Source organism: Streptomyces sp. NPDC002537, from assembly GCF_053594975.1.
In genome coordinates, this window is record NZ_JBSFWT010000041.1 from 1 (window position 1) to 54196 (window position 54196).

The following is a 54196-nucleotide window of genomic DNA, read 5'->3' on the forward strand; positions in this document are numbered from 1 at the left end:
GGGCTGGATTTCGCGGCCGGGCCCGCAGCTTCAACGCCACAGCCGGCAAATCCAGCCCGTCCGGCGATTGAGGACGCGGCCGCAGGCCGCTCCCGCCGCAGGCGGCAACAGGATCGCCGCAGGTGTCAGGGAGTGGTCGCCAAGGGACCGGTGCGGTAGACCGTTCCCGCGCAGGCATCGTCGATCTTCGCGTCGGCGATGGCCGGTTCGCCGACGTCGGGCGTGTGGCTGAGGACGACACTCGCCGGTGGCGGCGGAAGCGGCGGCCCGGGTTCGGCGGCGGCGGGATGTTCGGCGGCCGGCGGCGCGGCGCTGGCGCCGGGGGACGGCGAGCCGCCACCGGACGGCTTGGCGGCGCAGTCCTTCGCCGGGATCCAGGCGAACTTCACCTCGTACGCCTGCCCCGGCTGGAGGATGACCTCACTGGGCTCGCCGGTCGGGTTGGGCAGCCCGGTCGCGGCGTCGCCCGGCGTGTGGTCGACGACGGAGACCCGTGAGGGGTCGGCGCTGCCGCGGGCGCTGGCGGCGACCGTGCCGGGCCCGGCGACCGTGCAGACGGAGCGGGAGACGTTGAAGACGCGGAAGGCGCCGTAGACGCGGCCCTCCCTGTCGGCCGCGCCGACCGTGCCGGTGCCCTTGCCGAGCTGGTCGCGCACGCAGGTGGGCGAGACCGCGGCGAAGGTGCCGGTGGGGTCGGGAACGGTGCCGGCCGGCGAGCCGGACGGCTTGATCTCGTTGTCGGGCGTGGTGGTGCCCTCGGTGGTCCTGCTCCCGCGGTCCTGCTGGTCCTTGCGGTCGGGTGCGTCCGAACCGGGCCGCCCGCGCCCGCCCTCGACGACGCCGTCGCCGTAGCCCTCGCCGGCCTCCCGCTGGGCGTCGTGGGCGCTGGCGGTGTTGGTGTGGCGTTCGTCGGAGGTGCCGCCGGTCGTCGCGACGTGGAGGAGCGCGGGCAGGGCCGTGCCGCCGAGGATCACCGCGGCGGCGGCGCCGACGAGCGCCTGCCGACGGCGCGTACGCCGGGCGGGCACGGCGCGCCGGAGGTGCTCCAGCGCGTCGGGGGCCGGTTCGAGTTCGTCGACGGCGCCGTGCAGCAGCCGCCGCAGCGCCTGCTCGTCGAGCGAACCGTGCGACTCATGCGATCCGTGCGACTCATGCGCACCCGAACCGTTGGCGCCGCCCGGACCGCCCGGACCGCCCGGACCGTTTGGGCCCTCGTCCCCCGAGGGTCCCCCCGGGAACGGGAATCGCTCGTTCATGCCGGAGCCTCCATGGCGACGCGGAGCGCCGCGATGCCCCGGGAGCCGTACGCCTTGACCGAGCCGAGCGAGAGGCCCAGGGTCTCGGCGACCTGGGCCTCGGTCATGTCGGCGAAGTAGCGGAGGACGAGCACCTCACGCTGGCGGCGCTGCAGTCCGCGCATCGCGGTGATCAATTGGTCTCGCTCCAGCTGTTCGTACGCCCCCTCCTCGGCGCTCGCCATGTCGGGCATCGGCTTCGAGAGCAGCTTCAGCCCGAGGATGCGGCGGCGGAGCGCGGAGCGGGACAGATTGACGACAGTTTGCCTCAAATAGGCGAGGGTCTTTTCCGGGTCCCGGACGCGGTTGCGCGCGGAGTGCACCCGGATGAACGCCTCCTGCACCACGTCCTCGCAGGACGCGGTGTCGTCGAGGAGCAGCGCGGCCAGCCCGAGCAGCGACCGGTAGTGGGCGCGGTAGGTCTCGGTGAGGTGGTCGACTGTGGTGCCCGCTGCCATCGCCTCGTCAGCGTCCCCGCGCTGCTGGGGCATCGGGGCGGTGGCGGATCGCGTGGTCGGCCAGGGAGCGATCACCGGCATCCCGCCCGGCGTGCGGGGTCGTGGACGCACGGCGCTGCTGCCACGCCGCGGAGCGCTCGCGATGCTGATGACCTCTGCCACGCCTGTTGGACACGCTTCCCCCCGTCAGGGTTGTACGCAGGAGGCGGCCCGTCTGACGTTGCACCGCAGGACGATGCGTCATATGCCCTCATGCGTACCAGCTCTTCCTCAATGCCCCGGTTTTTGGCGCCGCCCAAGAGACGGGACCAAAGACGCTCCCCGCCCGAACGACGGTTGCGGTGCGGGACCGCCGCCACGCCCGCCCCACAGCGTGTGAATAGTCGAACAAACCATCTGCCCAGCTCAAGAGGTCTGTACCAACGACTTGATCACAGGACCTTCACCGATTCTCCGGATCAGGAAGCGATCCTCCAGATTAGGCAGCGGTCAGCTCCGCCGCCACGACTTCGGCGATCTGCGCGAGGTTCAGCGCGGAGCCCTTGCGCAGATTGTCGCCGCAGGCGAACAGCTCCAGCGCGTTCGGGTCGTCCGGCGAGCGCCGCACCCGGCCCACCCAGGTGGGGTCCGTGCCGACCGCGTCCACCGGCGTGGGGAACTCGCCTTCGTCCGGATCGTCGACGAGCACCACACCCGGCGCGTTGGCCAGGATCTCCTGGGCCCGCTCGACCGTGACCTCGTTCTCGAACCGCGCGTGCACGGCCGCCGAGTGGGTGGTGAGCACCGGAACGCGTACGCAGGTCGCGCTGACCCGCAGCTCCGGCAGCCCCAGGATCTTCCGGGCCGCCTCGCGGACGCCCAGTTCCTCGGACGACCAGCCCGCCCCGCCCGGCGACCCCGTCCACGGGACCACGTTCAGCGCCAGCGGTGCCGGGAACGGCCCGAGGCCGTCGCCGACCACCCGCCGTACGTCACCGGGCTTGCCGCCCAGTTCCGTGCCGGCGACCGCGGCGAGCTGCGCCCGCAGCGTGTCCGTGCCCGCCCGGCCCGCGCCCGAGGCGGCCTGGTAGGTGGAGACGACCAGCTCGGTCAGCCCGAACTCGGCGTGCAGCGCGCCCAGCGCGACGATCATCGTCAGCGTGGCGCAGTCGGGGTTGGCGATGATCCCGCGCGGCCGCAGCCGGGCCGCGTGGGCGTTGACCTCGGGGACTACCAGCGGTACGTCCGGGTCCGTCCGGAAGGTTCCGGAGTTGTCCACGACGATCGCGCCCTTGGAGACGGCGACCGGCGCCCATTGGGCGGCGACCTCGTCCGGTACGTCGAACACCGCGATGTCGACGCCTTCGAGCGCTTCCTCGCCCAGCGGGAGGACCTCGGTCTCCACGCCCCGGACGGTCAGCTTCCGGCCCGCCGAGCGGGCGGACGCGACGAGGCGGACCTCGCCCCACACGTCCGCGCGCTGCGACAGGATCTCCAGCAGCACCGTGCCCACGGCGCCCGTGGCACCGACGACGGCGAGGGTCGGCCCACGGCCCGTACGGCCGCCGTCACCGGCGGCGGTACGGACCGCGGGGCCGACGCCGGTCATCGACCGGTGCCTCCGTAGACGACGGCCTCGTCGCTCTCACTGTCCAGGCCGAAGGCGGTGTGCACGGCGCACACGGCCTCGTTCACGTCGTCGGCGCGCGTGACGACCGAGATGCGGATCTCGGAGGTCGAGATGAGCTCGATGTTCACGCCCGCGTTCGACAGCGACTCGAAGAAGGTCGCGGTGACGCCCGGGTTGGTCTTCATCCCGGCGCCGACCAGCGAGATCTTCGCGATCTGGTCGTCGTAGCGCAGCGAGTCGAAGCCGACCCGGTCCTTGGTGCGCTCCAGGGCCTCCATCGCCTTGCGGCCCTCCGTCTTCGGGAGGGTGAAGGAGATGTCGGTCAGGCCCGTGGCCGCGGCGGACACGTTCTGCACGACCATGTCGATGTTGATCTCGGCATCGGCGATCGCCCGGAAGATCGTGGCGGCCTCGCCCGGCTTGTCCGGTACGCCGACGATCGTGACCTTGGCCTCGGACGTGTCGTGGGCGACACCCGAAATGATCGCCTGCTCCATCGGCTGGTCCCCTCGCGGTTCGTTGCTGACCCAGGTGCCCTGGAGCCCCGAGAAGGACGAGCGCACGTGGATCGGGATGTTGTAACGGCGTGCGTACTCGACGCAGCGGTGCAGCAGCACCTTGGAACCGGAGCTCGCCAGCTCCAGCATGTCCTCGAACGAGATCCAGTCGATCTTCCGGGCCTTTTTCACGACCCGCGGATCGGCGGTGAAAACCCCGTCGACGTCGGTGTAGATCTCGCACACCTCGGCGTTCAGCGCGGCGGCCAGCGCGACGGCCGTGGTGTCACTGCCGCCCCGTCCGAGGGTGGTGATGTCCTTCTTGTCCTGGGACACACCCTGGAAGCCGGCGACGATCGCGATATTGCCCGCGTCGACGGACTGCTGGATCCGTCCCGGCGTGACATCGATGATCCGCGCTTTGTTGTGGACCGAGTCCGTGATGACTCCGGCCTGGCTGCCGGTGAACGACTGTGCCTCGTGTCCGAGGTTTTTGATCGCCATCGCCAGCAGCGCCATGGAGATCCGCTCTCCGGCGGTCAGCAGCATGTCGAACTCACGCCCGGCAGGAATCGGCGAAACCTGCTCGGCGAGGTCGATCAACTCGTCCGTCGTGTCGCCCATCGCGGAAACCACGACAACCACACGGTTGCCGTTCTTCTTGGCTTCCACGATTCGCTTGGCAACCCGCTTGATGCCTTCGGCATCGGCAACGGAGGAGCCTCCGTACTTCTGCACGACAAGGCCCACGTGCGCTCCTCGCAGCTATGTGTAATGCGGTCGACTCAGTCTAACGAGCGATGGGTTTCGGCCAGCCGTTTACCACATACTGAGACGTCCCGCCCGCCTCCAGAGTTCCCCCTGCCCCGCCCCGGGGCAGGCATGTCTGTGGCGTGGGCCACACGCTCCGGTTACGGGAAGGGGCGGGGCCGGGGAACGAACCGGCCGATGCCCGCGCGGACGGCCGCCACCTGGCGGTGAAATTCCTCGCTGAACGCTTCGCCCAGCCATCCTTCATGGGGAGAGTCGCCACGGCACGCGCGACAGCGCCCTCCCGGGAGCGCGCGCCCCGGCGCGCCGCACCCCTCGCACTCCATGAGACCGGACGCCTCCGGCGAGGGAGCGGGACGCTCGGGCGGCATCTTCGCCAACAGGCGCGTACGGGCCAGCGCGCCCGGACAGTGGACCTCCGGCGGGAGACCCGCCGTCAGGGCCCCGACGAGCTCCCGCTCGGTCGCGCCCCGCGCGAACCACTCTTCCGCGAGGGCCTCCAACTGGCCGCATTCCGCCGCCGAGAGCATCATCCGAGGGTCCGTACGGCCGACGTTCGCCAGCACCGCGTACGCACGCGGCGGCGCCTCCACGGGTTCGGGTTCCGGGGCCGGGTCTTCGCGGGGTACGTCGCCGCGCAGGAAGCGCTTCCACCAGGAGTCGTTGCGTGCGGTGCGCGAGAAGTACGTGCGGAACACCCACTGTGTGCCGCCGTTCCCTACGGGTTCGCGCCTGCGGAGCAAGTGCCCGGCTTTTGCGAGGGTGTTGAGGGCGGTGCGTACGGCTTGCTGGCCGTAGGCGGCGAGTTCCTTGGCGAGGGTTTTGACGTCGATGGCCGCGCCGTCGGGGAGGCGGTCGATGTATGTCGCGATGGCCGCTTCGCGGGCGGGGAGGTGGGCGAAGTCGTCCTTGCGGCGCGGCTTCTGGTCGGGTGCGGAGCGTTTTCCGTAACCCGGACGGGCCATGGAGGGAGCGGCGGTGCGCTCGTCGGCGCTAGGGTTGGCGACAGCCATGGGGATCGGGCCTTAACGATCTCGGTGGTCAAACCCCCGTCTTGGTGCTGCGAACACCGGCGGGGGTTGTTTCTTGCTGCGCACGCTACACACTCTGCGCACACCGTCGCCACTCGGCTACCTAAAGTCATATAAGTTGCGATGGGCGGGAGTTGAGGCCATGGGAGGGTGGGTGGGTTCAACCTCCCCACCCATTCATCGCATAAGGCGCTCGGGTCTCGACGCCCGTCCCCCGAAGCTCAAGCGACGGCCGTCGCGTAGGTTATGAAATCCGCCCAAGCGTGTACGGGTATGGCGAGTTGGGGACCCGACCCGAGCTTCGAGTCTCGGATACGGATGGCGTGCGGATGCCCCGCGACTTCGACGCATGTCTGGTCGGGCCGATCACTGCTGTAGCTCGACTTGAACCACAGCAACCTATCTCTCACAGCTCCTCCAACAGCCCTCTGATGAACTTCCTGGACTCTTCCTCGTCCAGCGCCTGCATGCGGAGCATGGCGAAGCGCTTCGCCATGCTGCTGATCCTCTTACTGTCACAGTCCAACTGGGAAGTGCCCTGAATTTCCGTGAAGACGAGGTGCTCGCCCTCCGGACTCTCCACCATCGTGAACGCACCGCCCATGCCCGGGAAGTAGCCCTGCCCGGCAGGCAGAACCTGGATGAAAACGTTGCGCCGCTCGCTGACATCGAGCAGGTGACGAAGCTGTCGCGCCATCACCTCGGGGCCACCCAGCATGGTTTGCAAAGCGGCCGCATGGATCACGAAGTTGAACAGTACGGTCGATTCCTCCAGCCGCTTCTGACGTTCCATGCGGTGCGCGACACCACCCTCGATTTCCTGCTCGCCGACAGGAGGAACGTGAGACTTCATTAGCGTCCTCGCGTACTCCTCTGTCTGCAGCAGCCCCGGGACGAGGACAAGCTCGAAAGAGTGCAGAGCGATCGCTTCGGCTTCCGCGGCCAGGTATCCCGGCGCCTGCGGGGTCACCGGCTCCGGCTGGAGATACGGGCACGCGGCGAGCAACAGCCCCTGCGCCCCGCACAGTTGATCCGCGACTTCGAGCAGGCGCCGCGTCGGCTTCCGACGCCCCTGCTCCATCGATTTGACGGTCTCCACGCCGTAGTTGGCCTCTTGGGCCAGGTCCTCGCGGCTGACGCCCGCGATCCCCCGCCACAGCTTGACCTGATCGCCGCAGTACCGCCACGAAACCGGCGGGTTGTCGATGCCACGGATCAGCATTGGGGCTCACCTCACGCTCCGTACCCTTATGGTCACGCCGCAGGCTAGGCCCGGCCAGTCCCTGGCAAACCCCGTACGCAAAAAGTTCCCCCGTACGAGGGCGCCGGAGGGCCCTGGGGGAAAATGTCCGCATGATGATCAAGCAGTTCTGCTCCGCCCTCCGGAGCACTCGTTCCGCCCTGCGGAGCATGCGCATACAGCAGAGCCGGCCATGAGTGCCGAGCGTCCGCTGACCCGTACCGAGCGGCGGGCGACGCTGATCGCGTCCCTGGTCGGTGTGGTCTGCGCAATCGCGGCAGCGTATCTGCTGCTCATCACCGTGCCCGGCATGCGAGCCGAGGAGCGGGCCTTCAGGCACGCGGTCCCGTGCCGGTCCGACGCGGTGGCGAAGCGCTGCCTGCGTCCCGAGGCGGCCACCGTGGACATGACGGAGAAGGTCGTCTCCGGCAGGTCGCACCACTACTGGCTCTCGGTCACCCAGGACGACGGTTCACAGCACCGCATCGAGATGTCGGGCAGCGGCGGGGTGTGGGTCAACGTGAAGCCGGGCGACCGCGTCACCGTCTTCTACTGGCACCACAAGAGCCGCTTCGTCGACTTCCACAACAAACGGGAGCCCACCGAGCAGGACCCCCGGGGCAAGTACCGGCTGCCGTACTCGATCGCCCTGGGCCTCGTTCCGGCGGCAGCCGGGTCCCTGTGGGCCGCGTACTGGTTCGGGCGCCGCTCCGACAGGTCCCCTCTGCGCATGCCGTGGCAGGTGGGCGTACCGGCGACGGGAGCGATGCTCGTCGCGCTCATCGGCTCCGCCACGCCGTGGTTCCTGCACGGGGTGTGGAAACCGCTGGGGGTCACCGCGGCGGCGTCCGTCCCCGTCCTCGTCTACGTGCTGGTGGCGTCGCTCGCGGAGCGCCGGAAGACGACCGACACGTACCCGGTGGAGCCGATTCCGCTCGACGGGGAGGAAGTCTTCTTCGGGTCGATCATGGGCGATGTGCCATACGCCGTGGACGGGTACGGAACGCTGATCGCCGCGCCCGGAATGCTGGCCTCCAGCCCGGACCCGACCGGGAAGTTCGCCCGGCGCGAGGCCGCGTCCACGCTGACGCCGGTACGCGTACGGCCGCCGTACCGGACGGACACCCCGGACGGGACGCCGCTGCTCGACCCCGGGGTCTACGTGGTCGAGTGCATCGACGGCGACAAGACGGTGCTCGTGCTGACGTCCAAGGAGCACGCCGGGTTTGTGCTGGGCGCGCTGCTTCCGGTTCCGGTGGCCACATAGCTTGAACGCAGGAACGCCGGGCCGGCTGGGTTTCTCCAGCCGGCCCGGCGTTCCTGCGTTCTCGGGGCTACTAGCGGGTCGGGAGGCCCAGAGGCCCCGCGATCTCCGCGGCCATGACGCGGCCCGCTTCCTCCGCGAGCTGTTCCTCCGTGGCGGCCGCGTCGGTGTCGAGGCCGTCCAGCTCGTCCAGGGGCTGGTCGAGACGGACGTGCGCCACCAGGGACTGGAGGGCCCGGAGGGCCGCCGAGGCGGTGGGACCCCAGTTGGACAGGTACGAGAACTGCCACCACCAGAGGGCCTCGCTCACGCGGCCGTCCCGGTAGTGCGCCATGCCGTGCCGCAGGTCCGTGATGATGTCGGCGAGGTCGTCCGAGATCCGGCAGGCGACGGGCGCGCTGCGCGGCACGTACGGGTCGAAGACCTCGGAGTAGACGTCCACCGGATCCAGCAGGAGGGCGAAGCGCTCGCGGAGCTCGTCCACGTCCGGCTCGGGGCCGACGTCCGGCTCGTACCGCTCGTCCGGCATGAAGTCCTCGTGCGCACCGAGCCGGCCTCCCGTGAGGAGGAGCTGCGAGACCTCCAGCAGCAGGAACGGCACGGCGCTGTCGGGCTCGTCGCCGCGCGACACCTCGGCGACCGCGACGATGAAGCTCTCGATCGAGTCGGCGATCTGGACGGCGAAGTCGTCGGGATCGCGCTTGGCGTCATGCAGCGTTGCGTCAGACATCGAGAAGTCGTCTCCCTTCGAAGGCACGCCCGAGCGTGACCTCGTCGGCATATTCAAGGTCTCCACCCACGGGCAGACCACTGGCAAGCCGCGTCACCTTGAGCCCCATGGGTTTCACCATGCGGGCGAGGTAGGTGGCGGTGGCCTCCCCTTCCAGATTGGGGTCGGTGGCGAGAATCAGCTCGGTGACGGTGCCGTCCGCGAGCCGCGTGAGCAGCTCGCGGATGCGCAGATCGTCGGGGCCGACGCCCTCGATGGGGCTGATGGCCCCGCCGAGCACGTGATAGCGGCCGCGGAACTCGCGGGTCCGCTCGATCGCGACGACGTCCTTGGACTCCTCCACGACACAGATCACCGCGGGGTCGCGGCGCGGGTCCTGGCAGACCCGGCACCGCTCCTCCTGGGCGACATTGCCGCAGACGACGCAAAACCGGACCTTCGCCTTGACCTCGGTCAGGGCATGGGCGAGCCGACGGACGTCGGCCGGCTCGGCCTGAAGGATGTGGAAGGCGATCCGCTGCGCGCTCTTGGGCCCGACGCCGGGCAGCCTGCCCAGCTCGTCGATGAGGTCCTGGACCACGCCTTCATACACGGATCGAATGCTCCTTCTGCGTCTTTTTCTGTCTAATGCTGCGGGGTGGAGCCGGTCAGAACGGCAGGCCGGGGATGCCGCCGCCGAGGCCCGCGGTCAGCGGGCCGAGCTTGTCCTGCTGGAGCTGCTGAGCTGCGGCGTTGGCATCCCGGACGGCGGCGACGACGAGGTCGGCGAGGGTCTCGGTGTCCTCGGGGTCGACGGCCTTGGGGTCGATGACCAGGGCCTGAAGCTCACCGGCGCCCGTGACGGTCGCCTTCACCAGACCGCCGCCCGCAGTGCCCTCGACGGGCGTGCGGGCCAGCTCCTCCTGGGCCTCGGCGAGGTCCTGCTGCATCTTCTGTGCCTGCTGAAGCAGCTGCTGCATGTTCGGCTGACCACCGGGGATCACGGTTGGGCTCCTGGCTGTCGACGTCATTCCTTCGGTAGCCCGAGCCTACGTGGTCGGGGCGGGGGGCGCGTCGTGTTGTGGGTGGAGATTGGGCACCGTCCTTTTGGGCGAATATTGCACCCCTGGGTGGACCCTCTCCCGCCTACGGCGGGCTTCGTCCCCTGACCCGCCCCTTCCCGAACTGGGGGAGCCCCCCCAGACCCCCGACCGCGCTCCGCGCGGTGTCCTCAAACTCCCCCAGCTACCGCTGGGAGGTGCCCCCAGGACGGGCTGGATTTCGCGGACCGTGGGCAGCGAACCTGCGGGCCCGGCCCGCAGACTCAACGCCACGGCCGGCAAACTCAGCCCGTCCGGCGTTTGAGGACGCGGCCGCAGGCCGCTCCCGCCGCAGGCGGCGAACCGGCCCGCAGCCGGGGGTCCGGGGCACGCAGCCACGGTTCCGGGAAGGGGCGGGGTGGGGAACAAGCCCGCCGCAGGCGCCGACCGTGGGCAAGTGGCCCGCCCGGCCAGGGCTACTCGTTGGCGATCTCCTCGATCACCGTCGCCCCCAACTCCCGCACAATCAGATCGTGCCCGGTCAACGCCGAATCGACGAGATCCGGATCGTCCTCCTCCGGCACATCGTCCTCCGGCGCCACCGGCACCACCGGCGGCGGCACAGGCTCGGAATCCCGGTACGCCGGAGCAGCGGGCGCCTGCTGAACAGGGGCCGCGGGAGCCACAGGCGCCACCGGCTGCGCCTGAGGCCGCGGAGCCATCGGCGCCACGGGCGCAGGCGCGGGAGCCGCACCCATCCCGCCACCGGAACCATGCGTACCGGCGTAATTCACCGCCACGCCGCCACCGCCGCCGCCCACGGGTGCCACGACCAGCTCGATCTTCCACTGGACATTGAGCGCATCGGTGAGCGCCTGGCGGAGAACGTCCTCGCTGCCGCTGTTCGCGAAGCTGTCCCGCGCGCCCGCGTTGGCGAAGCCCACCTGGAGCGTGGTCCCGTCGAAGCCGACGACCTCGGCGTTCTGGCTGAGCACGATCCACGTGAAACGGCGACGGTTCTTGACCGCCTCCAGAATGTTCGGCCACATCTGCCGCACCTGGGAGGCGTCACCGGACGACTGCGGCGGCTGAGCCGCGGGGGCGGCCGGAACGGGTGCCGGAGACGGAGCCGGAGCCGGGGCCGCAGGCGCTTGGGGAGCCGGGGAGGCCGCCGCCGTCGGCCACGCACCGGCACCCGTACCCGCACCGGCACCGGTACCCGGCTTCGCCGCGGACGGCCAGGCACCGGCAGTACGCGGGGCCTGCGCAGGAGGCTGCGGAGGAGCCTGCGGAGCCGCAGGAGCGGGCTGTACGGGCGCCACAGGGGCAGCCGGAGGCGCCACAGGAGCCGCCTGAACCACAGGCGCCACGGGCGCCACCGGCGGAGCCACAACCGCCGCCCGCGCCGCCGCGGGCCCCGACAGCCCGGCACCGACGCCGACCCCGTGCGCGTCCGGCCCCGGCACGTACCCGACGGACGGACCCGCACCCGTACCACCGCCGAAGCCGCCCGCCAGGGCACCCCGCTCCAGCTTGTCCAGCCGCGCCCGTACCGACCGCTCGTCGTCGAACGCCGCGGGCAGCAGCACGCGTGCGCAGATCAGCTCCAGCTGGAGCCGCGGCGACGTGGCGCCGCGCATCTCGGTCAACCCCTCGTTGACCAGATCGGCAGCCCGGCTGAGCTCCGCGGCGCCGAAGACGGACGCCTGCGCCTGCATGCGCTCCACCACATCCGCCGGGGCGTCGATGAGCCCCTTCTCGGTGGCGTCCGGCACGGCGGCGAGGATGACCAGGTCGCGCAGCCGCTCCAGCAGGTCGGCGACGAAGCGGCGGGGGTCGTTGCCGCCCTCGATGACACGGTCCACGACCTCGAACGCGGCGGCACCGTCACTTGAGGCGAACGCCTCCACGACGGCGTCCAGCAGCGAGCCCTCCGTGTAGCCGAGGAGGGACGTCGCCATGGCGTATGTCACACCGTCCTCGGCGGCACCGGCGAGCAGCTGGTCCATCACGGACATCGAGTCACGCACGGAACCGGCACCGGCCCGCACGACCAGCGGCAGCACGCCGTCCTCGACGGGGATGTCCTCGCGGGCGCACACCTCGCCCAGGTACTCCCGCAGGGTGCCCGGGGGGACCAGCCGGAACGGATAGTGGTGCGTACGCGAACGGATCGTCCCGATGACCTTCTCGGGCTCCGTGGTCGCGAAGATGAACTTGAGGTGCTCCGGCGGCTCCTCGACCACCTTCAGCAGGGCGTTGAAGCCCGCCGAGGTGACCATGTGGGCCTCGTCGATGATGTAGATCTTGTAGCGGCTGGAGGCGGGGCCGAAGAAGGCCTTCTCGCGCAGCTCACGGGCGTCGTCCACACCACCGTGGGAGGCGGCGTCGATCTCGATCACATCGATCGACCCACGGCCGTTGCGCGCGAGGTCCTGGCAGGACTGGCACTCACCGCAGGGCGTGGGCGTGGGGCCCTGCTCACAGTTCAGACAGCGGGCGAGGATGCGCGCGCTGGTCGTCTTGCCACAGCCGCGCGGCCCGCTGAACAGATACGCGTGATTGACCCTGTTGTTGCGCAGCGCCTGCTGCAACGGGGTGGTGACATGCTCCTGCCCGATGACCTCGGCGAAGGACTCGGGGCGGTAGCGGCGGTAAAGCGCGAGGGACGACACGCCTACGACGATATCGGGCCGCACTGACAAGTGGTCTCGATCACAGAGAGCGCGCATCCGCACACCCCCGGGGAAACACAAGGGCCCCCCACGCACCCGCCAGAGCCCACTTACCCTTGCTGCCTTCCGGCCCTGGGGGAGTTCGGTGAGATAGCGCCACGTGAGGGGCTTGCCCCCAGCCTAGCCGATCCCCACCCCCTCCTCGTACCGCCTCCCCCTCCCCGGCCCCTCCCGAGATCACGTGTTCGCGAGCACCCCTCGACGTCTTGTATTGTTTGCGGCGGAGGATTCGCCTAGAGGCCTAGGGCGCACGCTTGGAAAGCGTGTTGGGGGCAACCCCTCACGAGTTCGAATCTCGTATCCTCCGCCAGTGCCTCACCGGGCACGAGAAGACCCCGACCGGGAAACCGGCCGGGGTCTTCTGCATTCCGTGGTCTCAGTTTTGGTCTCAGTTGGCCGGGAGCCTCCACTCACCGGTCGCGGGTGGACGGTCTGCGGCGCCGCGTCTCCCCCGTTGACCCTATGGCCCTCGCCACCGGCAGTCGCAGCCGGCAGCCGACTTCGCCTCGTGGGCCGTGACCGCCGGGTCGGCGGCTTCTTCGGAGTCCGTGCAGCAGGCGGCGACACTGCAGCAGGTCTCCGGCAGGCCGGATCAGTGACGGTGGGCTTGGCGGCGCGGGAGACCCTGCCCCTGGTACGTCCTCCGGGGGTGCTGACGAACGCAATATTTCGGCTCCCGATATATGCTCACAGGCGTGACGAGACAGAAGCCGCTTTTGACGGAACCGCAGTACTTCATCCTTGCCGCGCTCATGGACGGGCCCTTGCACGGCTACGGCATCATCAAGGCCGCCGAGCAGGCCACCGGCGGCCGGCTCAGGCTCGCTGTCGGCACGCTCTACGGTGCGCTGGAGCGGATGGAGCGGTCCGGGCTGGTGGCCACCGACCGCGAGGAGATCGTGGACGGCCGGGCCCGGCGCTACTACCGGCTCACCCAGGAGGGTGCCGACGCGCTCGGCCGGGAGGCGCTGCGCATGCAGCAGGCGGCGGCCGTCGTCATCGGGCGCTCGCGGGCAGCAGGGGTGGCCGGGGCATGAACCGTCTGCTGCTGGCCGCCTACCCCAGGGCATACCGTGCCCGGCAGGGGGAGGAGCTGCTGGCCACTCTGGCCGAGGCGTACCCCGGCCGCTCCTGGCCCCCGCTGCGGGAGGCTGTCGCGCTGATGCGCGGAGGGGTGCAGGCCCGTGCCCGTGCCACGGTCGAGGACCGGTCCCGGCCGTGGTGGCTGGACGGCCTCCATCTGGCCGCCCTCGTCCTCGCCGCTCTGGCACTGGTGCCGTACCTGCAGGACGTGTGGGACTGGGCACTGCGTATCGACCCCGGCGGCCGTGCCATCAACTTCCATCACGCCGGCTGGTTCCCGTGGGCCCAAGGCTCCGGCACCTTCACGCGGACCCTGCCCTACGGGCTGTTGCCGCTGGTCTGCCTGGTCGCGCTGCTGCGCGGCAAGCCGTGGATCGCGCTGCCGGCCGCGGCGGCGATGATCTACGCCGGTGCGACGGTCGGCAGCTCGACGCTGTTCGGTGACGAGGGCGTGGTGGGCCCGGGCTATTACGGGATGGCCGCCCCGATCCGGGCAACCGACCTGGCGCTGTCGGTGGCCCTGTTCATCGTGAGCGCGGCACTGACGGCCTGCCGTCCCGGCCGGCTGCGCCGCCGCTCGTACAGCTGGCTCGTACCGGTGGTGCTCGCCATCGCCGTCGCCGGAGGCCTGCACATCACCTCGGGCGATCCGTGGTTCCAGCGCGGCCAGCTCGTCCTCGAAGTCGCTGCGCTGATCGCCGCGTGGATGGCGACCACCGCCACGGGCGACTACCGGTGGCTGATCCCCGTCGCCGCGTTCACGATCGTCCGCACGCAGGCGATCGTCGTCCAGCCGGACTGGCTCATGGAGTCCCTGCCGAGTCTGGCCGTCCTCATCGCCCTGATCATGCCCCTCCCGGCCCTGGCGATCGCCGCGCAGCGCCGGCACAGCGGCACACCCCTCGGATAACAGCGGTTCCGCAACCGGACGGCCCCACGCAGTCCAGGGAGGCGCACGGCCGGACCACTGCCCCACGGAAAGAGAAAGCATTGGCTCGGCAAGATCACTCGAACCTGACCGCAATCCGGCCGGACACCCCCGGACAGGCCCCCGGAGCCATGGCCGGCCGGAGCCCTTCCCGGACGGTACGGCCGTCTTCGATCAGCCGGGCCCCAGCTCTACTGTTCCTCCTTGGGTTCGTCGCGGTCTACCTGATCGCTGTCTGCACCCCGTTCGGGCAAATAGCGGAGAACTCGCTGATCAAGGGATACGTCACTCAGGCGTGGGTCTCCCCGTGGACCGATCCAACGGCTGACTGGGGCCCGCCGCCGTTGATGCACAACTCGGCCATGCCCACCCTGATCGCGGGCACGTCCATCATCGCTGCCGTCGCCCTGGTGCGGAGGTGCTGGTGGGAGGGCTGCGCGGCAACCGGGGTCGTGGTGGCCACGGTCACGGGCACGGAGGCGCTCAGGGCGGTCCTCCCCCGTCCCGATCTGGCCGGTGCTATGGAAAGGCCCACCGAGGTGAGCTTCCCCAGCGGTCACGTGGCCATCGTCGCCGGCCTGGCCCTCGGCGCGATTCTCGTCGCTTCCCCGCGCGTGCGCCCCTACGTCGCCGCTGCCGGAACGCTGTGGCTCGCCTTCACCGCCGGCGCCGTCCAGGCTCTCTACTGGCACCGGCCCAGCGACGCACTGGGGGCCACTCTCCTGGCCTGCGCCAGCTACACCCTCGCGGCCCGGCTGCTGCCACCCACCGCCGCACCGGGCGTCATACGACGCCCTCGTGCACTGCCGGCCCTCATCCTCGCCCTGTCAGCGGCCGGCGCGCTCGCCGCCAGCGCACGGGAAGACTCCGCCACGCGCCCGCTGGCCTTCGCCACAGCGGCACTCCTGTGCTCGGCCCTGGTCTGGATCGCCGTAATGGACCGCGATCAACAGCGCGCAGCGTGACCGGCCAAACGACCCAAGCCCCCCATTAACGCCATCAGCGGCGTGTCACAGACCGTCAGCCCAGCTGGCATTCAAACTCATTGCCCGAACCGTGGCCCCCACTCCCCAACTCCCCCGCTGCCCCAGCCGCCACAGCAGAAGGTCCCGCCCATGTCTGACACCCAGCCCAAGCCGTCGGTGCTGTTCGTGTGCGTCCACAACGCCGGACGCTCCCAGATGGCCGCCGCCTTCCTCACCCACCTCGGCCAGGGCAAGGTCGAGGTCCGCTCAGCCGGCTCCGCCCCCGCCGACACCGTCAACCTGGCCGTGGTCGAAGCGATGGCCGAGGTGGACATCGACATCTCCGCCCAGACCCCGAAGGTGCTGACCACCGAGGCCGTCCAGGCATCCGACGTCGTCATCACCATGGGCTGCGGCGACGCCTGCCCCGTCTTCCCCGGCAAGAAGTACCTGGACTGGAAGCTCGATGACCCCGCCGGCCAGGGAGTTGGTACAGTCCGGCCGATCCGCGACGAGATCGAACGGCGAATCCGCGGCCTGCTCGCCGAGTTGCTGCCCACGGGCAGCTGAAGACCGGCACGACGGAAGCCCGGGCCTCTCCGAGGATCCGGGCTTCCTGCCTCTGCCTTCAGCTGCCCTGCGAGAGACCGCCGTTGACCGTGTCGGCGGATCCCCACAGCAAACTGTCGATCCTGTCGGCAGTGTCCTGGAGGACCCGGCTCGTCAGGTGCTGGTACCGGCGCCGCATCCGCGCCGACTTACCGGGCTCCCAGCCCATGATCGCGTCGACGACGACGTCCGGAACGCCGAGGATCAGCAAGACGGTTCCCGCCGTGTGACGGGCGTCGTGGAGGCGGCCCTCACGGATCCCGGCCGCCTTCAACAGGTCCTTCCACTTGTGGTGGTCCGTGTTGGGGTTCAGGGGCTCGCCAGTCGGCGAGGTGAAGACGTACCCCTTCTCCACCCACAGGTCCCGCGCGAGCCGTCGCTCGCGGTCCTGCTCCTCCTTGTGCCGCCGCAGCAGCTTCATCAACTCCTCCGGGACGCCGATGGGCCGCTTACCGGCCCGCGACTTGGTCTCCTTGGTCTCGCGCCGGGTGTTGATCTTCTGCGGGCAGTAACCGGGCTTACGCCCGCAGCGGTCGCCGCAGCCGTGCTTATACCTCGGCCGCAGTCGGCCACGGCTGACCCGGATCACTCCGGCCTCCCAGTCGACGTCCGTCCACTGCAGGCCGAGGGCCTCGCCCTGGCGGAGGCCGAGAGCGAGCGCGATGACCCAGCGGGCGGTGTTGCGATGCCGCTCGGCCTCCAGCAGGATCCGCTGCATCTCCTCGACCGAGTAGGGCTCGACCTCTTCCTCTTCGAGGCGGGGCGCCTTGGCGATGGTGGCGGGGTTGATGGTGATGTGACGGCGGCGAACGGCCTCGTTGAGCGCGGTTCGTACGGTCCGGTGTGCCTGGTGGGCGGTGCCTGCCGAACTGCCGTTGTCCTGCATCTTCTTGTAGAAGCGCTCCAGATGCTCAGGCTCCAGCTTGGCCAGGCGGTGAGCCCCGACACCGGGTATGAGGTGGTGGTAGACCGCGACGCGGTAGCCGTCGATGGTGTTCTCGGAGACGTGCAGGGCAGCGATGTTCTCGACCCAGTGGGTGAGCCAGGTCGTCACCGTCCAGGTCTGGCCGGCCTTGCGGACGCTTCCGGCGTCGCGCTGCCGCTCCAGCTCGCGTACGGCCTTGGTGACTTCGGCGCGGGTCTTGCGGCCGATGTGACGACGGTCGGGGGTGCCATCGTCCTTGGTGCCGACGGTGACGCGGCCGTGCCAACGGCCGTCCTTGCCAAGGTAGATGGAAGAGGCGCCGTTGGGCTGGCGGGACTTGGTCATGTCCGCCGCCCTCAAGCCGCAGCGGCGAGGTCGGCCGCGCCGAGGCGCCGGGCGAGGAACTCGTTCACCGCCTCGGCGGGTATTCGGCGCAAGCTGCCGATCTTCACGGAGGCGATCTCGCCGGAGGAGACGTACTCGTACATCTTGGTGCGGCCGATGCCGACGCGACGGGCGGCTTCGGCAACGGTGAGCCCGACGAGGGTGGAATCGCCGTGGGAGTTGGTCCGCTCGGCCATCAGCGTGCGGAGGTTCTCCTCCGGGACGCCGAGGAGATGGGCGATCTGGGCAACGGGCAGGTGGTTCTGAGGCAAGGGGCATCCTCGTCCCGGCAGGCCGTGAAGGGGCGGCAACCCCAGGCCATGCCGTGTTGATCGTTCAGGGATGGGCGTTGATGTGATGCCTGACGTCCGGTGTTCGTAGCACCAGGGCAGCAGGTGAAACGGTTACTCGGCGGCGGGCTTGGCAGAAGCGTCGTCGCCGATGAGGCGCCTGTGCGAGTGGGGCACGTCGCGGTGGCGCACGAAGTCGCCACCGGAAGCGCCGGTGACTTCGTAAGCGACCAAGGCCCTGACCATCTCTTCCTGGTCAGGGTGGGCCTTGATGTACTCCTCGATGTCGTCCCTGGCGCGGTCCATGGGCTTACGCGCGGCCCGCCAGTCCTTCCACTTCTCGACATATTCGCCGACGAGCCTGCGCACCTGGGCGTTGGAGACGTGGCCCGGAGGGCCGGTCAGGTCGTCGAGCGGAATGTCGAAGACCTTGGAGAACCCGAGGGCTTCGTCGAGGTTGACCCTCCGGCGGGGCTTACCGCTCTCGATGCGCCAGATCGCGGCCTGGTTCACCGGGTGGCCGACCTCGGCCATGCGCTCGGCCAGCTTCTGCGTGCTCCAGCCGCGGATCTCGCGCTCGAGCTTGATGCGCTCGGCCACATTGCTCTCCGGCAGGGGCCGATCGGGGCCGGCGCGGGCGGCACCTTCTTCGCTGCTCATTGCTCGCGCCTCCTTGCGACATGCCTCCACCGGACCAGCGCGGCCCGGGGTGAACAGCTAACTCCATTTCGGAAACGAATGCAACCCATTCGGGATCGCATCGGATGGGGTGATGTGGTTTCCCGTCCGGGGCTGAACGGCGTCGGACATGAAGAAACCCCCGGTGCTACGAACACCGGGGGCCGAAGAAGAAAACCTCACGACCGCCCATCCCTGAACGACCAAGACCGGCCTGGCCGGGGTTGCCGCCCCATATGGCCTGCCGGGTGAGGAGTTTCCTTGCCAAAGGGTACGGCCCAGCCGCCGGAGATGCCATCCCGGCAGGCAGCAGGGCCCGTGTCGCCGACCGACATGACCGTTCAACCACCGCATGACGCGGTCGCTGAGCAGGCCGTCCTCGGCGCCTGCATGCACGGCCCCGACGTGATCGACGAAATCCGCCCCATGCTGGACGCGGCCGACTTCTACCGGCCGCAGCACGAGACGATCTGGCGAGCGCTGCTGGCTCTCCGGGGCGAGGACAACCCGACCGACCCGATTACCGTGAGCGATTTCCTCACGTGCCAGGGCGACATCACCCGGGTCGGCGGAGTGGTCTACGTCCACCAGCTCTACGGCGCCCCTCCCTCGGCTAGCCACGCCGCCTATTACGCGGACATCGTGCGGCGGACAGCCGCCCTGCGCCGCCTGCGCGAACACGGCATCCGCACCGTGCAGCGCGCCCAGGAACCAGGAGCCGACCCCGACGAGATCCGCTCGGAGATCGAGACAGATCTCGGCGCCGAGCGGGAGCGGGCGCTCGCCTCCGGCAGCGGGCGCCTTTCCCGCTACCTCGTCGACGGCTGGCGGTTCGTGACCGAGACCGGTGCTGACAAGGAGCCGCTGTGGGGCACGCGGGAGAAGACCGCGTGGGCGTCCGGCGAGAGCCTGATGATCGTCGGAGCCCCGGGCGTCGGCAAGACCACCCTGGCCCACCAGGTCGTCCTCGCCCGCATCGGCCTCCAAGGCACCGTGCTCGACATGCCGGTCGCACCCAGCAAGCGGGTGCTCTACCTGGCCATGGACCGTCCGCAGCAGATCGCCAAGGCCATGGTCCGCCGCATCGGCCCGCACGACGAGGCGATCCTGCGTGACCGGCTCGTCGTATGGCAGGGTCCCCTGCCGACGAGCCTCGACAGGGAGCCCGACCTCCTCGCCGACCTCGCTGCCGCCCACCAGGCCGACACGATCGTGATCGACAGCCTGAAGGACGCGGTGAGCACCCTCGTCGACGACGCCCTCGCAGTCGCCTTCAACAACGCCCGCCAGCGCGCAGCCGACCACGAACCCGCCGCCCAGCGGGCGGAAGGCCGCAAGCCCAGCTCCTGGCTCCGGGCGACCGCGGCCGCCGACCGCATCCCAGGTGTCCTCGACCACGGCGACGATGACGCCGCAGCCCAGGCCCACATCGCCGCATTCGGCGAACTCATGGACGCCCTTCCCTTCCTCGCCCCCACGAACGCCAAAGCTCAACTCCAGCAAGCAGCACTCGCCTTCGAACGCGCCACGCGCTCCCGCATCCGTGCCGAGCACCACCACGCCCGTGCCCTGCGGAGCAGTATCAAGAGGCTGCTGCGGGACCCCGTCGGCAGAGCAGACGGAGCCGGCCTCGCGATGCTCCTCGACGCCGCCGTGCTCGTCGTCATGGCCGCTGCCCGCTGGCACGACATCCGCCGCCACGAACAGCAAGCCGCCGCAGCCCGCAAAACCCTGTGCCACCTCCAGGCCGCCTACGGGCAGGCAGTCCAGCCCGTCCTCACCGAACTCACCCGCCACACGCCCCGCGCCGAGATCGTCCGCCGGTACGAGGCCGACGTCCGCCGCGCCCTGCCCGACCACGCCGAGCGCATCCTGGCCGACCCGGCCTGGCCCGCCCTGACCACCACCCTCGCCCGCGCAGAAACAGCCGGCCACCAGCCCCACGAAGTCCTCGCCGAAGCCGCAGCACAGCGCGAACTCCACACCGCCCAGTTCCCCGCCGAAGTCCTCACCTGGCGCATCACCAACCAGCCCGGCAAACGGACCACAACAGCAACCACGCGACGTAGCCAAACCTCCCGACGAGAGGTCTCCGCCCGGCCTCTGCCCGCCCACCGACAGCCGGCCTCACTGGATCCGCGCGGGCCACACCGCTGACCTGAAACCGTGGCCGGAAAGGGCCCTGGAGCTCACGGCCCGCGGCCCTGCAGCAGGGCACCTGGCGTGGGCCCGGTTGTTCACAAGCTCTTCGACTCGTCGTACGCCGCGTGGGCTGTGAGGACCTGGTCCATCCGTCGCTTGGCCCAGCGCGCGAGGCCCGACACCTGCTCGGCGGCTTCCTTGCCGAGGTCGGTCAGGGAGTAGTCCACGCGGAGTGGTGGGGTCCCGGGTTGAGCGGCACGGTGTACGAAGCCGTCGCGTTCCAGAGTCTGCAGGGTCTGGGCGAGCACCTTCTCGGTGACACCGCCGGTCGCGCGGCGCAGTTCGCCGAAGCGGTGCGGGCGGTCGAGCAGCGCGGCCAGAACCATGACGCCCCAGCGGCTGGTGACGTGCTCGAGGATCAAGCGCGAGGGGCACTGTGCCAGTGCCTGGTTGGCATTGGGCTTGAACCGCTCGGGGTCCGGCGGGCCGACGCTCATCGCAGTGCCTTACTTCAAAGTGCGTACTTTCCGGTGATTAATACCTAATCTAGGGTGAATGGCGAGCCCAGAGAAAACGGAGATTCCAGACATGAGCCTCGTCGTCACCGGTGCCACCGGGAACCTCGGCCGTCTTGTCACAGAGGGCCTGCTCGCAGTGCAGGTCCCGGCAGAGCAGATCGTGGCCGTCGTGCGCAGCAAGGAGAAAGGTGCCGTGTTCGCCGAGTGCGGTATCGAGCTGCGGATCGCGGACTACGCACAGCCCGAGACGCTCGCCGGCGCCTTCGCCGCGAATGACCGGGTACTGCTGATCTCCGGCAACGACTGGGGAGCACGCGTGGCGCAGCACCAGGCCGTGACCGACGCGGCGAAGGCGGCTGGGGTGGCCCTGCTCGCATACACCGGCGTCCTCGGCGGCCCGGAGGCGGACTATCGCCTAGCCGACGACCACAAGGTGACCGAGCAGGCAATCCTCGCCTCCGGTCTGCCCTACACCTTCCTGCGCCACGGCTGGTACAACGAGAACCTCACCCTGAACCTCACCGCGATCATCGAGCGCGGCACGGTCGTGGGCAGCGCGGGCGACGGCCGCATCGCGTCCGCATCGCGCGCCGACTTCGCCGCCGCGGCCGTCGCCGTACTGACCGGCCAGGGGCACGAGAACAAGGCGTACGAGCTCAACGGCGACACCACGTGGAGCCACGCGGAGTACGCGGCCGAGCTGTCACGGCAGACCGGCAAGACCATCTCGTACCAGAACGTCCCCGCCGAGCAGCACCTGGCGATCCTCACCGGAGCGGGCGTGCCCGAGGCGAAGGCGGAAGTCCTCGTGGACGTTGACGCGGCGATGTCGCGCGGACTGTTCGCCCGGCGCAGCGACGACCTGGCCCGGCTTATCGGGCGCCCGACGACCCCGCTGTCGGCCACGATCGAGGCGGCACTCGCCGACTGATCCACCCCTGTGAAGCAGCGGCCGATCCCCGGCCGCGGCAGGCCCGACGCCCCCTGACCCGTACGGCCTGGAGATCATTTCGTTTGGAGTTCTTACAGCCAGTCTTTGGCGAGCTTGTAGGACCACTCGAAGTCGGCGTACGCGGTCCCGTCATCGCCGACGATCCGGCTGCGGACGTTGTAAGCGCCGGAGCGAGCCTGCAGGCCCGTGGCCGCCTCCTCGGCCGGAAGCTCCTTCTTGTACGGGCTTCCATCAGGCGAGGGACCGTACGAACCGAGCATGTCTTCCAGCTTGTCCACCGTGGTGCCCGCGCGCTTGACCGCGTGGATGTACCTCATGCCCGAGGTGTCGCCGTAGTTCACACGGAACTCCAGGCCGAGGCTGTACTCCATGCCCTTGATGACGACCGGGCCGGCCAGGAGGCGGCCATCGGCAAGGTCCAGCCGCCGCCGCTCGCGCCCTTCGGAACTCACGGTCAGCGCCAGCAGGACGAGCTTGGGCTCTTCACTCATCGGGCCCCCTCGGAATGGGTGTGATCAGAAGACGTTCGGGCACAACCTATCCACGTCGAAGATCACGGAGTGGCTCCCGTGGGTGATCAGACGAGAGAGCCCCGAGAACGGCCGGAAATCGATCACTCTCCCCAGGTCGCTTCCCTCAAGGAGCTTGAAACGTGTCGAGTAAGAACCGCCCACTCTCTGCGCGTTCCTACTCGACTCCCCCTCCCCAACACACCCTTCGGGCCGGCGAGCAGCGAACAGCCCTCTCCAGCAAGGTCCGACGCGTAATCTCAAATCCATGTCACCGGACCAGGCATCCGAACTGTCGTGTTCGCTCCTCGCCGAGCCCCTGCCCCGGCGGTGGGCCCACAGCCTGGGTGTTGCCACCGCAGCGAGACGTCTGGCTCCGATCCTCGGGGACCACGCGGATGCGCTGGTCACGGCCGCTGTCCTGCATGACATCGGCTATTCGCCAACGCTCGTCTCAACTGGCTTCCACCCGCTTGACGGAGCTCGGTTTCTCCGTGCCCACGGCCAGGCAGAGGAAGTGGTCGTGCGGCTCGTGGCCAACCATTCTTTCGCCCTGTTGGAGGCGGAAGAGCGGGGCCTTCGGGAGGCGCTGGAGGCCGAGTTCCCCCTGCCCGACCAGGGCCTCCTGGTCGATGCGCTCGTGTACTGCGACATGGCGACGACGCCGGCCGGGGAGCCGACCTCCCACGCTGAGCGCATTGCCGAGATCGTCGGGAGGTACGGGCCGGACAGTGTCGTGGGCCGGTTCATCCGCCGGGCGAAGCCGGAGATCGGGCGAGCCGTGGAGCGCGTCGAGTCCCGCCTTGCCGGGCGTCACTGACACCGTTCACATGACGTGCGGGTACTCGCCGCGTAGGAAGTGGCCGATCTGCAGGCGCATGGAGAGGTGGATGTCGAGTTCATCGAGCTCCCCCGGGAGCACCCAACGCACTCCGTCCGCTTCCTCATTGACCGTGGGCGTGCCACCCACCGGCTTGCCGATGTACGTGACTTCGTACGCTTGCCGGATCTCTCCGTCGCTGTAGGCGACGACGTGTCCGGGTGGGGAGTAGACGCCCAGCAGTCCGGTGACTTCCGCGACGATCCCGGTCTCCTCCTTGCACTCTCGGACCGCGCACTGGGCGGGCGACTCGCCGATGTCCTGCACGCCGCCGGGCAGGGCCCACTGGCCCGTGTCGCGGCGCCGCTGGAGGAGGATCGCACCGTCCTCCCGCGCCACCAGCAGGTTGGAGGCGGGGATCAGCGTGTTCGGCTTCGGAGCCGCAGGGTCGTTCCAGTACTCGGTGCGGGCCACGCTCACACTCCTGACTCGGGGTTCCATGGCTTCGCCGTGTTCCAGACCACGTCGAAGCTGCCGACGTAGTTATCGAACCAGCCTTCGCCGCATCGCTGAATGTGGAACAGCGGATTCGCGCTCGCGGGCCGGCCCCAGACGTGGGGGTTGACCAAGAGGTTGTCGTCGTAGCGGAACAGGCTGTTGTAGAGGGTGGTGTCGTGCAGGCGCACCTCGCAGCCGGCGTGGGCGACGAGCTCCCGGTAGTACGTGAGCGAAGCTCTGATCTTGGCGCTGAGGGTGTCGCCGATGCCTTCCTCCTCGCCGCGCTGCGCGACTGCGGCTCCGTCCGGGTTTCCGAAGCAGAGCCGTACGCTCACGCCCTCGTCGGCCCGCTCCGCAAGCATCGCTGCGACCCGGGGGTTCGTCTGCGCGTAGAAGGTCCCGCTGAACACCAGGACGTCGATGTTCACCTTGGCACCGGTGAGGAGGGACAACCACACCTCCCGGGGGACGGAAGCACGGTTGGCGTAGGTCTGGATGAGTTCCGCCTGTGTGGCGTCCTGTGCCCGCCGGTCGATGTTCGGCCACAGGTAGCTCTCTTCCACACCGAGTGCCTGGCACACGATGAACCGGTGCCGCTGGTGCGGGACCCGCCCCTGGGTGATCCACCGCTGGACGCTCTTCGGGATGACGCCGCACCTCTCGGCCAACTCATCCTGGGAGACGCCGCGCTGGGCCATCATCGTGCGTAGCCGCGTGTTCACAGAGCCATGATGAGGGACATTCCGGGGACGTTTCAGCGGTTCGCCAAGATCAGTAGAAGGCTCCTGGACTCGCTTGCTTTCGCCAGGGGTTACAGCCATAGGCTGATGCGATGCGCCGCCTCGTCTACTGGGACATCGACCACACCCTCATCGAGAACTCCGGCGTCTCGAAGGAGACGTACGCCGCCGCGTACGAAGCGCTGACGCACGAAGCGCCCCGGGCTGCCGCCGTGACGGCAGGGCGGACCGACCGGTCGATCATGCGCGCGATGTTCGATGCCCATGGTCGCCGGATACCGTCATGGGCCGAGGTCGAGGTGGCGTTGGCCCGCGCCGGCTCCGCTCGGTTCGAGGCGTTGCAGAAACGTGGCACCGCGCTCCCGGGCGTCCGGGAGGCGTTGAAGGCCGTCGGGCGCATGGATGGTGTGGTGCAGTCGGTCCTGACGGGCAACATCCGGGAGAACGCGCTGGTCAAGCTGGCTGCCTTCGGGCTTGACGGGTTCCTCGACCTGGAGGTGGGCGCTTATGGGGCCGATGGCGACGACCGGGCAGAGCTCGTACCCGTCGCACGAGCACGCACGGCCCGCGCCTACACAGGGGTGGACGATCTGACGCCGATGGTCCTGATCGGGGACACCCCCCGGGACGTGGCGGCGGCCTTCGACAGCGGCGTGAACATCATCGCGGTCGCGTCCGGTGTGCACGATGCCGCCGCTCTTTCAGCCGCTGGGGCCCCGTTCGTCCTGGCCGACCTCCAGGAGACAGACGCCGTGCTTGAGGCCATCGAACAGGCCCTCGCATAGGGATATTTCCCGGGACACTTTCATGTCCCGCGGACGTTTCGAGATTCCCCTCCAGGTGGTTACCCCGTCCCACGGGGTGAGCCGATGATCACTCCGTCCAGCGAGCGACGAATCGGTGACCACCATGACGCGAAGGAACCTCCCGCAAGACCGCCTCGCCCTGCCCGGATGGGTCGCCCGAGGTGTGCCTGTACGCGACACCAGGCAGTGCCGGGTCGGGATCATCCACGGGATCGGTGACCCGGTCCGATTCTCCGACGACCCGCTGTCGCGCTGCGTCTGGCTCCTGCCGCCCGGAGGCGGGTTCGAATGGCGAGCCGCCACCGACGAGATCGAGAGATACGAGGGGACTCCAGGCAGTGGAGAAAATCCCGGTGCCATGGGGGATGGAGCAGGTTCCCGTCTCCCCGGAGAGGGTCAGGGAGGGCGACTGGGTCCTGCACGGGGGCGCGTGGCGTCGCGTAAGGGACATGCGCCGGTCGGAGCACGGACGGGTCCTGCACTTCAAAGGCCACCCGCCCAAGACGGTGGACGGCCCGCTCATGATCGCCCGGAAGAAGGCCTACCCCGGCCGGGGAGCGAAGCGGGGCATCGCGCGGTGAACAAGCCCGACGAGGGCACTCCGAGACCGCACCCGGCCCAGTCAGAAGTGGGTGCGCCGTGACCACCGCGATGGTGAGGACCAGCGAGACCGTGCAGGGCCTGCGGTGCGTGCGAAGCGTATGGCGGTTCGTTCTCCACCGCATCGTCATGCACCCCGAAACCGTGACCTACGGGGCCCAGTGCCTGGCCTGCGACTGGAAGACCGAAGGCGTGGACGACCCGTCGCCCGTACAGCTCGCCTGCATGAAACACACCGGTCGGCACGAGGAGCACACCGCTTTCTGGACATATTGCCGGGCCATGTCCTACGTCCAGCGCGCGGAGAAGGAGGACGACACCAGTGATGAGAGCCGATCGACCGGACCTGGAGAGGGCATGGCGACACGTGGTGACCACCCCGCTGGGGGCAGGTCCCGGCCCCGACTACGCCGCCCCACCCGACGCGCCGGGACCGTCCTGTCCGTCCTGCCGGCGGATCGACGCCGACCTCGCGCAGGCCGTACAGAGCGGCGACGTGATGGCTGAGACACGGATCGCCCGGCAGCGCGCCGCGCACTGGTCGGGCATGCACCCGACGGTCCAGTGGTGAGCCCGCCTCGGCCCAGTCTCAGGAGCGACGACATGCTCTGTCCGCACGGCGGCCACAGCCTCAGACCGCTTCACGCGGGTGTGTACCGGTGCAACGAGCACGGGATCACGATCGTCCGTAAAACCCCGTGCTCCCTGTCCGTCCTCGCGCCTGTTCGGCCCGACAACGCGCCCATCGCACTTTCGCAGGCAGCCGATTGACCGACCTCTATGGAGGAGGCAGCGAAGGTGAACGACCTCTCCATCTGGGCGTCCACGCTGGTGTCAGCCGTGGACGCCGACAACCTCAACCGCCCCGAAGCATGCTGTCGGGACGCCCGCACCCCACATGCCCTGGCCGGTGCCCCTGCCGCCGTTCTCGACCACGTCGCCCTGGCCTACGAGGACTTTCAACGCTGCGGCGCCTTGCCGCTGGGTCGGCTGCGCTCGGACGCGGTCGCCCACCGGCTGACCGTGCACGAGGACGGCGAGAACGTCCTGGTCGCCCGCATGGTGGTCCCCGGCGGCCCCTGGCCCGGGCATTACGGCCTGGAGGCCGTGGCCTTCACCGCGGAACGCGCCGTGATGCCCGAGGTCTTCCCACCTTGTGAGGAGCGCGGCCAAGTCCTCGCGTTCGGGCGGATCGTGGCCGCGTCGAAGGCGTACACCGCCCGCGCCTCCGGCGGCGCCGTTCTCTTCCCCGAACAGCTCGCCGTCACCGCGCGTCCCGCCCGCCAGTCCTTCGGGGTTGTCTTCCTCGACCGGTTGACCACCCTGTTCCGTGACCGGGTCCTGCCGCTCATCGACGACCGGCACGAAGGCATGCACGCCTTCCCGCTACGCAGGCTCCGGCAACTGGCTTTTCTCGCCCACGAGTGGGGCCACCGCCAGGGCTCCGGCGCGGAGCTGGAAGTCCCGGCCCGCAGTCGGCGCTTGGCCGCCGTCATCGCCGAACTCCGCGCCGACCTCGAAGCCCTCGCCATGCTGGAGACCTGCTCCGAAGCCTGGGCACCGTGGGCGGCCGGCGTCCTGGTCGCCGACCGCATCGCCCGCGAGGCGTGGCTCCGCCGCCCGCAGGCCCAGGTGGACGCCATCGCCGCCCGCCACCTGCTCGCCCTTCTCCTGCACCACCGGGCCGTGACCCTGACCTCCGGCCACTGCATCGTGCTCCACCTCGACCAGGCCGCCGCCTTCCTGCACAAGGAATTGGAGACGGTGCGAAGCGTCGCGGAAGAGCTTTCCGCGGGAGAAGCCGGGGCGGTGGGCCGCTATCTTGCCGGGTGCGGCTGGGCCATCACCGACGGGGCCACGTGCTACCGCGAGCTGGAACAGCCCATCGCCCGGTACCTCGGCTACCAAGCCTCCATGAAGGAGACCGCCCGTGCGTGATCAAGCCATCGAGACGTACCTGAACGAGCTCGCGGCCAAGGTCCCCGCTCCTGGCGGGGGCGCCGCAGGGGCCCTGCACGCTGCCCAGGCAGCCGCCCTGGTCGCCATGGTCGCCCGCTACAGCACCGGCCCGAAGTACGCCGACCACGAGGAGACGGTCGCCCGGATCACGGAACAGGCGGACTCCCTGCGCGAGCAGGCACTCCAGCTTGCCGTAGAAGACGCCGCCGCCTTCACTGCCGTCACCGACGCCTACAAACTCCCCAAGGACACCGCCGAAGCCAAGGCCGCCCGCTCAGCGGCCATCGCGGACGCCCTCCTCGGCGCCGCCCGCCCTGCCGAGGCCACCATCACCTGCGCTGCCGACACGGTAGCCCTGGCCGAGAAGCTGCTGCCCATCGGCAACCGCAACGTCATCACCGACATCGGCGCCGCAGCGGAGGCCGCACGGGCAGCAGCTGCGACCGCCCGCCTGAACATCGAGATCAACCTCTCCGGCATCGAAGACCCCGACGCCCGAACCGCCCTGCTGAGCTCCGCCGCCCTGGTGGACGCGCTGGCCGACCGTACCGAGCACATCACCGCCACCGTGCGCAAGGAGATCACCAGGTGACCGCCAAACCCCTCCCCGGCAAGGAACTCGCCGCCGCCATCCGTGCGGACGTCACCGCCCGGGCCGCCCGCCTCGCCGAGGCCGGCACCCCGCCCCGCCTGACCGTGGTGACCGCCACCAAGGACGAGTCTTCAGCCTGGTACGTCTCCTCCATCGCCAAGGCCGCCACAAAGGCCGGCATCACTTGCGACGTCCTCGACCTCGGCCCCGACGCCAGTGCCGACAGCATCAGTCGGACGCTGCGAGAGCTCTCGGCAAACCCGGCGGTGCACGGCATCATCATGCAGACCCCGCTCCCCGACGGCATCCGACTCGACGGCGTCGCGGAGGCCATCAGCGTCGAGAAGGACGTAGACGGCGCCAACCCCGCATCCCTCGGCCGCCTCGCCGTCGGCCGCCCCGCGTTCGCCCCGGCCACGGCCGAAGCCGTGATCGAACTCCTCGACCACCACGCCGTCCCGATCTCCGGCTCCCACGTCGCCGTCGTCGGCCGCTCAGCCGTGGTGGGCAAGCCTCTCGCCCACCTCCTGCTCAACCGCGACGCCACCGTCACCGTCTGCCACTCCCGGACCGACGACCTGCCCACCGTCACCGACCGCGCCGACATCCTCGTCGCCGCGGTCGGTCGTGCCGGCCTCATCACCCCCGCCCACATCGGCAAGGACGCTGTGGTCATCGACGTCGGCACCAACGTCACCGACGACGGCCTCCTCGGGGATGTCGCCCTCGAAGCCGCAGAGACGGCCTCCGCGCTCACCCCCGTGCCCGGCGGAGTCGGCCCCGTCACCACGGCCCTCCTCCTCCGGCACACCGTGCAGGCCGCAGAGCAGCAGCGGGCTTGATCCTCTACCCAGTCAGAGCACGGGACGCCAAATACGAGAAGCCAAAGCCAAACACCCCGTGCCATTACGCGTGGCACTGAGCCAGCCACTGCCGCCGTCCGCTTCGTGGCCAGTCCGACTGTTCCCGTCGATCTTCGACGGGAACGCCGGTAGCGTTCCACTCATGACACCCAATATCGGAACTGAACTAAGGCAGCTGCTGGCCAAGTTGAGCGGCTTCCCCATCGGCGCCACAGACTACGTCTCCTACTTCGTCAACGACTCTGGGGAGCGCATGGTCTTCGTGCAACAGCAAGGCGAGAGAGCCGCCACCTTGCTGCACTCGGACCTGGATTGGGAGCCCCATCCGGTCACCGGTCCCACCACGACGATGGCCGATACCGCCCCTGAGGAGATGAAGCAGACGCTGAAGAAGGTGAGCATCGACGGCGGGTTACTGAGCACCCCTATGTGCGGAAGCGCAATCCTTGGTCGGGATGAAGCTCAATGGCTGGACGCCTGTTTTTCAGCCAGTACGCCCCTACGAGCTGACTGATTGATCGGCTGGAGGCCCGGATGCCACCGAGCCCCCAGCCCACCGTCCAAGCCTGGTGGGATCGCGCGCAGTTCCTCGTCCCGGCAAGGCCTCTTCTCCAACCCGCGTCCCGCGAGCACTATCCAGTCCTCAAAGCCCGAAAGATCCAGGCCAGAAGGACGCCCGGCCCTTGTCTCAAGATCGTTCGACAGGAAGGGTGGGCGACATGTCCTCTTCCTGGGTGGCCATCGACTTCGAGACCGCGAACGAGCACCGGGGCAGCCCGTGTGCCGTAGGCATGGCGAAGGTCGTCGACGGCCACATCAACGACACCTGGGGCACGCTGATCCAGCCGCCCGCCGGCCTGAGCCACTTCAACCCGTTCAACGTCGCTGTCCACCGCATCACGTCGGACGCGGTGGCAGGCGCACCCGACTGGAAGGCCACGCTGAGCGAGGTCCTCGCGTTTGCCGATGGTCTCCCCCTCGTGGCACACAACGCTGGCTTCGACATGAGTGTCATACGGGCTGCCTGCACCGCTGAGGGCCTGCCCTGGCCCGAGCTGCGATACACGTGCTCGCAGGTCATTGCCCGCCGCACATGGAAGCTGCTCTCGTACAGCCTGCCGTACTGCACTGATGCTGCTGGGATCGTCCTCGACAACCACCACAATGCCGACGCGGACGCGACCGCATCGGCTGAGGTCATGCTCGCCGCGATGCGCACCGCCGAGGCGGATTCTCTCGACGCTCTCCTGTCCGGTCACCAGGTCCGATGGGGCTGGATGACACCGACAGGTGAATGGCAGGGCAGCCACCACAAGGGCCGCAGTGCCAGGGCCCGCACACCACTGCCTGGCGCGAACCCGGACGCCGCCCCGGACGGCGAGCTGTACGGGGCGGCCGTGTGCATCACCGGCACGCTGACATCCATGACCCGCGACGAGGCGTTCCGCAAGCTCGCCGAAGTCGGGGCCCAGCCGGAGAAAAACGTCACCAAGAAAACGAGCATCCTCGTCTCCGCCTCCCAGACCCAGCTCAAGCCCGGCGCCGCCCTGAGCGGCAAGGCCGAGAAGGCCCAGGCCCTCCTGGAAACCGGCCAGGAGATCGAGGTCCTGGACGAAGACGAGTTCCTGCGCCGCCTGGGCAGCTGACCCCAGCTGCGTGCTGTAGCCGCTGGCAGGGGCCACCCTGCGCCTTGACCTGCGAGAACAGGCACCGCGCGGTCTCAGTTCTGGTCTCATTCGCCCCCGTCCAGCGGGGTCCGCCAGCCCACCCGTCAACAGCTCCGCCCCAGGCCGGCACCGCCCCGCACCCGCCCGAACCCCCAGACGAACATTTGGAAAGCGTGTTGGGGGCAACCCCTCACGAGTTCGAATCTCGTATCCTCCGCCAGTGCCTCACCGGGCACAAACCGAAGGCCCCGACCGGGAAACCGGCCGGGGCCTTCGGCGTCCCATGGTCTCCGTCTTGGCCCCAGTTGAGCGGGAGGCTCCGTTCACCGGCTACGGGACCTCCGCTGCGGTGAGCTGCGCGCTTCCGGGTCTCGGCACGCTCACCAGGGCACGGGCGTTCCGTCCCAGGAGAAGAAGCCGCCGGTGGGGCCGTCGTCCGGCAGCATGGCCAGGCGGAGTGCGCCCTGCGCGGCTTCGGCCGGGTCACCGCCGGCGGCGGCCCAGGCATTGAGATCGGTGGCCCGCAGGCCGGGGGCGAGCGCGTTGACCTTGAAGCCGTCCTCGTCCAGCGTCTGGGCGTAGAAGACGGTGAGGGCGTTGAGGGCGGCCTTGGACGACCGGTAGGCGGCGGCGCCACCGCTTCCCGGGGTGAACTGGGGGTTGGGATTCGTGCTCCAGGTCAGCGACCCGGTGCCCGCCAGTGCCTCACCGGGCGTTGACACCGGAACCCGACCCGTTCGACAGTGAGGTGCCTTTCGCGACGGACACCGAGGAGATCGTCGCCGGGTACGCGAAGTATCTGTCGTACAGCGACATCCGCCAGGTCGCCCACGCCATCGACACCGGTGCAGCCATCACGGTCGAGTACATCGCCGCCTCGGGCAACCGGACCGTACGCGCTCTCAGCGACCTGGAACTCGCCCCGCCCTACCTCAATGCCTGGTGCCACCTGCGCGAAGCGGAACGCGTCTCCACTCTCTCCGCATCCATGGCGTGATGCCGGCGTAGGACTCGGTGGCCAGGCCGGGGCAACCCGACGGCCCCAGAAGAAACCTCGTGAGATATACTTGATCCCACATTTGATATCAGGGAGTGCACATGAGTCGGACGGTTATCGACCTGGATGACGACCTGGTCGCGGACGTGGCGAAAGCTCTCGGGACGAGCACCAAGAAGGAAACCGTCAACACCGCTCTTCGCGAGGTGCTGGAGAGCCGGCGTCGCGCCCTGGCTCTCGCCCGGCTGCGGGCCGCGGCGGGCGACGGCGCATTTGATCTGGAGCTGTTCGAGAACAAGGGGAACTACCGCCGGTGAACGCGGCCCAGTTCCTGATCGACACCAGCGCGCTCGCGCGGTTCATGCACGGGGACGCGGAGCAGTACGGCTGGGACCAAGCCGCCGCAGTTGGACTCATCGCGGCCTGCCCGATCACCGAGCTCGAGTTCTTCCACAGCGCCCGGTCGGCCGCCGACCGGGCGCGCGGCATCGAGGACATGCGGCTGATCTTCGGCTGGGTTCCCGTCGACGACCGCTCCTACGACCGCGCCTGGCAGGTCCAGGAAGCCCTTACCAAGCGGGGAAAACACCGCAGTGCCGGAGCAGTCGACCTGCTCGTCGCCGCGACCGCTGAGCTGCAGGGGCTCACCCTGCTCCATCGCGATCACGACTTCGAGTGCATCGCCGCAGTGACCGGGCAAGCCCTCCAGTGGTACGGCCCGGAACACGGCAAGTAAGTCAGCAGTGGCTGCAGTTCTGGTTGCGTTCACCGCCGTACAACACTGTCCAGAAGCCCCACCCGAGTCGGCTGTACCGCAGGCCAGAACGTTCCCGTGCGCACCGGAACCTCCAGGCGGAGACTTGGAAAGCGTGTTGGGGCAACCCCTCACGAGTTCGAATCTCGTATCCTCCGCCAGCGCCTCACCGGACAATCGCGAAGATCTTCAGATGCGCAGCCGGAGCAGTCGGCTCGTGCTCATCGGGGCAGAGTGATGCCCTTGCTGTACGACGCGTCGAGATCGCGCACCTCCACGGAGGCATGCACTTCCGTTCCGTCCGCCGTCGCGGTGTGGCGTGTCACCAGTTCGAGTACTGCCCGGCTCAAGCAGGCCTTGGCCTCTTCGGAGCGGCCCGGAAGAATTGCCAGCTCGACGTGGACGAGCGCGCGTCCGGGGGAGCCGTCCGCGATGACGGCTCCCTCCATGCGGCGGAAGCGGGTCTTGCAGCTGTCGACCGGGGCGTCGATCATCTCGGCGGTGAGCTCGTGCAGTTCGAGCGCGAACGCACGGCGGTCGAACGAGTCGGCCAGTGGGTCCGAGAAGTCGACGGCTGTGTGCGGCATGGGGTTCCTCCCTATACGACGGCGAGCGACGTCTCCGCCCGCGTCCGTGAGCCTCCGGCGGCCCGGCTGAGCGCGACGCACAGCCCGGCGCCGAGGCCCGCCGCGGCTTCCTTGTGGAACAGGCAGCCCGCTCCCGACGCGGCGACGTCCAGGTAGCCGGCGGCGCACTCGACGACGGAACACAGCAGGATCCAGGTCAGGGCGCCGGCCGGCCGCTCGACGTGGAACCAGCCGGGCACAGCGAGGACGATCATGCAGCAGGCCAGCGCGACCAGGACCGCTCTTGTCCGCGTCGCCTCGGTGCCCCGTCCCGTGATCCACGTCATGACGGGCTTCTGGAGCAGGACGATCACGATGGCGTTGAGGCCGACGAGACAGCCGTACCAGCCGGGCAGCGTGCCGGACTTGGCGAGGAGGTACTGGGGCAGGACGGCGAACACCGCGAACAGCTTGATCCCGATCGCGACACCCAGCAGCATCCATCCGGCCTTGTGCCATCCCGTGGCCGGCTCGGCCCGAGTCCGTTCGGCAGGACCGCGCGCGCCGCCGCGCACGGCCCACAGCGCCAGGCCACCGGAGCACACCAGGACGAGGGCCAGTGGCAGCAGGAATCCCGCGATCCCCCATGAGGGATCCATCAGGGCCACGTACCCGCCGACGCTCAGCCCGAGCCCGACCACCAGAGCGGCGACGAGCCGCACCGAGGCGTCCGGTACGAGCCACAGGGCCGACAGCTCGACGCACACAGAGAATTCCCGGGCCCTGCCGTGATTTCAAGGAATCCGAGGGTGCTTCGGGGGTGCCTCGCGCGCGCGGCGCCTCAGCCGGGTGCCCGGCCCGTCGCGGAGGCCCACCACTTCTGGCACATCAGTCAGGTCTTCCATGGCAGCCCACGCCCCGCCACAGCCGCCTGACCGCCGGATTACTCGCCGGACCATCAATGGCCGGGCCCGAGGCCAAGGAATGGCCGTCCCCGGACCACAGGGGACATCAAGCGGCAGGACCGTCCCGGCGGTCTGACGGGCGTCGCGCAGTCGACCGTCCCGTACGCCGGCGTCCTCCGATTCGGCGTCCTGCAATCGGCTTCTCCCCTTGGTGGTAGCCGGTGTTCGGGATCAGCGGGCCACCGGTCGGCGAGGAACGGAGCCGCCGGGGACCGTGGTCCGTTGGGATTCCGTCGTCTTGGATTCCGTCGTCCCGGTGCTGCCGGGAAGGACCGGGAGGAGCCTGCTCAGCCCGCTGGCCCCCAGTGCCCGGACGACGGCGGGACGCGGTGCCACAAGGCGCAGGGCGCCGCCGGAACGGCGGGCCCGGCGGGCGGTGGCGACGAACAGTCCGAGCCCCAGGGCATCACAGGAAGTGACGCCGGACAGGTCGAGGACCAACCGGCTTCCGGGGCCGTGGGATACGCGCAGAAGGCGCTCGCGCAGCCTGGAGACCCCGACGAGGTCCAGCCTTCCGCGGACCATGACCACGTGGGCTTCCCGTCCGGCGGAGGGAACGAGCCGCCGGCGAGTGGGGACGAGGACGGTTCCGGGATCCACGGGCACCACACGCCTCCTGGGAGCGGAGCACATCTCGACACTGCCGGGGGCTGGGGCTTCACCACACAACGTAGCCTTTCCCGCACGCCGCGAACAGGGCTGGACGGGACCGGTCCGGCCGAGGAGGACGGTTCAGCCAAGGAAGGACAGCCGGACCCGGCGGTCGGGGCTGTCCCCGCCCGCGTTCACCAGGACGACGGACTGGGACGTCCCCAGCACCAGCTCACCGTCGACCACGGGCAGCGTGGCGTGCGGCGGGACCAGGGCCGGAAGCAGGTGGCCACGGCCGTGACCTGGACCGCCGTAGCGGTCTCGCCGGCGGTCGTCCGCGGGAAGAACATCGCGGAGGGCCGCCAACAGGTCGTCATCGCTGCCCGCGCCGGTCTCGATGACGGCCGGACCGGACGTCGCGTGAGGGGTGAAGACGTTCAGCAGCCCGTTCCGCCCGTGGGCGACCTCCCGGAGGAACGCGGAACATGCGTTCGCCAGGTCACGCGTGGTCTCGGTGGAGCCGGTCGTCGTGTCGATGGTGCAGGTGGTGAAGGTGCCGGACAGGGTTCACCGGTACCCCTTGCGAGGCAAAAGCACTGACGGCCGGACGGGTTGCTCCTCCGGGAGTCCGTCGGCAGGGACGCACCGTCCGGTCGACCTGCCAGCTTCCATGCCGGTGCCTCTCTCGGGCGACAGCACGGGGCCGCGGACAGCGGGCCCGGAGACAGGTCGACACCATGACGGTGACCACCGAACATCCCCCGCTGACCGATGCATCCTCCGGCCGCCCGCCGCCCAGGTGGCCGCGCCCCCGGTACCTGACAGACGAACTGCCCGCAGTCACGGATGTGTTGGCCCTGTTGCGGGAAGGCATGACCCGCAGCGTCGTCAACCCACAGAACCGGCCCGTCATTTCGTGCAAGGTGCCCGCCAACGGCCATGCGGTGAAGGCCGTCCGGTCCACGGCAGAACCGGACCCGCGCAAGATCCTGCCACTGCCCTACGGCCACGACGGCTACAGCAGCCACGGCACCGGTCGGCCTCACCGAACCCACCGAACCCACCAAGCCCATGGAGGACCCGGACCCACCGTCGCGCTGACCCCCGGGCCATCAGCAGCCTGCCGCAGGGTTCAGGGCTGCCGGCCGGCGCCGGTGTCGATGAGGATCTGTTCGGCCTGGGTGATGTTGTCGGCCCGTACGGCCCTGGCCATCGCGGTGCGTGCCGCGTCGGGCGCCGCGTCGGGCGGGACCACCAGCAGGGCGAAGTGATCGTTGTCGCCCCGGGTGATGAGGACCGTGTCGTCACCGACGGGGAAGGAGTCGATGTGCACGACCCGGCCACCGATGGTCAGTCGTACCGGGAGCTCTCCCCAGGCACTCTGGTCCAAGCCGACGCGCGTGACGGGACCGAGGTGCTCGGTCAGGGCACTGATCAGGCCGGGAAGCTCGGCGCCGATGTCGCGGGAACGCGGCCACCACGCGCCGTCCAGAATCCCCCCGCGCTCCTGCGTCGTCTCCAGCCGCAGGAGCGCTGTCCCGGGTTTCACGGCATGGTGAATCGCATCCGGCAGAAGCCTGGGAAGGTCTGGGGTGTCGGAATCGGCCATGGTTGCTCACCTGCCTCCGGGACCGGCGTATCGGCTCGTCGTCCGGACCGCGTCGACAGCCCCGGGCGAAGCGCTCGCGACTGTCCTCACCGTACTCCACGGGCCCATGGTCCGCACCACCGGTCACGGGCCCGCGCCCCGAGAAAATGCCTGGTCGCACGCGCTGCACGGGCCATGGCCCGGAGTACAGTGAAAAGACCGGGAGCACTTCGTACACCGGCTTCCACGCCGGTGTCGTTTTCGGTGAGCGACAACGCCGGACAGCCGAAGAGGCGCCCGGGGGCAGGTTCGCGTCATGACTGTGACCATCGACCGTACGACCAGGGACGAGCACGTCCCTCGGCCGCCCGCTCGCCTGGCCCTGCGCCCGGCCGACGCGACACCGGGTCTCCTGGACGGAGCCTGGTGGCCCCGCTCACGCGACCTCTCCCTCGAACTGCCCGCCCTGGTCGACAGGCTGGACCGCGCCTGGGGCCGGATCACGCGCGTCACGGTGAACCCGGCCTTCTGGCCCGTGGTCCCCCACAAGGTGGCGGTCTCCGGGCACACGGTGCACGTGGGATGGTCCACGGACGAACAGGACCCGCACAAGCTGCTCCTGCTCTCCCGCACCGCGGGCCGCTGGGACCTGCTGGTGATCCCGCCGGAAACCGGCCCGGCCGCGGCCGCCCGGCTGATGACCGCCGCGTCCACCCCCGGAAGCCTGCTCACCGCGAGCATGCTGATGGACGACGAGAGCGCTGCCGACGAGGCGGCGGAGTCACGGGGCCGGGAAGAGGCGTGGGAGACCGACGGCGGAACCGCGTCGTCACCGGCCGGGAACCCGGCCGACGGCCTTTCCCCCTCCGCCCAAGGGGTGTGAGAACCATGCAGATTGCCATCACGCTCGTCGTGATCCTCGCCGCCGTCGCTGTGGGAATCCTCCTGATCCACCTGCTCAACCGGCAGCACGACGAAAGGATCGCGGGCTTCCGCTACAGCGGTGTCCTGCCCTGGCGCGACAGCAGGAGCCGGAACCGCCCGCGGTCGGAGATCGATCCCACCGGGCCCCTCATCGCCCGCACCCGCCGCGAGCAACAGCACGAGGACCGCGGACGGCGCGGCCTCTTCTCCGGCCGGGGACGGCGGGCGTGACGCCGGCACGCGCCACCACACCTCAGCCCCACCCCGGGAACGAGGCCGATATGAGACCTACGGAACCAGCGCCTCCCACAGGGCACGCGGACGTCCGCATCATCGCCGCCTCCCCCGACACCGCCCGCCGTGTCGCGGAAGTTCTCCGGCACTGCTTCGACTCCACCGAGCAGCGCAGCTATCCGGCCGGACAGGGCGGCGGCACCCTGCTCCACCTCACCGTGGACACCACCCACCCCGCCGAGCCCGCACGCTCCTGGCTGGCGTCCAGCCGGACTTCAGCGGACGACCACTCACAGGATCACCAGGAACACCAGGGTCACAAGGGTCACAAGGTCTGAAGCACTCACGGTCGACACGGGTGACCCCATGGGTCAAGTGGGGCAAGCGGGTCAAGCGTCGGCCGGCTCGTCCTGTGATTCCGTCCCCTGAGGAACGACCGGCGGTACGTGCACGCACCGGGTGACGGCGCCCGTGTCCGTCTCACGCAGCCCGTGTTGGTCGCACCGGGGGCACGCGTCGATCACGGAACGGTCGCGCACGCGCTTGACGTCGGCGTTCAGCTCCCTGAGCGCGTCAAGCGCGAGAGGCTGCTGATGCCAGCGTGGCGGCTCGTACTCGGGTATGGCGTGGTGGACCTCAACGGCCTTGTCGATCTTGTCGTTGAGGATGGTGACCGCGGCGGAGGACGCTTCCGTCGGCCCCAGCGCGTTGCGTTCCTTCCATCCCGCCGCCGTGTCCGCGGCCCGCCAGGCGAAGCAGATCATCTGGCCTGACGTGTATCCGGCGCCGAAGCCCTTCTTGACGACATCGGCGAGTTGCCGGCGGCGCCCTTCCGGTACCTCGGGGTACTGGTACTTCTTCGTCAACAGACCGTCGAGGTAGCGGATGACGTTGACGATCTCCATGTGCTCGACAAGCTCGGCCAGTGCCTGGCGGGTCTCGTGTGCCTCCGGCCCGGGGCCTGTCATGAAGTAGTTCGTCACGGCCTGTGCGTGCGCGTCGGCCACCTTGCCGCCGCCGACCAGGCGCCACCGCGCCGCCATGCCGTGGAAGCGGAGGCTGCCGTCCTCCTCCGAGAGGCCGAACGCCTTCCGAGGCGTCTCGGGGGCGATGGCCACGAGGTGCGCGTCGTACAGGTCGAGCATGGCCGCCCCGTCCCGGTCCGTATCCCCGGTCCATCCGAGAAGGCCCAGGTCCGCCACGCTCGGCAAGGGCTTGTCGGGGCGGTAGGCGGCGTGGCCGACCAAGGCCGGGTACAGGGCGAGCGCGACGGGGCTGCCGTAGGGAACGCGGCTGCCGGAACCGTCCTTGGCCGCCTCGCCCGCGAGAGCCTCGGCGATCCTGCCCGCCTCTTCCTCGGCCTTCCGCTCCTCGCGTTCCTTCTCGGCTCGGGCCGCCTCCGCCCTGCGCTCGTACTCGCGCTCCCGTTCCTGCTCCTGGACGGCGTCGCACTCGGGGCACAGGTACTCGCTGTTGGGGCGGTCGAGGTACTTTCCGGCGACCTTGACGGCCCACGAACGGTTGGTGACCCGGATCGGCTCGCCGCAGTTGGCGCACAGCGAGTTCAGCAGAATCGCGTGCGAGACGGACGTCGCGGTGGCCGCCGCCCATTGCTGCTCGCCGATGCTTCCGACAGTACGGGCCCACGTACCGTCCTCGGTGATCTCCCAGTACAGCTTCGCGACTTCTTGGGCCTGCTGCGGCTGACCGGACTTGACGACCACACGGATACGGGGCGCGCCAGGCGGAAAATCGATCATCACCGATGTCGGTGCGGCCTGCTCCTTCTTCGCCTGTTCCTTCTTACGGCGACGTCCGCGCTTACCCATGCGCCCCTCCCTCGTGCACTGTTCCGATCCTCCCGCACGCGCACCGGGTTGACGCCCTTTTCCACAGGCGAGGAGTTGCCGAGGCCCCTGCGCCACCGGGCGGGCGAGCCGATCAGAATGAGGAAGAACAAACAATCCGGTACGGAAATGGTGACGTGATGGACCTCTTGGTCATGGCGGGGCGGGTACTGACCGGGCCCGCCGGGGAGTGCGTGGAGGACGGCGCGGTGTTCGTCCGGGGCGACGCGATCGTCGCGGCGGGTCCCCGGGCCGAGGTGGAGGCGGTCGTACCGGCGGACGTGCGGCGGATATCGCTGCCGGAGGCCACCGTGCTGCCGGGGCTCGTCGACTGCCATGTGCACCTCGCCTTCGATGCGAGCGCCGACCCGGTCGGCGCCCTCGAGGAGAGCGACGACACCGGCCTGCTGCTGGGCATGGCCAAGCGGGCCGGGCAGTTGGTGCGCAGCGGGGTGACGACGGTGCGCGACCTCGGTGACCGCGGCGGGCTCGCGATGCGGCTGCGGGACGCGATCGCCGCGGGCGACGTGCCGGGCCCGCGCGTCCTCGCCGCCGGGCGGCCGGTGACCGTGCCGGGCGGGCACTGCTGGTTCCTCGGCGGTGAGGTCGAGGGCGAGGACGGCATCCGCGAGATGGTGCGCCGCAACGCGGCCGACGGGGCTGACGTCATCAAGGTCATGGCCACGGGCGGCGGGCTCACCAAGGGCGGACACGCGACCTGGGAGTCGCAGTTCACCACCGACGAGCTGCGCGTCGTGGTGGCGGAGGCCCGCCGGCTCGGCCTGCCGGTCGCCGCGCACGCGCACGGCACGGAGGGGATCGCCGCGGCGGTCGCCGCCGGAGTGGACACCATCGAGCACTGCACATGGATGGTCGACGGCGGTTTCGAGGCCCGTGAGGACGTCGTCGCCGAGATCGCCGCCAAGGGCATCCGGGTGTGCCCGGCGGCCAGCCCCAACTGGCGCGCGTTCGCGGAGCGGTTCGGGTACGAGCGGGCGGACGCGATCTTCGCGCGCGTGCGGTGGATGGCCGACCAGGGCGTGACCCTGATCGCCGGCACGGACGCGGGCGTGCCCCGGGCGGACTTCGACAACCTCGTCGGCAGCCTGGAGTTCTTCCAGTACCTCGGCTTCCCCGCGTCCCGGATCATCGACATGGCCACCGTCGAGGCCGCCCGCGCCCTGGGCATCGCCGAACAGACCGGGCGCCTCGCCGCCGGATACCGCGCCGACCTCCTCGTCGTCGACGGCAACCCCCTCGACGATCTCGGTGCCCTGCGCGACATCCGCCTGGTGCTGGCCGCCGGCCGGCCCCACGTCCCGGAGAACGCCCTGACGGGCCTCACGGGGGCGTAACCGGACGGAGGCCGGACAGAGGCCGGACAGAGGTTCAGGCAGAGGTTCAGGCAGAGGCCGGACGGGGGCTCGGGCAGAGGTCCGGCCGGAAGGGCCGTCGCCCCCACCCGCCCGCTCACGCCGCGGCGTACCCCCCGTCCACCGGGTAGTACCCGCCGTACGCGAAGGACGCCCGTTCGGAGAGCAGGAACGCGGTCAGTTCCGCGACTTCCTCCGGGGTGCCGAAGCGGCCCGCCGGGTGGAGGGCGGCGAAGTACTTCTTGGCGTCGTCGTCGAAGTCCACGAGGAAGGGCGTCTCGACGAAGCCCGGACCGACGGCGTTGACGCGCACCCCCAAGGGGGCGTATTCGACGGCGGCGGTCTTGGTGAGGCCGATCAGGCCGTGCTTGGCGGTGGTGTAGGCGGGCGAGCCCGCGAGGACCTTCACGCTGAGGATCGAGCCCATGTTGACGACCGCGCCGCCGCCCGAGGCGACGATGGCCGGGAGTTCGTGGTGGAGGCTGTTGAAGACACCGGTGAGGTTGGTCGCGATGACCTTCTGGAACTCCGCGGGCGGGAACTCGCCGGTGATGCCCTTCGGGCCCGGGATCGCGGCGTTGTTGACCGCCAGGTGCAGCCCGCCGAAGGTGTCGACCGCCGCGCGGACGGACGCGGCGACCGCGTCGGGGTCGGTGACGTCGGCCACCACGGCGAGGGCGGCGTGACCGGCCGCCGTGAGCTCGGCGGCGACCTTGTCGATCTTCTCGCTGTCGCGGCCGGTGACCACGACGGCCGCGCCAGCCTCCGCCAGCCGGTGGGCGACGGCCCGGCCGATGCCCGAACCACCGCCGGTGATCAGAGCGGTCCTGCCGGAGAATTCCTTGACCATGGGGAACTACCTTCTGTTACTGGTTCGTTGAGGAGAGTGACGGTGAGCGCCGGGCGGCGAGCAGGGCGCGCACGGTCGTCGTGGGCCGCAGCAGCGCGCTGGGCGGCGCGAGGAGCTGCTGCACGTCCATGAGCGTCCGGTTCACCGGTACGGAGACATGGCTGGCCAGAAGGAGGCGCCCGGTGTACCAGTTGAGGAGTTGCGTGCCGCGCGGCTTGGGGCCGGTGGTCTCCGGATGAGCGAAGTCGCTTCCGGTCGCCATCTGCCAGGGCGGGTCGACGACCCCGGCGACGGCCGCGTAGTACGCGCGGACCATCCCGGGGCCCGCGTGACCGGCCGCGTCCAGGGCGCGCCCCAGCTCCACCGCCTCCAGGGCGGCCACCGTCATGCCCTGCGCGTACAGCGGGTTGAAGCTGCACAACGCGTCGCCCAGGGAGACGAAGCCGGACGGCACCGCCTGCAGCCGCTCGTAGCGGCGGCGTCTGGCCGCGGGGAAGGTGAACTTCTTGGCGGCGTCGCCGTCCACCGGTTCGGAGCCGCACGCGATGTCGCGCACGGCCTTGCTCGGCAGCGCGGCGGCGAACGCGGTGAAGCCGTCCGGGTCGGTGGGGGCGTGCGTCTGGTGCCAGCCGCCGAGGGTCACCATCCAGCGGTCGTTCTCGACCGCGAAGACGGACGCGGCCCGCTTGTCCCCGGGTGCGGCGCCGGCCATCAGGTGGAGCAGGCCGTGGCCGGCCAGCCGCTCCCCCGGGCGCCGGTGGAAGAGCCGGGTGGTGTAGCCGACGCCGACCTTCACCACATCGGTCCCGGGAGCCTCGTGGCCCAGGGCCCGCAGCCAGCCGTCGGCGCCCGAGCCACGGCCGGAGGCGTTGACGACCAGGCCGGCGGAGAGCGTCGCGCCGCCCTCCAGTTCCACGCCGGTGACCCGGCCGGCGACACCCGTCAGCCCGTACACCGCGGTCCGGTCCCGGATCTCCACCCCGGGCAGGGCGGCGACGCGGGCGCGCACGGCGTGCTCCAGGAGCGCGCGCGTGAGGCTCACACCCTGGCTGCCGCTCCGGAAGCGCTGCCGCAGCGCGCCCATCTGGTGCATGAGAAGGTCGCGGCCCGGGTCGAAGGGGATGCCTCCGGCGGCGACCAGTTCGTCGCCCAGCCCGGGAAAGAGCTCCTCCAGGGTCCGCTTGCCGCCGAGGAGGAGCGCGTGTCCGTGCTCGGCGTGCGGTACGCCCCGGCGCGGGCGCGCGGTGCCGGGCAGCTCGTCCCGGTCCAGCACCGTCACCTCGGTGAAGCGGTCCGCGAGCACGCGGGCCGCCAGCAGCCCGCCCATGGACCCCCCGATGACCACGGCATGTCTGCCGACGGCAGCACCCATGTTCCCTCCCTCGACAGCGTGTTGGTGTGGTGTGCGGTGCGGGGTCCAAGCGGTCTTGGCGAAGTCCGGTGCGGTTCGGTGGCGCCCCTAAGGGGCGCGGGGAACCGCGCGACCGGCCACGACCCACCCCGCGGATGGCGTACGGGACTTCCGGCGGAGCGCTCAGTGGTCGAGCCGGACGATCGCCTTGCCGGTGTTGTCGCCGCGGAACAGCCCCAGGAACGCGTCGACGCCCCGCTCGATGCCCTCGAAGGCGGTCTCGCGCCAGACGAGTTCGCCGGAGCGCACCCAGGCCGACACCTGCTCGGTGAACCGCGGCAGCAGCCCCTCGTGGTCGGTCACGATCATGCCGCGCATGGTCAGGCGTTTGCCGATGGCCAGCGCGAGGTTGCGCGGCCCGGGAGGCGGCTCGACGTCGTTGTACTGGGCGATGGCCCCGCACAGCGCGACGCGTCCGTACTCGTTGAGCGAATGGACGGCGGCCTCCAGATGGTCACCGCCCACGGTGTCGAAATAGACGTCGATGCCGTCCGGAGCCGCCTTCCTCAGCTGCTCGGCGACGGGCGCCGTGCGGTAGTTGAAGGCCGCGTCGAAGCCGAACTCCTCGACCAGGAGCCGCACCTTCTCGTCCGTGCCCGCGGAGCCGACGACGCGCGAGGCACCGCTCAGCCGGGCCATCTGACCCACCTGGCCGCCGACCGCGCCGCCCGCGCCGGAGACGAAGACGGTGTCCCCCTTCTTGAAGGAGGCGACCTCGAACAGCCCGGCGTAGGCGGACAGGCCGGTCATGCCGAGGACGCCGAGGTACGCCGTGAGGGGCACCGTCCGTCCGTCGACAGGGGTGGCGTCGGGGGCCGCGATGTCGGCGTACTCGCGCCAGCCGCCGAAGTGCAGGACATGGTCCCCGACCGCGATCCCGGGGGCGGCGGAGGCGACGACCTCACCGACCGCGTGGCCGCCGAGCACCTCGCCCAGGGGGTACGGCGGGAAGTACGCGTAGCCCGGGGTGTCGCCCATCCGGCCGCGCATGTACGGGTCGACGGAGAAGGCGTGGTTGCGGACGAGGACGTGTCCCGGGGCGGGTGCGGTGACCGGCGCCTCGCGCAGGGCGAAGTCCTCCGGCTTCGGCTCGCCCTCGGGTCGGGCCACCAGGTGCCACTCACGGCTCGTGACGGGAAGTGCGGTCATGTGGACGGGTCCTCCTTGCGGTGCTTCGCGTTGCCGGCGTGGCCGGGGTTGCCGGCGTGGCCGGGGTGGGGGTCAGCGCTCGTCGGCCGGGTCGATGCCGTGCGGGGTGTTGAGCAGCTTGTCGAACAGGCGGTACTTCACCGGGAGCGCGTTCAGCGTGCGCATCCGCATCCGTCGCAGGGCCGTCTGCCAGGGTGTGTGCATCGCCAAGGAGGCTTCCTGCCGGCGCTGGAATCCGGTCACGAACGTCTTGTGGCCGCGCCGCGCCGCGACGAATTCGGCGAAGGTGCTCGCCGGCACGCTGCCGTCCGGCGTGCTGCCCTTCGCCAGCGCGGAGGCGATCAGCGGGGTCAGGGCGGCCACGTCCTGGAACGCGAGGTTCACGCCCTGTCCCAGGGTCGGCGTGGCCGTGTGGGAGGCGTCGCCGATGAGCACGAGCCCGTCCCGCGCCCACTCGTCCACCTCGGCGTTGAAGACCTCCAGGAAGCTGGTGTCGTCCCAGGAGCGCAGATGCTCCCTGATCAACGGGGCCAGCCGGGGGTCGATGGCGGCGACCCGCTCGCGGAAGACGTCGAAGCCCTGCTTCCGCAGCCCGCCCAGGCCGCGCTTGGGCAGGTTGTGGCTGACGCGCAGCGCGTCCGGGTACGTCGGCAGGACGGCGAGGTGCCTGTTGTGGTCGACGACGAGTTCGGACTCGAGCGCCCAGCCGTCCGGGCGGGGCAGCCGGAAGGAGAGCAGGTCCCGCTCCGCCTGGAACACGGTCGGGTCAAGGCCCGCGGCCTTGCGCACCTTGGAGAAGCGGCCGTCCGCGCCCACGACCAGCCGGGCCCGGACCTCGGCGGGCTCGCCGTCGGACTGCTTGAGCGCCGCGCCGCGCACCACCCCGTCGGCGTCCTCCAGCAGGCCCGTGAACCGTGTGCCGGAGGCGAACGTGTGCTGCGGCAGCCCGGCGGCCGCCTCGTGGAACATACGGATGAGCGGCGGCTGGGGGAATTCGATGGGGAGCGTGCCGACCGGGAGCCGGTTGTAGTCGACATGGAAGACCCTGCGGCCTTCGAGCCACATGCCGACCCCGGAACTCTCCAGATAGCCGTGGCGCTCCAGCGCCTCGCCGAAGCCCAGCTTGCGCAGGGCGATGACCGAGGGGGCCGCGAGGCTCTCGCCGCGGAAGTCCCGCTCGAAGTCCGGCTGTTTCTCGACGACGAGGACATCGATCCCCCGGCGGGCGAGCAAACAGCCGAGAAGGGCCCCCGCGGGGCCGCTTCCGACGATCAGTACGTCCGTCGCGTCCGGTATTCCCATGCCAACTCCGATGTGTTCGGGCATGAATGGCCTGTTCGAGGTGCGTCAGCACGTCGTCGCCGAAGGCGCGCGGGAGCGCCGGAGCGCGGCAGCGGTGGCGACGAGGGCTGGCGAAATGGACGTGTCCGCGGGTCCGGTCCCGGACCTGGCGGGCGGAATTCAGGTGGGGTTCAGGCGGGATTCAGGCGGGCCGAGCGGCCCGTACGGAGGCGCCGTCCTTCGACCGCAGCGTGACCAGGACCTCGCTCATCGGCCGCAGCGAGATCGCGGTGTCTCCATAGCGGACGAATTCCCCCGGCACCAGGCTCAGCCGGAAACGCTGGCTGATCATGGCCACCGCCATCCGCAGCTCCAGCAGCGCCATGTGGTTGCCGATGCACATGCGGGCGCCACCGCCGAAGGGGAAGTACGTCATCTTCGGCCGCTGTTTGACGAGTTCGGGATCGAAACGGTGCGGGTCGAACGCCTCGGGATTGTCCCAGAACCGCGGGTTGCGGTGCGAGACGAGCGGAGAGAGCAGCACGGAGGACTTCGCCGGAATGTGATAGCCGCCGAGTTCGTCGGCCTCCACGGCATCCCGCGGATAGACCCAGATCGGCGGGTAGAGCCGGAGGCTCTCGTCCACCACCTGCTGGGTGAACCGCAGGCTCTCCACGTCCTCCGCGCCCGGCACGCGCCCGCCCAGGACGCGCGTGACCTCTTCGTCCATCTCTTCCTGTACGGAAGGGTGGTTGGCGATGGAAAGCAGCGTCCACAGCAGGGCCACGGCGGTGGTCTCGTGCCCCGCGAGGAAGAGCGTGAGGATTTCGTCGCGGATTTCCTCGTCGCTCCAGCGCTCCCCCGTGACGGGATCGGTCGCGGCTTCCATGAGTTCCGTCAGCCGGCCCTCGCCGGTGGCCGCGTGGTGCCGTCTGATGTCGTCGACCAGCCGGGTGAAGATCCGGCGGTCCCGGGCGATGAGCCGGTTGCGCTTCGTCGGCATCCAGGAGGGCAGCATCTCGGCCACGGAGCCGTGCTTGAACATCACCTCGACGGAGTTGTCCACGACGTCCTTGAGCACGGGCGCGGCGGGCCGGATGTCGAAGCCGAACAGCGACCGGCTCAGCACGACCAGGGTCAGCCGCAGGGTTTCGGTGATCAGATCGACGGGCTCGCCGCGGCGCGCCCGTACCTCCCAGTCGTCCAGCATTTCGTTCGTCGCGTCGACCGTATGGGACCCGACGGCGGCCACCGCTTTGCGCAGGAATGCGGGCTGAAGAGAACGGCGGTGGGACTTCCAGAAGTCGCCGTCCGTGGTGAGCAGTCCATCGCCCATGACAATGCGGAACTGGTCGTAGAGAGCACCCCGTACGTAGTTGCCGCTGTTGCCCTTCAGGACATGGCCGACCTCGTCCGGGCCGGAAACCAGATGGACGGTCTGCGGACCGAGTCCGATGCGGCTGATCTCGCCGTGATCACGCTGTACCCGGAGCAGGAATTCGGCGGTCGACGCCTTCCACTGCGGCAGGCTGCCCAGGACGGGCACGCCTCGCGGCCCCGGTATCCGCCGTGCGGACACCGGGCTCGGCGGCGCGCTCACGCGGCCGCCACCCCAAAGAATTCGGACACCGGGCGGAAAATCCCGGGAATGCGTTCAGATACGTCGACAGCGCCGTACATATATCCCCCGTAAAGAGCCCTTCGGGCCACCCGGTCCGTACAACCGGTGTAGCCGCCATTGGCATCTCCAGCACACTAACAAGCGGAACCTGCGCCGCGTCAAGCGCATAGTTCGGGCGCCGCTCGTCACCCTTTTCTCGCCTGCCGAGAAACGGAAAGCAATCATCGATGGACGTAAAGATTCCGAATTTCCGCGGGCGGCGGAAACCCTCCGCCGCCCGCGGCACGCGAGCGTCTCCGGTCGAGCGCCCCCGATCGAGCGCCTCCGGTCAGTTGGCGGACCTCTTCACGTCGCAGGTCGCCGTCGCGGTCCTGCCCGGGTCGCTTTCCGAGCGTGCCGTGAGGGTGAGCCGGCCCTTCTTCTCGGCGCCGGGCTTCGCGGTGACGGCGACGGCGACCGGGATCGTGGTGCCGGCCGGGGTGGCGGTCAGCCGGGTGGGGAGCCAGGCGGACCAGCCGCGGCCGGTGACGGTGGTGGAGAGGCGGTAGATGTCGGAGGAGAGGCGGGCGTCGGACTGCGGCGCGGCCCGGCCCGTGTTGGCGAGTGCGAAGGTGCACATGGCGCGGCCGTCCAGGGGCCTGCCCTTCGCGGTGCCGTGCGCGAGGGCGAGGCCGCGGGCCTGGGGGCCCGCGCCGTCGAGGGACTTGACGCCCACGCCGTAGGAGAGCACCCCGGAGGCGTCGCGCCGCACGTCGAGGATGTAGAAGTGCAGCCGGTTGGCCTCGTCGACGTACTCGTAGGAGCTCCCCGAGTCGGCCCCGGCGTGGAAGAGGGCGTCGCTGAGCTGCCGGTAGTCCCCCATGGTGATCTTCTGGGGGGTGCCGTCGGGGCGGACGAAGTCCACCAGACCGATGTCCTCGGGGTGCGCATCGACGACCCAGGCGAACGGCGCGCTGTCCTCGTTCTTGGTCTTGCTGAGCAGCACTCCGTGGTCCGGCGTGAAGGAGTCCATGCCCATGCGGTCGACGACCTCGACGGTGTAGTTGTCGTAACCGCCGCCGTCGCAGAGGGGATCGGTGGCACGGTCACAGGCCGGGGACAGGTCGCGGGCCATCGTGATGTCGACGCCGGCCAGGCCTTTCTCACCGGGTGGCGCGGAACGGGCGGTGACGCGGGCAACGACGGGCCCGGAGTCCTTGAGGGCGTCGCGGTCGAGGCGCAGGACGTTCCTGTCGTCGACGATGCCGAGTTTCATCTTGTCCCGCAGGACGTGTTGCGCGCCCATCGAGCCGCCGCCGGTGGCGGGAATCCGCCAGCGGCTGTGCGGGCCGCCGGGGCCGTTGAACGAGCCGCGGGAGAGCATGCCCCAGATGCCGGTGTAACTGCGGCTCAGGGGCGTGCCGTAGGGGTTGTTGTAGTTGTCCCCGATGCCCAGGATGTGGCTGAGCTCATGGGCGAACGTGGCCATCCCGGAGCTCTCCGCCTGCGTGGACGAGCCGTCCGCCGCGTTGGGCCAGATCCGGGCGGCCGCCTGCCAGGACGTCCAGGGCACGTAGCGGGTGCCGGCCGCGTTGCCCCCGGCGGGCAGGGGCGCCGGCGGTCCCCAGGCCGCCGGTACGTCCTGTGCGGTCGCGAACTTCATCGGGCCGAACTCCTGCCAGGTGGAGGACTCGTCCTCTCCGGCAGTGAGATAGAAGACGAAGTCGAACTGCCCCGCCCGGTCGGCACCCACATCGGCGACCCAGGCGCTCTTGCCGTCGGCGCGGATGTCCTTGCCGCAGGTGTCCCCGAGGGGGCAGGCGCCGGGGTTCATGCCGGGCTCGATGCCGTACTGATACGACTTCCACGGCATGCGATACGCGCCGAAGGCGGTCAGGTCGACACCTATGCGGCCGCCCGAGTCCTCCATCCAGTATTCGTTGATGGTGTGACCGTGGTTGAGCGGTCCGGGCCTGTTCAGGAAGTCCCGGTAGAAACCGGCGACTTGATCCCGTGGAATTCCGGATGCGGCGGACGTCGGATTGCCGAACTTCGTCGAGCCCGCGGGCCTGGTGACCGCGAACGGCTCGTCGGGGTAGTCCAGGAGCACGAGTGCGCCCTTGAATTTCCGCTTGGTCGGTTCGACGGCCGGATTCGCCCAGTCGGTCCCGGGCACGGCGTGGTACTCCGCCCATGTCATGTCGTCGGGGTTGCGCCAGTGCTGCGGGTCGACCGGCTGGACGAGCGGTGGCCGCACCCGGTCGGGCTCCGCCCGCGCGGGCCCGGCGGCCACGGCCACGACGACACCCATGAGCAGGGCCGATGCGCTCAACCGCCGTAATCGGCGGGCATGTCTGTGGCGAAGGAACATGACTCACCTCTTGTCTGACGTGATCGGACGAGGGTGGCAAGCCGTTCTATGGGTGACCCCATCGCGCTCAAGGTAAAGCGGGTGGAGCCGTGACGCCAGAGCGTCCGCGTGACTTTTGGGTCAGCGGGTCATGCAGCGGGTCATGCGACGGACGGCCGCCGGGCCTGGGCCTTCCACCGGGTGCGCGTGCGCCCCGGCCCCACCCCCCGGGGCGCGGTGGCGGGGAGGGCGAGGCCGGGGCCGGACGGCCTACGGGCGGCCGAAGCCCGTGCGGTCCGGGACCGCGTCGTAGGACTCGTACCGCACGGACGTCCCCACGCGCGGGGCGTGGATCATGATGTGCTTCTTGGGGTCGGTGACGATCCCCACGTGGTTGCCGCCCGAGAAGAAGACCAGGTCGCCGGCGCGCACTTGGCCCTCGGTGAGGTGGGTGGAGCTGTTCCACTGCTCCACCGAGGCGCGCGGGATGCCGACGCCCGCGGCGGCGTACGCGGCCTGCGTCAGGCCTGGCGAGTCGAAGCTGTCCGGCCCCGTCGCACCCCACACGTACGGCTTGCCCTGCTGCTGCGCGGCGAAGGCGACCGCCTTGGCACCCTGCTGCGGGGACACGGTGCGTACGGCCTTCTTGGCGTGCGTGGTGGCCTTGGTGTGAGCGGTGGTGGGGTGGGGGGCGGCGTTCGCCGGGGAGGCGACCGATGCGGCCAGGGCGACGGCGCCCGCGAGGGCGACCGCGCTCACGGCAGCCTTCTGCGACAGAGTACGTATAAACATGCGTTCTCGAATTTCTTTCGTGCGGCAGGACTGAAACGAGGTCAGTTTCGCTCACCGGCCGACCGGCCCGTCACGGCACCCACCGCGCGAGGGTCCCGGCGGGCCCGCCGGGGCCCTCGCCGGTCGCGTCGAGCCAGATCGACTGATCATCCGTATGGTTGAAAACGATCGGATTCCCTCGCTCCGCAGGCGAGTTGGGGCAAAGAATGCTCCCGCATCGAGAGCACGGCTCCCAACTGGCCGCGAAGCGCCGGCGGGAGCCCATAGCAAGGAGAACGCATGTCTCGCGCATGGACGCGTCGCCTCGCGGTGGCCACCGCTTCAGCAGCCCTGCTGTCCGGAGCCGCCGCCGGAAGCGCCGCCTTCGCCGCCCCGGCCCCCAACCCGGCCCCGGGCACCCACTCGCACGCGCTGCACGGCGACCCGGGCAAGCACACGGGTGAGCACGACAAGGGCGACCACGGCAAGGGCGACCAGGACAAGGGCGGGAAGGGCAAGCACCTCGGCTGGGAGAAGGGCGTCGACAAGAAGCAGGACCGCTTCGACAAGAAGGGCGGCGTGTGGCAGCGCTACGACGCCGACTCCCGCACCTACGCCCAGTGGGACGAGCACAACCACTGCTGGAAGCGCAAGGTGAACGGCCACTGGCAGAAGTGGGACATGAACCACAAGGCGTGGAAGTAGTTCGCGGGTGACTTAGCCCTGTTCGCCGTGCCGGGCCGCAGCCTGCGGCGGCATGGCGGGCAGGGTTCCGTGCGGGCCGTTCCCCGGCAGCCCTCAGTGGTACTCGACCAGTCGCGGCCTCAGCCCCGCGAGTACCAGGGCCGCCGATACGCCGAGCGCGGCGGCCGGAAGAGCGGGCCACCCGGAGAGGTCGTCACGGGTGCCGTCCGTCCTCGCGGCGAATGCCGTCAGACCGTGACCGGCCCGCGCGTCCAGAGCCGTGGAGAAGTCCCAGAAGTCGAAAGCGATCCGGCCGCGGCCGATCTCCGTGAGGACCGTCACGGCCTCGTCCAGGCGTCCGGACGAGCGCAGTTGACGCAAGCGGGCGTCGTCCGCGCGGAAGTTCCCGTACCGCGCCGCCAGGCCCTCGTCCGCCGGTGAACCGCCGGGCGCGAGCAGGACGTCCAGCCGCCGGGTGAGGGAGACGAAACGCGCCTCCTCGACCGTGTCGGGCCCGGCGTCGTGCACGAACCAGCGTCCCTGGTCGGCCGCCGCCTCCGCGGCGACCGCGCGCGCCTCCGCGAGGCGCGTCCACGGCCGCAGCCCGTCCCGCCCGGCCGCCCGCGCGCCGTCCGCGGCCGACAGGAAGGCCGACGCTCCGGCAATGGTGATCGCCACGGCCACCAGGGTGGCCGCCGCGAGGGGCGGATTGACGACCCGGCGGTAGCGCCGGGCCAGCCGGAACTGGCAGTACCCCAGGACGCCGACGGCGGCCAGTCCCGTGCCGCCGACGGCCACGGCGGCGCGTACGGCGGTGTCGTGCGCGCGGTCCCCCAAGTCGGCCGCGTGCCGCTCGTACACGGCGGCCAGCGCGGCCGCGCCCGGCAGCAGGACGTCGTGCATCACCTGGCCCGCCTCCGTGGCCAGCATGACCGCCGCGGCCACCGGACGTCCGGCGAGCCGGTCCGGGGTCTGCTCGTCCAGTTGCGCGGACCGCCCGCTGAGGTCGTCGTACCGCCCCAGCCCGTCCAGCAGGGACCGGATCCGCTCCCCCTCGCCGGAGTCCGCGCCCAGCCGCCGCAGCAGATCGCTGACCTCCGTACGGCGCTGGCGCGCGGTGAGCAGCGCGAGGAGGCGGTTGCCGACCTCGTACTCCTCCGCCGAGTGGCCGGGCGGCAGGCTGGCGGGGCGGTCGGCGGAGTGCCCCGGGACGAGGGCGTCGACTCGTTGCGCGTCCAAGTCCGCGAGCGCGAAGCGGAGTTCCGTGGCGGTCGCGGCGCGCTGGACCACCGCGTCCCGCAGCCGGGCGGCGTCCGCGCGGACCGCGACGGCGCCGACGACCGCGGCCGCGCAGAGCGCGGCGAGGGCGACGAGCATCGCGACGGCCTGTGCCCGGAGACGGGCGGGTGCGGCGAAGGCCGTGCGCCGCGGCGCGGGCGCTTCCGGTGACGCCTCGATGGTCGCCATGGGGAGACGCTAGGGGGCGAGCCGTACGGGTGGGCTTCATTCCGCCATACGTTCGGTTACGACCGGATGGCCGTCGGGCTCTCCCCCGCGGCGTCGGCACACGGATATCCGGTGGCGGACAGCTCCATTCACGGCGATGATCCATTTATGCCGCGAACATTCGAGGACCTGGTCACCGAGGCGGAAGCCGTATCGGTCGAGGGCTGGGACTTCTCCTGGCTGGAAGGACGGGCCACGGAGGAACGGCCCTCCTGGGGATATCAGCGCGCCATGGGCGAAAGGCTGGCGCGCGCCCACGCCGCGCTGGACATTCAGACGGGTGGCGGGGAAGTGCTCGCCGGGGCCCCGAAGCTGCCCCCGCTGATGGTGGCCACGGAATCCTGGCCGCCCAACGTCGCGAAAGCGACCGCGTTGCTGCACCCGCGCGGAGCCGTTGTCGTCGCCGACGCGGACGAGCCGCCGCTGCCGTTCGCCGACGCGGCTTTCGACCTCGTGACCAGCCGCCATCCCGTGACCGTCCATTGGCAGGAGATCGCCCGGGTGCTCCGGCCCGGCGGCACGTATTTCTCCCAACAGGTCGGACCGGCCAGCGTCTTCGAGCTGGTCGAGTACTTCCTCGGGCCGCAGCCCGAGGACATCCGGCGGAAACGCGACCCGGAGGACGCCCGCCGGGAGGCGGAAGCCGCCGGTCTCGAAGTGGTGGATCTGCGCGCGGAGCGCCTCCGGATGGAATTCCTCGACATCGGCGCGGTGATCTACTTCCTGCGGAAGGTGATCTGGATGGTCCCCGGATTCACCGTCGGCCAGTTCAGCGGCCGCCTGCGGGAACTGCACGACCGGATGCGGGCCGAAGGCCCCTTCGTCGCGCATTCCGCGCGCTTCCTGATCGAGGCCCGGAAGCCCGGCGGCCGTTGAGCGGCGGGTGCACGGACCGGCCGTACCGGCCCGTACACCCGCCGTTTCACTCCCACGGCTTCACGCGGTGCCGTAGAAACGGTCCCCGAAGTCGCCGATGCCCGGCAGCATGTACGCGTTCTCGTTGAGCCGCTCCTCGATGGAGGACGTCACGATCTTCACCTTCGGATAGCGCTCGCAGACGGTCGCGATGCCCTCCGGGACGGTGATGAAGTTGATGAAGACGATGTTCTCCTCGGCGACGCCGTGGTCGAGCAGGAGCTGGATCGCGGCGAGCGCGGTCCCCCCTGTCGCCAGCATCGGTTCGAGCAGCAGGACGTGCCGCTCGGCGATGTCGTCCGGCAGATTCGAGTAGTAGAGCTTCGGGAGCTTGGTCACCTTGTCCCGCTGCATCAGGATCTTGCCGATGCGTATTCCCCGGCACACGGCGCGGAGTTCGCCCTCCATGCTCTCGCCGGCGCGGATGATCGGCACCCCGCAGAGCTTCTCGGCGAACCGCAGGCCCTTGTACTCCCGGCCCACGGGGGTCTCGACCACGTGTTCCTCGAAAGGCAGCAGATCGAGACCCGCCTCGATGAGCATGCGGATGATGCGCTCCGAGTAGAAGACGAAGTCCTCGCGGCGCGCGTCGCGGTCGCGGATGATCGTGTGCAGGGCCCGCAGCTGATTCGTCTGCGGCAGCAGGTGCACATTCCTGCCGAG

At 70.1% G+C, this 54196-nt stretch carries 58 protein-coding genes, 1 tRNA gene, 1 other RNA gene and 3 pseudogenes; 28 read left to right on the forward strand and 35 right to left on the reverse strand.

Translation table 11 applies throughout. The features are described from left to right. Nucleotides 1–125 precede the first annotated feature (125 nt). From ACWD4A_RS19485 to ACWD4A_RS19515, 7 genes are all read right to left on the reverse strand, one after another. A complete protein-coding gene (locus tag ACWD4A_RS19485; RefSeq protein ID WP_451195396.1) occupies nucleotides 126–1256 on the reverse strand; it encodes an anti-sigma factor family protein in 1131 nt (376 codons plus the stop codon). Next, nucleotides 1253–1915 (reverse strand): SigE family RNA polymerase sigma factor, encoded by a 663-nt coding sequence (locus tag ACWD4A_RS19490; protein ID WP_451195398.1) that lies wholly within the window; start codon nucleotides 1913–1915, stop codon nucleotides 1253–1255. Before ACWD4A_RS19490 ends, ACWD4A_RS19485 begins: the two co-directional genes overlap by 4 nt. A 316-nt stretch (nucleotides 1916–2231) precedes the next feature. Further along, entirely contained in the window at nucleotides 2232–3341 is a 1110-nt protein-coding gene (locus ACWD4A_RS19495) for an aspartate-semialdehyde dehydrogenase (protein WP_451195400.1), read from the reverse strand. Beyond that, nucleotides 3338–4609, reverse strand: coding sequence for an aspartate kinase (locus ACWD4A_RS19500; RefSeq protein WP_451195402.1), 1272 nt, complete (start codon nucleotides 4607–4609; stop codon nucleotides 3338–3340). Before ACWD4A_RS19500 ends, ACWD4A_RS19495 begins: the two co-directional genes overlap by 4 nt. A 161-nt stretch (nucleotides 4610–4770) precedes the next feature. Beyond that, a complete protein-coding gene (locus ACWD4A_RS19505; RefSeq protein ID WP_451195404.1) occupies nucleotides 4771–5643 on the reverse strand; it encodes a hypothetical protein in 873 nt (290 codons plus the stop codon). 239 nt (nucleotides 5644–5882) lie between these two features. Beyond that, nucleotides 5883–6071, reverse strand: coding sequence for a DUF397 domain-containing protein (locus ACWD4A_RS19510; RefSeq protein ID WP_451195406.1), 189 nt, complete (start codon nucleotides 6069–6071; stop codon nucleotides 5883–5885). Further along, nucleotides 6068–6883, reverse strand: a complete 816-nt coding sequence (locus ACWD4A_RS19515; RefSeq protein ID WP_451195408.1) for a helix-turn-helix domain-containing protein — start codon at nucleotides 6881–6883, stop codon at nucleotides 6068–6070. The genes ACWD4A_RS19510 and ACWD4A_RS19515 overlap by 4 nt, the downstream gene beginning before the upstream one ends. Before the next feature lie 211 nt (nucleotides 6884–7094). Between ACWD4A_RS19515 and ACWD4A_RS19520 the strand changes: the two genes are divergently transcribed. After that, a complete protein-coding gene (locus ACWD4A_RS19520) occupies nucleotides 7095–8168 on the forward strand; it encodes a hypothetical protein (RefSeq protein WP_451195410.1) in 1074 nt (357 codons plus the stop codon). A 70-nt stretch (nucleotides 8169–8238) separates the two neighbouring features. Here ACWD4A_RS19520 and ACWD4A_RS19525 read toward each other — a convergent pair whose 3' ends face one another. The 5 genes from ACWD4A_RS19525 to ffs form a co-directional block, all read right to left on the reverse strand. Beyond that, the gene (locus ACWD4A_RS19525) at nucleotides 8239–8895 is read right to left on the reverse strand and encodes a DUF5063 domain-containing protein (protein ID WP_451195411.1); all 657 of its coding nucleotides are present in this window, start codon (nucleotides 8893–8895) and stop codon (nucleotides 8239–8241) included. Then, nucleotides 8888–9487 (reverse strand): recombination mediator RecR, encoded by a 600-nt coding sequence (recR, locus tag ACWD4A_RS19530; RefSeq protein WP_121803317.1) that lies wholly within the window; start codon nucleotides 9485–9487, stop codon nucleotides 8888–8890. The genes ACWD4A_RS19525 and recR overlap by 8 nt, the downstream gene beginning before the upstream one ends. Nucleotides 9488–9542: 55 nt before the next feature. Further along, a complete protein-coding gene (locus ACWD4A_RS19535; protein WP_451195413.1) occupies nucleotides 9543–9878 on the reverse strand; it encodes a YbaB/EbfC family nucleoid-associated protein in 336 nt (111 codons plus the stop codon). A gap of 512 nt (nucleotides 9879–10390) precedes the next feature. Then, a complete protein-coding gene (locus tag ACWD4A_RS19540) occupies nucleotides 10391–12589 on the reverse strand; it encodes a DNA polymerase III subunit gamma and tau (protein ID WP_451195415.1) in 2199 nt (732 codons plus the stop codon). 77 nt (nucleotides 12590–12666) lie between these two features. Next, nucleotides 12667–12761: signal recognition particle sRNA small type (gene ffs / locus ACWD4A_RS19545), an RNA gene on the reverse strand. A 110-nt stretch (nucleotides 12762–12871) separates the two neighbouring features. Between ffs and ACWD4A_RS19550 the strand changes: the two genes are divergently transcribed. From ACWD4A_RS19550 to ACWD4A_RS19570, 5 genes are all read left to right on the forward strand, one after another. Then, nucleotides 12872–12959, forward strand: a tRNA-Ser gene (locus ACWD4A_RS19550). A gap of 385 nt (nucleotides 12960–13344) precedes the next feature. After that, the gene (locus ACWD4A_RS19555) at nucleotides 13345–13686 is read left to right on the forward strand and encodes a PadR family transcriptional regulator (protein WP_451195416.1); all 342 of its coding nucleotides are present in this window, start codon (nucleotides 13345–13347) and stop codon (nucleotides 13684–13686) included. Then, a complete protein-coding gene (locus tag ACWD4A_RS19560; RefSeq protein WP_451195417.1) occupies nucleotides 13683–14642 on the forward strand; it encodes a hypothetical protein in 960 nt (319 codons plus the stop codon). Before ACWD4A_RS19555 ends, ACWD4A_RS19560 begins: the two co-directional genes overlap by 4 nt. A gap of 380 nt (nucleotides 14643–15022) precedes the next feature. Further along, the gene (locus ACWD4A_RS19565; RefSeq protein WP_451195418.1) at nucleotides 15023–15625 is read left to right on the forward strand and encodes a phosphatase PAP2 family protein; all 603 of its coding nucleotides are present in this window, start codon (nucleotides 15023–15025) and stop codon (nucleotides 15623–15625) included. 150 nt (nucleotides 15626–15775) lie between these two features. Next, nucleotides 15776–16195, forward strand: coding sequence for an arsenate reductase ArsC (locus tag ACWD4A_RS19570; protein ID WP_451195420.1), 420 nt, complete (start codon nucleotides 15776–15778; stop codon nucleotides 16193–16195). A gap of 58 nt (nucleotides 16196–16253) precedes the next feature. On the opposite strand, the gene ACWD4A_RS19575 is transcribed toward ACWD4A_RS19570, so the two are convergent. The 3 genes from ACWD4A_RS19575 to ACWD4A_RS19585 all read right to left on the reverse strand — a co-directional run bounded on the left by ACWD4A_RS19575 (nucleotide 16254) and on the right by ACWD4A_RS19585 (nucleotide 18493). Then, the gene (locus ACWD4A_RS19575; protein WP_451195422.1) at nucleotides 16254–17504 is read right to left on the reverse strand and encodes a tyrosine-type recombinase/integrase; all 1251 of its coding nucleotides are present in this window, start codon (nucleotides 17502–17504) and stop codon (nucleotides 16254–16256) included. Between the two features lie 11 nt (nucleotides 17505–17515). After that, the gene (locus ACWD4A_RS19580; protein ID WP_451195424.1) at nucleotides 17516–17815 is read right to left on the reverse strand and encodes a helix-turn-helix domain-containing protein; all 300 of its coding nucleotides are present in this window, start codon (nucleotides 17813–17815) and stop codon (nucleotides 17516–17518) included. Nucleotides 17816–17947: 132 nt separating this feature from the next. Then, on the reverse strand, nucleotides 17948–18493 hold the full coding sequence (locus ACWD4A_RS19585; protein ID WP_414168443.1) for a helix-turn-helix transcriptional regulator: 546 nt from the start codon (nucleotides 18491–18493) through the stop codon (nucleotides 17948–17950). 351 nt (nucleotides 18494–18844) lie between these two features. Between ACWD4A_RS19585 and ACWD4A_RS19590 the strand changes: the two genes are divergently transcribed. Continuing rightward, nucleotides 18845–20668, forward strand: coding sequence for a DnaB-like helicase N-terminal domain-containing protein (locus ACWD4A_RS19590; RefSeq protein WP_451195426.1), 1824 nt, complete (start codon nucleotides 18845–18847; stop codon nucleotides 20666–20668). A gap of 80 nt (nucleotides 20669–20748) precedes the next feature. On the opposite strand, the gene ACWD4A_RS19595 is transcribed toward ACWD4A_RS19590, so the two are convergent. Further along, the gene (locus ACWD4A_RS19595; RefSeq protein WP_451195428.1) at nucleotides 20749–21150 is read right to left on the reverse strand and encodes a winged helix-turn-helix transcriptional regulator; all 402 of its coding nucleotides are present in this window, start codon (nucleotides 21148–21150) and stop codon (nucleotides 20749–20751) included. A gap of 91 nt (nucleotides 21151–21241) precedes the next feature. On the opposite strand from ACWD4A_RS19595, the gene ACWD4A_RS19600 reads away from it, so the two are divergent. After that, on the forward strand, nucleotides 21242–22102 hold the full coding sequence (locus ACWD4A_RS19600; protein ID WP_451195430.1) for an SDR family oxidoreductase: 861 nt from the start codon (nucleotides 21242–21244) through the stop codon (nucleotides 22100–22102). A gap of 92 nt (nucleotides 22103–22194) precedes the next feature. Here ACWD4A_RS19600 and ACWD4A_RS19605 read toward each other — a convergent pair whose 3' ends face one another. Further along, nucleotides 22195–22614, reverse strand: coding sequence for a hypothetical protein (locus tag ACWD4A_RS19605; RefSeq protein ID WP_451195432.1), 420 nt, complete (start codon nucleotides 22612–22614; stop codon nucleotides 22195–22197). Between the two features lie 286 nt (nucleotides 22615–22900). On the opposite strand from ACWD4A_RS19605, the gene ACWD4A_RS19610 reads away from it, so the two are divergent. Next, complete coding sequence (locus ACWD4A_RS19610; protein ID WP_451195434.1) at nucleotides 22901–23452, forward strand: HD domain-containing protein; 552 nt, start codon at nucleotides 22901–22903, stop codon at nucleotides 23450–23452. 6 nt (nucleotides 23453–23458) lie between these two features. Here ACWD4A_RS19610 and ACWD4A_RS19615 read toward each other — a convergent pair whose 3' ends face one another. Both ACWD4A_RS19615 and ACWD4A_RS19620 read right to left on the reverse strand, forming a co-directional pair. Then, nucleotides 23459–23926, reverse strand: coding sequence for an NUDIX domain-containing protein (locus ACWD4A_RS19615; RefSeq protein WP_451195436.1), 468 nt, complete (start codon nucleotides 23924–23926; stop codon nucleotides 23459–23461). A gap of 2 nt (nucleotides 23927–23928) precedes the next feature. Continuing rightward, entirely contained in the window at nucleotides 23929–24672 is a 744-nt protein-coding gene (locus tag ACWD4A_RS19620) for a helix-turn-helix domain-containing protein (protein ID WP_451195438.1), read from the reverse strand. A gap of 110 nt (nucleotides 24673–24782) precedes the next feature. Between ACWD4A_RS19620 and ACWD4A_RS19625 the strand changes: the two genes are divergently transcribed. The 9 genes and pseudogenes from ACWD4A_RS19625 to ACWD4A_RS19665 all read left to right on the forward strand — a co-directional run bounded on the left by ACWD4A_RS19625 (nucleotide 24783) and on the right by ACWD4A_RS19665 (nucleotide 31156). Continuing rightward, nucleotides 24783–25475 (forward strand): HAD family hydrolase, encoded by a 693-nt coding sequence (locus tag ACWD4A_RS19625; protein ID WP_451195440.1) that lies wholly within the window; start codon nucleotides 24783–24785, stop codon nucleotides 25473–25475. Between the two features lie 470 nt (nucleotides 25476–25945). Continuing rightward, nucleotides 25946–26077 carry a hypothetical protein gene (locus ACWD4A_RS19630; protein WP_451195442.1) on the forward strand — a complete coding sequence of 44 codons (132 nt, stop codon included), beginning with the start codon at nucleotides 25946–25948 and terminating at the stop codon, nucleotides 26075–26077. A gap of 70 nt (nucleotides 26078–26147) precedes the next feature. Next, nucleotides 26148–26354, forward strand: a pseudogene (locus ACWD4A_RS19635) (DUF7848 domain-containing protein); the annotation flags it as partial. 67 nt (nucleotides 26355–26421) lie between these two features. Next, nucleotides 26422–26667, forward strand: coding sequence for a hypothetical protein (locus ACWD4A_RS19640; RefSeq protein ID WP_451195516.1), 246 nt, complete (start codon nucleotides 26422–26424; stop codon nucleotides 26665–26667). 227 nt (nucleotides 26668–26894) lie between these two features. Further along, nucleotides 26895–28034, forward strand: coding sequence for a hypothetical protein (locus tag ACWD4A_RS19645; protein WP_451195444.1), 1140 nt, complete (start codon nucleotides 26895–26897; stop codon nucleotides 28032–28034). Beyond that, nucleotides 28027–28647, forward strand: a complete 621-nt coding sequence (locus ACWD4A_RS19650) for a cyclodeaminase/cyclohydrolase family protein (RefSeq protein WP_451195446.1) — start codon at nucleotides 28027–28029, stop codon at nucleotides 28645–28647. Before ACWD4A_RS19645 ends, ACWD4A_RS19650 begins: the two co-directional genes overlap by 8 nt. Beyond that, nucleotides 28644–29489 carry a bifunctional 5,10-methylenetetrahydrofolate dehydrogenase/5,10-methenyltetrahydrofolate cyclohydrolase gene (locus ACWD4A_RS19655; RefSeq protein WP_451195448.1) on the forward strand — a complete coding sequence of 282 codons (846 nt, stop codon included), beginning with the start codon at nucleotides 28644–28646 and terminating at the stop codon, nucleotides 29487–29489. Before ACWD4A_RS19650 ends, ACWD4A_RS19655 begins: the two co-directional genes overlap by 4 nt. A 163-nt stretch (nucleotides 29490–29652) precedes the next feature. Next, complete coding sequence (locus ACWD4A_RS19660; RefSeq protein WP_451195450.1) at nucleotides 29653–30024, forward strand: hypothetical protein; 372 nt, start codon at nucleotides 29653–29655, stop codon at nucleotides 30022–30024. 220 nt (nucleotides 30025–30244) lie between these two features. Further along, nucleotides 30245–31156, forward strand: a complete 912-nt coding sequence (locus ACWD4A_RS19665) for an exonuclease domain-containing protein (RefSeq protein WP_451195452.1) — start codon at nucleotides 30245–30247, stop codon at nucleotides 31154–31156. Nucleotides 31157–31557: 401 nt separating this feature from the next. On the opposite strand, the pseudogene ACWD4A_RS19670 reads toward ACWD4A_RS19665, so the two are convergent. Then, nucleotides 31558–31875: pseudogene (locus ACWD4A_RS19670) on the reverse strand (SDR family NAD(P)-dependent oxidoreductase); the annotation flags it as partial. A 50-nt stretch (nucleotides 31876–31925) separates the two neighbouring features. Between ACWD4A_RS19670 and ACWD4A_RS19675 the strand changes: the two are divergent. The 3 genes from ACWD4A_RS19675 to ACWD4A_RS19685 all read left to right on the forward strand — a co-directional run bounded on the left by ACWD4A_RS19675 (nucleotide 31926) and on the right by ACWD4A_RS19685 (nucleotide 32910). Then, on the forward strand, nucleotides 31926–32174 hold the full coding sequence (locus ACWD4A_RS19675; RefSeq protein WP_451195454.1) for a hypothetical protein: 249 nt from the start codon (nucleotides 31926–31928) through the stop codon (nucleotides 32172–32174). Between the two features lie 101 nt (nucleotides 32175–32275). Beyond that, nucleotides 32276–32491, forward strand: a complete 216-nt coding sequence (locus tag ACWD4A_RS19680) for a type II toxin-antitoxin system VapB family antitoxin (protein WP_053752751.1) — start codon at nucleotides 32276–32278, stop codon at nucleotides 32489–32491. Beyond that, entirely contained in the window at nucleotides 32488–32910 is a 423-nt protein-coding gene (locus ACWD4A_RS19685; protein WP_451195456.1) for a PIN domain-containing protein, read from the forward strand. The genes ACWD4A_RS19680 and ACWD4A_RS19685 overlap by 4 nt, the downstream gene beginning before the upstream one ends. 239 nt (nucleotides 32911–33149) lie before the next feature. Here the strand turns inward: ACWD4A_RS19685 and ACWD4A_RS19690 are convergent, their stop codons facing one another. Both ACWD4A_RS19690 and ACWD4A_RS19695 read right to left on the reverse strand, forming a co-directional pair. Next, nucleotides 33150–33515 (reverse strand): 5-carboxymethyl-2-hydroxymuconate Delta-isomerase, encoded by a 366-nt coding sequence (locus ACWD4A_RS19690; protein WP_451195458.1) that lies wholly within the window; start codon nucleotides 33513–33515, stop codon nucleotides 33150–33152. An 11-nt stretch (nucleotides 33516–33526) separates the two neighbouring features. Beyond that, nucleotides 33527–34261, reverse strand: coding sequence for a hypothetical protein (locus ACWD4A_RS19695; RefSeq protein WP_451195460.1), 735 nt, complete (start codon nucleotides 34259–34261; stop codon nucleotides 33527–33529). A gap of 69 nt (nucleotides 34262–34330) precedes the next feature. Between ACWD4A_RS19695 and ACWD4A_RS19700 the strand changes: the two are divergent. Further along, a pseudogene (locus ACWD4A_RS19700) lies at nucleotides 34331–34429 on the forward strand (phosphorothioated DNA-binding restriction endonuclease); the annotation flags it as partial. A gap of 201 nt (nucleotides 34430–34630) precedes the next feature. On the opposite strand, the gene ACWD4A_RS19705 reads toward ACWD4A_RS19700, so the two are convergent. From ACWD4A_RS19705 to ACWD4A_RS19715, 3 genes are all read right to left on the reverse strand, one after another. Continuing rightward, complete coding sequence (locus ACWD4A_RS19705) at nucleotides 34631–35059, reverse strand: STAS domain-containing protein (protein WP_451195462.1); 429 nt, start codon at nucleotides 35057–35059, stop codon at nucleotides 34631–34633. A gap of 132 nt (nucleotides 35060–35191) precedes the next feature. After that, nucleotides 35192–35614 carry a YjbQ family protein gene (locus tag ACWD4A_RS19710; RefSeq protein ID WP_451195513.1) on the reverse strand — a complete coding sequence of 141 codons (423 nt, stop codon included), beginning with the start codon at nucleotides 35612–35614 and terminating at the stop codon, nucleotides 35192–35194. A gap of 568 nt (nucleotides 35615–36182) precedes the next feature. Next, on the reverse strand, nucleotides 36183–36659 hold the full coding sequence (locus tag ACWD4A_RS19715; protein WP_451195464.1) for a DUF5994 family protein: 477 nt from the start codon (nucleotides 36657–36659) through the stop codon (nucleotides 36183–36185). Between the two features lie 295 nt (nucleotides 36660–36954). On the opposite strand from ACWD4A_RS19715, the gene ACWD4A_RS19720 reads away from it, so the two are divergent. Genes ACWD4A_RS19720 through ACWD4A_RS19730 form a run of 3 tightly spaced genes read left to right on the forward strand, consistent with a single transcriptional unit; the run spans nucleotide 36955 to nucleotide 38134 of the window. Next, nucleotides 36955–37521: a DUF5994 family protein gene (locus ACWD4A_RS19720; protein ID WP_451195466.1), complete on the forward strand. Its 567-nt coding sequence runs from the start codon at nucleotides 36955–36957 to the stop codon at nucleotides 37519–37521. 5 nt (nucleotides 37522–37526) lie between these two features. After that, the gene (locus ACWD4A_RS19725; protein ID WP_451195467.1) at nucleotides 37527–37793 is read left to right on the forward strand and encodes a hypothetical protein; all 267 of its coding nucleotides are present in this window, start codon (nucleotides 37527–37529) and stop codon (nucleotides 37791–37793) included. A 50-nt stretch (nucleotides 37794–37843) separates the two neighbouring features. Further along, nucleotides 37844–38134: a hypothetical protein gene (locus ACWD4A_RS19730; protein WP_451195469.1), complete on the forward strand. Its 291-nt coding sequence runs from the start codon at nucleotides 37844–37846 to the stop codon at nucleotides 38132–38134. 51 nt (nucleotides 38135–38185) lie between these two features. Here ACWD4A_RS19730 and ACWD4A_RS19735 read toward each other — a convergent pair whose 3' ends face one another. Beyond that, entirely contained in the window at nucleotides 38186–39625 is a 1440-nt protein-coding gene (locus tag ACWD4A_RS19735; protein WP_451195471.1) for a hypothetical protein, read from the reverse strand. A gap of 158 nt (nucleotides 39626–39783) precedes the next feature. Here ACWD4A_RS19735 and ACWD4A_RS19740 point away from each other — a divergent pair, with 158 nt between their 5' ends. Further along, nucleotides 39784–40998, forward strand: a complete 1215-nt coding sequence (locus ACWD4A_RS19740; protein WP_451195473.1) for an amidohydrolase family protein — start codon at nucleotides 39784–39786, stop codon at nucleotides 40996–40998. 115 nt (nucleotides 40999–41113) lie between these two features. Here ACWD4A_RS19740 and ACWD4A_RS19745 read toward each other — a convergent pair whose 3' ends face one another. The 7 genes from ACWD4A_RS19745 to ACWD4A_RS19775 all read right to left on the reverse strand — a co-directional run bounded on the left by ACWD4A_RS19745 (nucleotide 41114) and on the right by ACWD4A_RS19775 (nucleotide 50449). Next, nucleotides 41114–41866: an SDR family NAD(P)-dependent oxidoreductase gene (locus ACWD4A_RS19745; RefSeq protein ID WP_451195475.1), complete on the reverse strand. Its 753-nt coding sequence runs from the start codon at nucleotides 41864–41866 to the stop codon at nucleotides 41114–41116. Nucleotides 41867–41882: 16 nt separating this feature from the next. Further along, nucleotides 41883–43238, reverse strand: a complete 1356-nt coding sequence (locus tag ACWD4A_RS19750; protein WP_451195477.1) for an FAD-dependent oxidoreductase — start codon at nucleotides 43236–43238, stop codon at nucleotides 41883–41885. Nucleotides 43239–43400: 162 nt separating this feature from the next. Further along, complete coding sequence (locus tag ACWD4A_RS19755; protein ID WP_451195479.1) at nucleotides 43401–44426, reverse strand: NADP-dependent oxidoreductase; 1026 nt, start codon at nucleotides 44424–44426, stop codon at nucleotides 43401–43403. A gap of 72 nt (nucleotides 44427–44498) precedes the next feature. Continuing rightward, nucleotides 44499–45728 carry an FAD-dependent monooxygenase gene (locus ACWD4A_RS19760; RefSeq protein WP_451195481.1) on the reverse strand — a complete coding sequence of 410 codons (1230 nt, stop codon included), beginning with the start codon at nucleotides 45726–45728 and terminating at the stop codon, nucleotides 44499–44501. Between the two features lie 181 nt (nucleotides 45729–45909). Then, on the reverse strand, nucleotides 45910–47307 hold the full coding sequence (locus ACWD4A_RS19765) for a cytochrome P450 (RefSeq protein ID WP_451195483.1): 1398 nt from the start codon (nucleotides 47305–47307) through the stop codon (nucleotides 45910–45912). A 349-nt stretch (nucleotides 47308–47656) separates the two neighbouring features. Continuing rightward, on the reverse strand, nucleotides 47657–49639 hold the full coding sequence (locus ACWD4A_RS19770) for a M6 family metalloprotease domain-containing protein (protein WP_451195485.1): 1983 nt from the start codon (nucleotides 49637–49639) through the stop codon (nucleotides 47657–47659). A 288-nt stretch (nucleotides 49640–49927) separates the two neighbouring features. Continuing rightward, nucleotides 49928–50449 (reverse strand): C40 family peptidase, encoded by a 522-nt coding sequence (locus ACWD4A_RS19775; RefSeq protein ID WP_451195486.1) that lies wholly within the window; start codon nucleotides 50447–50449, stop codon nucleotides 49928–49930. A 279-nt stretch (nucleotides 50450–50728) separates the two neighbouring features. On the opposite strand from ACWD4A_RS19775, the gene ACWD4A_RS19780 reads away from it, so the two are divergent. Continuing rightward, nucleotides 50729–51133, forward strand: a complete 405-nt coding sequence (locus ACWD4A_RS19780) for a hypothetical protein (protein ID WP_451195488.1) — start codon at nucleotides 50729–50731, stop codon at nucleotides 51131–51133. Between the two features lie 93 nt (nucleotides 51134–51226). Here the strand turns inward: ACWD4A_RS19780 and ACWD4A_RS19785 are convergent, their stop codons facing one another. Beyond that, nucleotides 51227–52579 carry a hypothetical protein gene (locus tag ACWD4A_RS19785; RefSeq protein WP_451195490.1) on the reverse strand — a complete coding sequence of 451 codons (1353 nt, stop codon included), beginning with the start codon at nucleotides 52577–52579 and terminating at the stop codon, nucleotides 51227–51229. Between the two features lie 147 nt (nucleotides 52580–52726). Here ACWD4A_RS19785 and ACWD4A_RS19790 point away from each other — a divergent pair, with 147 nt between their 5' ends. Beyond that, nucleotides 52727–53494, forward strand: coding sequence for a class I SAM-dependent methyltransferase (locus ACWD4A_RS19790; RefSeq protein WP_451195492.1), 768 nt, complete (start codon nucleotides 52727–52729; stop codon nucleotides 53492–53494). Nucleotides 53495–53554: 60 nt separating this feature from the next. On the opposite strand, the gene upp is transcribed toward ACWD4A_RS19790, so the two are convergent. After that, nucleotides 53555–54184 carry a uracil phosphoribosyltransferase gene (upp, locus tag ACWD4A_RS19795; RefSeq protein ID WP_451195515.1) on the reverse strand — a complete coding sequence of 210 codons (630 nt, stop codon included), beginning with the start codon at nucleotides 54182–54184 and terminating at the stop codon, nucleotides 53555–53557. Nucleotides 54185–54196: the final 12 nt, after the last annotated feature.

What these genes read in the sequence shown, in the direction of transcription:
- ACWD4A_RS19560 (WP_451195417.1), top strand. Translation starts at nt 13,683, where the DNA reads ATGAACCGTCTGCTGCTGGCCGCCTACCCCAGGGCATACCGTGCCCGG.
- ACWD4A_RS19775 (WP_451195486.1), bottom strand. Translation starts at nt 50,449, where the DNA reads ATGTTTATACGTACTCTGTCGCAGAAGGCTGCCGTGAGCGCGGTCGCC.
- ACWD4A_RS19600 (WP_451195430.1), top strand. Translation starts at nt 21,242, where the DNA reads ATGAGCCTCGTCGTCACCGGTGCCACCGGGAACCTCGGCCGTCTTGTC.
- ACWD4A_RS19740 (WP_451195473.1), top strand. Translation starts at nt 39,784, where the DNA reads ATGGACCTCTTGGTCATGGCGGGGCGGGTACTGACCGGGCCCGCCGGG.
- ACWD4A_RS19760 (WP_451195481.1), bottom strand. Translation starts at nt 45,728, where the DNA reads ATGGGAATACCGGACGCGACGGACGTACTGATCGTCGGAAGCGGCCCC.
- ACWD4A_RS19785 (WP_451195490.1), bottom strand. Translation starts at nt 52,579, where the DNA reads ATGGCGACCATCGAGGCGTCACCGGAAGCGCCCGCGCCGCGGCGCACG.
- ACWD4A_RS19720 (WP_451195466.1), top strand. Translation starts at nt 36,955, where the DNA reads ATGACTGTGACCATCGACCGTACGACCAGGGACGAGCACGTCCCTCGG.
- ACWD4A_RS19640 (WP_451195516.1), top strand. Translation starts at nt 26,422, where the DNA reads ATGAGAGCCGATCGACCGGACCTGGAGAGGGCATGGCGACACGTGGTG.
- ACWD4A_RS19630 (WP_451195442.1), top strand. Translation starts at nt 25,946, where the DNA reads ATGCGCCGGTCGGAGCACGGACGGGTCCTGCACTTCAAAGGCCACCCG.
- ACWD4A_RS19570 (WP_451195420.1), top strand. Translation starts at nt 15,776, where the DNA reads ATGTCTGACACCCAGCCCAAGCCGTCGGTGCTGTTCGTGTGCGTCCAC.
- ACWD4A_RS19520 (WP_451195410.1), top strand. Translation starts at nt 7,095, where the DNA reads ATGAGTGCCGAGCGTCCGCTGACCCGTACCGAGCGGCGGGCGACGCTG.
- ACWD4A_RS19625 (WP_451195440.1), top strand. Translation starts at nt 24,783, where the DNA reads ATGCGCCGCCTCGTCTACTGGGACATCGACCACACCCTCATCGAGAAC.
- ACWD4A_RS19525 (WP_451195411.1), bottom strand. Translation starts at nt 8,895, where the DNA reads ATGTCTGACGCAACGCTGCATGACGCCAAGCGCGATCCCGACGACTTC.
- ACWD4A_RS19515 (WP_451195408.1), bottom strand. Translation starts at nt 6,883, where the DNA reads ATGCTGATCCGTGGCATCGACAACCCGCCGGTTTCGTGGCGGTACTGC.
- ACWD4A_RS19790 (WP_451195492.1), top strand. Translation starts at nt 52,727, where the DNA reads ATGCCGCGAACATTCGAGGACCTGGTCACCGAGGCGGAAGCCGTATCG.
- ACWD4A_RS19595 (WP_451195428.1), bottom strand. Translation starts at nt 21,150, where the DNA reads ATGAGCGTCGGCCCGCCGGACCCCGAGCGGTTCAAGCCCAATGCCAAC.
- ACWD4A_RS19755 (WP_451195479.1), bottom strand. Translation starts at nt 44,426, where the DNA reads ATGACCGCACTTCCCGTCACGAGCCGTGAGTGGCACCTGGTGGCCCGA.
- ACWD4A_RS19725 (WP_451195467.1), top strand. Translation starts at nt 37,527, where the DNA reads ATGCAGATTGCCATCACGCTCGTCGTGATCCTCGCCGCCGTCGCTGTG.
- ACWD4A_RS19585 (WP_414168443.1), bottom strand. Translation starts at nt 18,493, where the DNA reads ATGAGCAGCGAAGAAGGTGCCGCCCGCGCCGGCCCCGATCGGCCCCTG.
- ACWD4A_RS19505 (WP_451195404.1), bottom strand. Translation starts at nt 5,643, where the DNA reads ATGGCTGTCGCCAACCCTAGCGCCGACGAGCGCACCGCCGCTCCCTCC.
- ACWD4A_RS19610 (WP_451195434.1), top strand. Translation starts at nt 22,901, where the DNA reads ATGTCACCGGACCAGGCATCCGAACTGTCGTGTTCGCTCCTCGCCGAG.
- ACWD4A_RS19680 (WP_053752751.1), top strand. Translation starts at nt 32,276, where the DNA reads ATGAGTCGGACGGTTATCGACCTGGATGACGACCTGGTCGCGGACGTG.
- ACWD4A_RS19605 (WP_451195432.1), bottom strand. Translation starts at nt 22,614, where the DNA reads ATGAGTGAAGAGCCCAAGCTCGTCCTGCTGGCGCTGACCGTGAGTTCC.
- ACWD4A_RS19730 (WP_451195469.1), top strand. Translation starts at nt 37,844, where the DNA reads ATGAGACCTACGGAACCAGCGCCTCCCACAGGGCACGCGGACGTCCGC.
- ACWD4A_RS19735 (WP_451195471.1), bottom strand. Translation starts at nt 39,625, where the DNA reads ATGGGTAAGCGCGGACGTCGCCGTAAGAAGGAACAGGCGAAGAAGGAG.
- ACWD4A_RS19780 (WP_451195488.1), top strand. Translation starts at nt 50,729, where the DNA reads ATGTCTCGCGCATGGACGCGTCGCCTCGCGGTGGCCACCGCTTCAGCA.
- ACWD4A_RS19750 (WP_451195477.1), bottom strand. Translation starts at nt 43,238, where the DNA reads ATGGGTGCTGCCGTCGGCAGACATGCCGTGGTCATCGGGGGGTCCATG.
- ACWD4A_RS19575 (WP_451195422.1), bottom strand. Translation starts at nt 17,504, where the DNA reads ATGACCAAGTCCCGCCAGCCCAACGGCGCCTCTTCCATCTACCTTGGC.
- ACWD4A_RS19495 (WP_451195400.1), bottom strand. Translation starts at nt 3,341, where the DNA reads ATGACCGGCGTCGGCCCCGCGGTCCGTACCGCCGCCGGTGACGGCGGC.
- ACWD4A_RS19485 (WP_451195396.1), bottom strand. Translation starts at nt 1,256, where the DNA reads ATGAACGAGCGATTCCCGTTCCCGGGGGGACCCTCGGGGGACGAGGGC.
- ACWD4A_RS19715 (WP_451195464.1), bottom strand. Translation starts at nt 36,659, where the DNA reads ATGGCCGATTCCGACACCCCAGACCTTCCCAGGCTTCTGCCGGATGCG.
- ACWD4A_RS19565 (WP_451195418.1), top strand. Translation starts at nt 15,023, where the DNA reads ATGCCCACCCTGATCGCGGGCACGTCCATCATCGCTGCCGTCGCCCTG.
- ACWD4A_RS19745 (WP_451195475.1), bottom strand. Translation starts at nt 41,866, where the DNA reads ATGGTCAAGGAATTCTCCGGCAGGACCGCTCTGATCACCGGCGGTGGT.
- ACWD4A_RS19690 (WP_451195458.1), bottom strand. Translation starts at nt 33,515, where the DNA reads ATGCCGCACACAGCCGTCGACTTCTCGGACCCACTGGCCGACTCGTTC.
- ACWD4A_RS19660 (WP_451195450.1), top strand. Translation starts at nt 29,653, where the DNA reads ATGACACCCAATATCGGAACTGAACTAAGGCAGCTGCTGGCCAAGTTG.
- ACWD4A_RS19590 (WP_451195426.1), top strand. Translation starts at nt 18,845, where the DNA reads ATGACCGTTCAACCACCGCATGACGCGGTCGCTGAGCAGGCCGTCCTC.